The following is a 45,663-nucleotide window of genomic DNA, read 5'->3' on the forward strand; positions in this document are numbered from 1 at the left end:
AGCTTCGCGGCCTGCGCCTTCTGGGTGCTGGCGGTGCCGCTCGCGCGGTTGCCGGCCTGTGTCTGCGCCGTGGTGCGGGCGGTGCCCTTCTTGCAGCTCTGCTTCTTGCTGGCGGCGACCTGGTCGGCCCAGGCCGCGTAGTGGTTGTCGGCGGACTCGGACGCCTCCCACGCCTTCGTCAGGGCGGTGGTCAGCGCGGCGTGGTCAGGGAGCCGGTCGACGGTCAGCCCCGACAGCTTGGTCACCAGGTCGTTGCGCTGCTTCGCCGCGTCCCGCAGGTCCGAGGCGGCCTGCGCGAGGTTGTTGCACGCCTTCACATCGGCCACCGCGCTGATCACACTGGCGCGGCTGCTGCCACTGTCCGCGAGCAGCTTGTCCAACGCGATCGCCTGCTGCTCGGCCGGGTCGGCGGACGCCGAGGCGGAACCCTCGGTCGCGGGGGCGGACGCGGCGACGGTCTTGTTCTCGCCGCCCTGGTCACTACCGCCCCCGCCGGCGAGCAGCGCCCCAGCGCCGACCCCGACGACGGCGAGCCCGACCCCGAGCGCCGCGAACAACGGCACACGCGATCCGGTACGACCTCCCCGGCCCCGCTCATGATCGTCGTCATCGCGCACACCGCGTCTGCCCCCGCCGGTGCCGGGCGGGGCGTAGGAGGGCCGGTCGCCGGAGTAGCCGGGCCCGGGACCGTAGCCGCCGTGCCCGACGCCCTCCGGCTCCGAGAACCGCGGCAACTGCTGCGTGGACGCGGCCGGCGCGTCACCCCCGGTCGCGCTCCGGAAGAGGTTCTCGAACCCCGCGGGCGGCTGCCGGTCCCCGCCGGGTCCGCCGGGTCCTCCGTACGGGCCCTGCCCGGTCACCGGCGGGATGTACTGCGTGGCCTCGGCGTCGGGGTTGGAAGCACCGGGGAGGGGGCCTGCGCCCGCGTGCGCCCCGGCGCCCGGGTGGGAGCCCGCGCCGGCGTACGCGCCCGAGCCCGGGAGGGAACCCGCGCCCGGCTGCCCGCCTGCGCCCGGAAGCGGACCAGCACCCGAAGGTGCTCCGGCGCCGGGGAGGGGGCCTGCGCCCGCGCTCGGAAGAGAGCTCGCGCCCGCGTGCGCGCCGGCGCCCGGAACGGAGCCCGCGCCGGGCATCGGCCCCGGCCCGCTCTGAGGCGCGCGGCCCAGGAAGTGGGTCGACTCCGACGGGGTCTCCGGCGGCAGGGCGCCCGGGCCGACCGGGGGGAGGTACTGCGTCGCGCCCTCGTCCGCGGGGGCGGCGGGGACGGGCGGTATGTACTGGGTGGCGCCGTCCTCCGCGGGGGCGGACTTGACCGGCGGTATGTACTGGGTCGCCCCCTCGTCCGCAGGGGCGGACGTGACCGGCGGTATGTACTGGGTCGCCCCCTCGTCCGCAGGGGCGGACGTGACCGGCGGTATGTACTGGGTCGCCCCCTCGTCGGCGGGCGGCGGCAGGGGTGCGGCCGGGGTGCCCTGACCGTACGTCGGGGCCGGGGCGCCCTCCGGGGGCAGCGGGCCCGGGCCCTGGCCGGACGGGGCGCCCCATGCGTCGGGGGCCGTCTGCTGTGGTGTGTCCCACTGCTGGTCCGCCGGGAGCGGCCAGCCCTGGTCCGGCTGCTGCTGGCCGGGGCCCCACGGCTGGCCCCAGGTCTGCCCGCCGGCGGGCGCGGACGCCTGCGGCGCCTGCTGCCCGTACTGCTGCGGGCCGTCGTAGGGGCTGTTCGCCATGCCCGGCAGCAGGGGCTCCCCGCCGTCGGAGGGCAGCACGATGCCTTCGCGCGCGGGCCGCGCCGAGGGCTCCTCGCCCTGTCCACTCTGCGTCACCGGGACTCCTACGAATGGGGGACCTTTCGGAATCGTCGGCTCACGCTACCGGGTCCCCGGAACCCCGTGCCACGCAGCTCAGGACGTGATCTCCCTCCCAGTGAGGTGTGTAACGGAACCGGAGCGCCGTGCGCTGTATCCGTCACGCCCCGCGCGACGTCGGGCAGTTCCCTGCCGTTCACGCCCCGGCGCCCCGTCCGTTCACGCGGCGGCCTGAAGATCCAGGCGCGCCCCGAACTCCCTGACCACCGGCTCTTCCCGGAACGGCTCCAGCCGCTGCTGGAGGTCCTCCAGGTACTCCGCGCCCCGGTTGGAGCGGAGCGTCTCCAGCAACTCCACCGCCTTCATGCCGGTGGCGCAGGCCTGTTCCACCTCGCGCTGCTGCACCTGGGCCGTGGCCAACAGCACATAACCGATGGCCCGCCGTCGCGCCCGGCTCTCCGGATGCCCGGCCAGCGACTGCTCCGCGCAGCGCGCCGCCGCCTCCGCCTGCCCCAGGTCGCGGTGGCAGTGCGCCAACTCGTCGGCGAGGTAGGCCTCGTCGAAGTGCGCGATCCACGCCGGGTCGTCACCGGAGGCCGGATCGGCCGCCTCCAGCGCCGCCTCCGCCTGCCCGGACGCCACCTGAGCCGCCCGTACGTCGCCCATGAGCGCGTGTCCGCGCGCCTCGGCGGCGTGGAACATCGCCTCCGCGCGCGGTGTCACGCGCCCCCGCGCCCCTTCCTGCGCCGCCCGCGCCAGTTGGGCGATCTCACGCGGGTTTCCGAGCTGGGCGGCGAGGTGGCTCATGGAGGCGGCGAGGATGTACCCGCCGTAGCCGCGGTCGCCGGCCGCCTGGGCGAGGCGCAGGGCCTGGATGTAGTAGCGCTGGGCGAGGCCGGGCTGTCCGGTGTCGACGGCCATGTAACCCGCCAGCTCGGTCAAACGGGCCACGGACGCGAAGAGTTCACGCCCCACCGCCTCCCGGTACGAGCCGGCGAGGAGACCCGAGACGACGCTGTTCAGGTAGTGCACGACGACCGGACGCACATGCCCGCTGCCGTACTGGTGGTCCAGGTCGACCAGCGCCTGGGTCATCGCCTTCACGGCCGCCACGTCGGACAGGCCCACCCGAGGACCCGCCGAGCGCGCCACCTGCGCGTCGGGCGAGGAGATCAGCCAGTCACGGCTCGGCTCGACCAGCGCCGAGGCGGCCACGGACGATCCCGAAAGGAAGTCCCGGCGGCCCACGTCACTGCGCCACAGCTCACAGACCTGCTCGATGGCCCCCAGTACCGTCGGCGAGAACTGGAGACCGACACCCGACGCGAGGTTCTTGCCGTTGGCCATGCCGATCTCGTCGATCGTGACCGTACGGCCGAGTTTGCGGCCCAAGGCCTCGGCGATGATCGCCGGGGCGCGTCCCCGCGGCTGCTGTCCGCGCAGCCAGCGGGCCACGGACGTCTTGTCGTAGCGCAGGTCGAGGCCGTGTTCGGCGCCGCACATGTTGACGCGGCGGGCGAGCCCGGCGTTCGAGCATCCCGCTTCCTGGATGAGCGCCTGCAGCCGTTCGTTCGGCTGCCGCGCGACGAGAGGCCTTGCGGCCATTGGCACTACCCCCTGTGGCTGCGGTGCCTTTCCCGCGCACCGAGTTGACGTGTCTTCCACCGAAAAGATCCGGCCGTGAAGATCAATGCCCCGCGGACACAGCGAAAATGCGAGGCATGCGAGGATTGCCGGGGTAAAGGCGGAAGCCGACCCCCAAGCGTGACTACCCGCTCCCGCGCTCATTCCTCCTGCGCGCCCCCACCCGTGCACCCATGCGCCCCGGACGGGGAATCGATGCTCCTCCCCCGCGCACGCGGGCGGGCGTAACCCCTGGTGACGCCCAGAGTTGTGTTCATCGTGGAAGAGACCATCGCGGGCACCGAAGCCACCCAAATCCCGAAGCAGCGCGGGGAATCGCTGCTGGAGACCGCTGTTCGCTACGCCGAGGAGCGTCACTGGGACGTCTTCCCCGGCACCTGGCTGGAAGCCGTCGAGGGGGTGCAGCGGTGCTCCTGCGGTGACGCGGCGTGCGGCGCGCCGGGTGCGCATCCGTCACGCCCCGACTGGGCGACCCAGGCGACGGGCAGCGCGACCGTCGCGCGGCGCATGTGGCAGAAGCAGCCGACCGCCTCGATCCTGCTGCCCACCGGGCGGACGTTCGACTCGATCTCCGTTCCGGAGACGGCGGGGTTTCTGGCGCTGGCGCGGATGGAGCGGATGGGGTTGACGCTGGGGCCTGTGACGTTGACGCCTGACCGCCGGATGCACTTCTTCGTGCTGCCGGGGGCGTCCGTGAAGGTGCCGGAGTTGGTCCGGAAGCTCGGCTGGTCCTTGGGGTCACTCGATCTCGTCGCGTTGGGTGAGGGCACGTATGTGGCGGCGCCGCCCACGCGGTTCGGGTCCCGGGGGGCTGTGCAGTGGGCCTGCCGGCCGACTGCCGCGAATCGGTGGCTGCCGGATGTGGAGGAGTTGATCTCGCCGCTTGCTTACGCGTGCGGCAGGGATCGTTAGGGGCGCGGAGCCGCACATCGAGCACAGCCCCGCGCCCCTTCGGGGCGCGTTTCCCCGCCGTAGGGTTCATTCATGACCTCCGAGGCAGTCACGGGTGCAGCCGCCGTACGTGTGCGTGGGCTCTGGAAGCGGTTCGGGCAGCAAGTTGCCGTTGCGGGGATCGATCTCGATCTGCCTGCCGGGAAGTTCATCGGGTTGGTCGGGCCCAACGGGGCCGGGAAGACCACCACGCTGTCGATGGTGACCGGGTTGCTGCGGCCCGATCAGGGGGCCGTGGAGGTCGTCGGGCACGACGTGTGGCGGGATCCGGTCGAGGTGAAGGCGCGGATCGGGGTGCTGCCGGAGGGGCTGCGGCTGTTCGAGCGGCTGTCGGGGCGTGAACTGCTCGGATACAGCGGGAGGTTGCGGGGACTGCCGGGGGCCGAGGTCGACAAGCGGGCCACGCAGCTGCTCGATGTCCTCGATCTGGCCGGCGCCCAGCACAAGCTCGTCGTCGACTACTCCACCGGCATGCGGAAGAAGATCGGTCTCGCTGCGGCGCTGCTGCACAATCCCGAAGTGCTCTTCCTCGACGAGCCGTTCGAGGGTGTGGATCCGGTGTCCGCGCAGACCATTCGCGGGGTGCTGGAGCGGTACACGGCCTCCGGTGCGACCGTCGTCTTCTCCTCCCACGTCATGGAGCTCGTCGAGTCGCTGTGCGACTGGGTGGCGGTGATGGCGGCGGGGCGGATCCGGGCCCACGGGCCCCTCGAGGAGGTGCGGGGGACCGCTCCCTCGCTGCAGCAGGCCTTCCTCGAACTCGTCGGCGCGCAGGGGCGGGACGCCGGCTCCGATCTCGACTGGCTGGGCGGCGGCGCCCGGTGACCGGCCTGACCTCCACCGTCGTACGGCTGAAGCTGTCGCTGTTGCGGAACGGACTGAGGCAGTCCGGGGGGCGGCGGGCCGCGTATGTGGCGTCCGCCGTCGCGACGTTGTTGTTCGCCGCGCTGCAGTTGGTCGGGCTGATCGCGCTGCGGGAGCATGAGCACGCTGCTTCGCTGGTGGTGCTGCTGGTCGCCGTGCTGGGGCTGGGGTGGGCCGTGATGCCGCTGTTCTTTCCCGGCGGGGACGAGACGCTGGACCCGACCCGGCTGGTGATGCTGCCGCTGCGGCCCCGGCCGCTGGTGCGGGCGCTGCTGCTGGCGTCGTTGGTGGGCATCGGACCGCTGTTCACGGTGCTGATGCTGGTGGGGTCGGTGATCGCCGTGGGGCACGGGGCGTTCGCGTACGGCGTCGCCGTGGTCGGCGTCGTGCTCGCACTGCTGGTGTGCGTGGCGCTCGCGCGGGCCGTCGCCGCCGCCAACATCCGGCTGCTGACCAGCCGTAAGGGACGCGATCTGGCGGTGCTGAGCGGGCTGGTCATCGCGATCGGGGCGCAGGTCGTCAACTTCGGGGCGCAGCGGCTCGGTTCGGCGGGGCTCGGGCAGCTCGATCCGGCGGCGGAGGTGCTGGCCTGGGTGCCGCCCGCGTCCGCGGTCGGCGCGGTGGACGCGGCGAGCGAGGGGGCGTACGGCGTCGCCGTCGCGCGCCTGGTGGTGAGCGCGGGGGCGCTCGCGCTGCTGGTGGCGCTGTGGGCACGGACTCTGACGCGGCTGATGACCGCGCCGGACGGCTCGACCCTCCAGGCCGCCGAGCCGACCGTACGGGACCGGCGGTCCTCGGCGGGGCTGCGGCGGCTGCTGCCGGGCGGCCGTACCGGCACGGTCATGGAACGCAGCCTGCGCTACGTCTGGCGCGATCCGAAGACCAAGGCGGCCTGGGTGACCTCGCTGGCGATCGGGCTGATCGTGCCCGTGTTCAACGCGTTGCAGGGCACTGGCTCGATCTACTTCGCCTGCTTCGCCGCCGGGATGCTCGGCATCCAGATGTACAACCAGTTCGGGCAGGACACGTCCGCGTTCTGGATGGTCGCGATGACGATCTCCTCCCGGCGGGACGCCTACGTCGAACTACGCGCGCGTGCCCTGGCCCTGCTGGCGATCACCCTGCCGTACGCGACGCTCGTGACCGTCCTGACGACGGCCCTGCTCGGCGACTGGGCGAAGCTGCCGGAGGCGCTCGGCCTGTCCTTCGCGCTGCTCGGCGCGATGCTGGCGACGGGTGCCTGGACCTCGGCCCGCTTTCCGTACTCCATCCCGCAGGAGGGGTACAAGAACGTCGCCCCCGGCCAGGTGGGGCTTGCCTGGATCGCGATCTTCGGCGGCATGGTCGCCGCCGCCCTGCTGTGCGCCCCCGTCATCGCCCTGACGATCTGGCTGAACGTCAGCGCGGGCGGCGAGAGCTGGACCTGGCTGCTGCTGCCGAGCGGGACGGCCTACGGGGCCGCGATCACCTGGCTCGGCCTACGGCTGGCGGCACCGCGGACAGCGGAGCGGCTCCCGGAGATCCTTACGGCGGTGAGCAAAGGCTGACGGGATCCTCTGGTGAGGGGTTACTGCACGCCCTCAGGGGCGCGAGGCTGTGTCGATATGCGGCTCCGCCGCGATGGGGTCCCCCCGCTCGAGCGAAGCCGAGAGTGGGGGAGCGAGCGACCACCCACAACCCGCACTGGCCTACGCAGCCGCAGCCACAGCCGCGCAGACGAGAAGGCGCCCTGCTCTCACTGTGTGAGCACCCCGTCCAGGAACGGTTCGATCGCCGCCCGCCAGGCCTCCGGCTGGTCGTAGTGGACGAGGTGGCCGGCGTCGGCCACCTCGGCATACTCACCGCGGGGGAGGACACGGACCATTTCCTGGGCCTCGGCGCGGCCCAGCTCGCCGTCGAGGCCGCGGACGACCAGGGTGGGGCACTGGACCTGGGCGAGTTCCTCCCAGTGGGCGTCGTAGACCCAGGTCTCGCGGGACTTCAGCATCTGCTCGGGTTCGAAGACGGGGCGCCAGCCGTCGGCGGACTCGTGCATCACCTCGGCGTAGAACTCGCCGCGGGCCGGGTTCGGGCGCTCCACCCAGGGGTCGTCCTCGCCGAACCACTTGCGGACGTCGGCGAGGGTGGCGAAGGGGAGGGGCCAGGACTTGAACCAGTCGGCCCACTCGCGCTGGGAGGCCGCGCCGAGCGCGGAGGCCCGCATGTCGCAGATGATCACGCCGGAGATCAGGTCGGGGCGCTTGGCGGCGAGCTGCCAGGCGGTCAGGGCGCCCATGGCGTGACCGATGAGGACGGCGGGGGCGAGGCCGAGCTGTTCGAGGGCGGCCTCGGCGTCCTCGACGTACGCCTCGCGGGTGAAGGCGGCCTGGGGAGGCTTGTGGCTCTGGCCGTGGCCGCGCTGGTCGAGGGCGATCGCGCGGTGGCGTTCGGAGAGCCAGCGGGCGGTGGACGCCCAGTGCGAGGCCCGTCCCATCAGACCGTGCAGTAACAGGACGCCGGTGGTGCGCTCCGGCAGATCGCCGGTCGTGCGCTCCGGGTCGGTCCTCGCGGCCCCCTCCCCCGCCGACTGGGACGGAATCAGGGGTTCCGACCCGTTGTCCGCCGGGTCGCCCTTCGGCGGGTCGCCGAACTCCCAGGCCGCCAGGCGTACGCCGCCCGCCCCGGCCACGTCGATGCGTCGCGCCATAGGTCCTGGCACCCCCCTAGCTCTGCTCGGACCCCTCGCTCCCGCTCGAGCCGGCCGGTCCGGTCACGCGTCGTGTCTGCCGTCGTACCGCTGTGCTGCCCACTGCTTTCACTCATCGCACGCCCTGCGTGAACCGTCACGGGCGGGCCTCGTCACACGCAGGCTATCGAATGCCTATTCGAAAATGCTCGTCTCCGCGAGCAACACCCCTCGTTCGAGTGACCACCCTGAAGGAATGATCGCCGCTGCTGAGGGGAGATCTTCAGCGGGAGGCGGACCGCTCGGGGAAACCGGTCCGAGGGGAATGACCCTGAGAGCTCGGGGCTCCGGGTCAGAACAGGGGAGGACAGGCCCCGGTGCCACACGGCACCGGGGCCCTCCTTTCGCCTGCGGCACAGCATCCCGCCCCCTCAGGTCATATGCCTCACGCGACAGGGTGGCACGCGAAGCGCCGGAGCGCTGCGATTCGGCACAGGGAATCCCCGATTCGACGACATCGACGGGTCGCCTCAACTGCCCCGGGGGCCCCAGGAGTTGAACAGTGCTCAACGTTTGACCGAGAGCTCGGACCGGCGTTCGACCGAGCGTCGGACTCAGCTCTCGGCTCGGCGCCAGACCCGGCTCTCGGCCCGGTGCCCGACTCGGCGCCCGGCTCAGCCCTTGGCTCAGCGCTTGGCGACGAACACGTGGGACGCGACGTCCGCCTCCAGCTCGGCCGCCTCGCCGCCGCTGCCGACCAGCACACCGCCGGCCGACTCCGTCACGCTCACCACCGAACCGGGCTGCACGCCCGCCCGGCGCAGCGTGTACATCAGCTGCGCGTCCGTCTGGATCGGCTCGCCGATACGGCGTACGACGACCGTCTTGCCCTCCAGGCCCGGGTCGAGGTCGGCGAGCGAGACCATGCCCTCGTCCAGGAAGGGGTCGGCGCCGTCCTTCTCACCCAGCTCCTCCAGGCCCGGGATCGGATTGCCGTACGGCGACTCGGTGGGGTGCCGGAGCAGCTCGAGCACGCGGCGCTCGACGGCCTCGCTCATCACGTGCTCCCAGCGGCAGGCCTCGGCGTGGACCTGCTCCCACTCCAGGCCGATCACGTCGACGAGGAGACACTCGGCGAGGCGGTGCTTGCGCATCACGCGCGTGGCCAGTCGGCGGCCCTCGTCCGTGAGCTCCAGGTGCCGGTCGCTGGCCACCGAGACCAGGCCGTCGCGCTCCATGCGGGCCACCGTCTGGCTGACCGTCGGCCCGCTCTGGTCGAGCCGCTCGGCGATCCGGGCACGCATGGGGACCACACCTTCCTCCTCCAGCTCGAGGATGGTGCGGAGATACATCTCCGTAGTGTCGATCAGTCCGGACATACATGCCCCTCGATGAGATGTGCCGAAGGCTCGACGGCTCTCCGGCGCGTGCGCTGGCCCTGGCTTCAATTCTGCCGGATACCACTGACAAGCGTGCCGCGCCGTTGAAACGAGGCGGTTACGTCAGAGGGCGTGATCCTGGTGACGATCCCGGGAGCCCGCCGCCAGGCCGCCGCCGAGGCGCTGTCGCACCCGGCCGCAGGACACCGCCGGGCGGCATGTCGCACCGTATTGACAGCGAACTGGTCCAGACCGCACCGTGATCCGCGACACGAACATGGACACGGACACCGGACACCGGACACGCCAAAGGGGCCCTTCGGATGAGCGACCGCACGCCCGCCGCCCAGTTCTTCGACGCCGCGATCGGCCTGCTGCACCGGGTCCGCGACGAGGAGGCCGAGGCCGTCGAGGCCGCGGGCACTCTCCTCGCCGACACCGTGGCGTCCGGCGGGCGCCTCTTCGCCTTCGGCGCCGGCCACTCCTCGCTGGCCGCGCAGGACGTCGTCTACCGGGCCGGCGGCCTGGCGCTGATGAACCTTCTCGCCGTGCCCGGCGTCGTCGGCGTCGACGTCATGCCCGCCACCCTCGGCTCCGCCCTGGAGCGCGTCGACGGCCTGGCCGCCGCCGTCCTGGACACCTCCCCCCTCCGGGCGGGCGACGCCCTCGTGATCATCTCCCTGTCCGGCCGCAACGCCCTGCCCGTGGAGATGGCCCTCAACGCCCGCGCCCGTGGGGTGAAGGTCATCGGCGTCACGTCGGTCGCGTACGCGGCGCAGACGACGTCCCGGCACGTGTCGGGGACGTTCCTCAAGGATCACTGCGATGTCGTCCTGGACTCCAAGATCGCCGTCGGCGACGCCGAACTGACCCTCGACACCGTCCCCGCCCCCTTCGCCCCCGCTTCCACCGTCGTCACCGCAGCCCTCCTCCAGGCCGTCATGGCCACCACCGCCGCCTCCCTCGCCGACCGCGGCATCGAGCCGCCACTGCTGCGCTCCGGCAACGTGGACGGGGGGCACGAGTGGAACGGGCGGATCATGGAGGAGTACGGGGACCGGATCTTTTACCGGCACTGAGGCAGTGGGCCACTGAGCCGGTGGGCCACTGAGCCGGTGGGCTACTGAGCCGCTGATCCGCTGGGACGCCGGTCCGCTGGGTCCGCTGGTCCGCCGCCACACGCGCGTGAGGCCTCCCCGCCCCCTCGCGAGCGCCCCGTACGGTGCCGTGTCAGGCGCCCGCGTGAGGCCTCCCCGCCCCCTCGCGAGCGCCCCGTACGGTGCCGTGTCAGGCGCCCCCGCCGCCCCCGGGCGGCCCCGCCAGGTCCAGGGCTGCCGCTATGCGGACGGCGACGTCCTCGGCGTACGTCGCGTCGGAGCGTTCGAAGGCGGTGCGGGCCGCGCCGCGGAGGAAGGTGACGACCCCGAGGGTGCGGCCGCGGCTGCGGAGGACCGCGCACAGGGCGTGGACGGTGTCCTCGGGCCACTGGCGGGCGCGAGCCCACTCGCGGGCCTGGTCCGGGGCCACCGTGCCGGCGGAGGCGCGCACGGAGCCGGCGCGGGCCACGCACTGCAGCGCCGGATGGCCCTCGGCGTAGCGCACGGGCAGGCCCGCGTGGCCGGTGAGGGCGCTGGGGCCGGGGCCGCCGGACGGGGTGGCCGCGACCCGCGCCAGCCGGGGCGGCCCGGTGGTCTCCCCGTCGGCCGTCGGAGCGCCCGCCACACGGTCGATCACGGCGTGGTCGGCGAAACCGGCCAGCGCGAAGTCGAGGTGGACGGTGGCCGCCTCCGCCGGGTCCTCGCACTCGGCTGCCGCACGGGACGCGCGGTGCAGCTGGTTGGCGCGGAAGCGCAGCAGCGCGGCCTCCTGCTCGCCCTGCTTGGCCTCCGTGACGTCCTGGAACAGCCAGCCGACCCCCAGCGGCACCGGCTCCTCCGCCAGCGGCGAGGCCAGCCGCAGGAACCCGCTGCGCCAGCAGCGCCGCTTCTCGCCCTCCGGGGTGCGCACCCCGACCCACATCTCGGCGGGGGCCGGCGGAGCACCCTCCGCGAGGACGTGCGTCAGCGCGTTCTCCAGCTCCTCGACGCCGCGGGTGAGCAGCTCGCCCAGCGGGCGGCCCAGGACAGCCGTACGGCCCGTGCCGAGCGCGCGGGCGGCGTGCGCGTTGACCACGGCGGGCCGCAGGTCGGCGTCGACGAGGACGACGCCCCAGGAGGCGTCCTCGAACAGGGCCTCACTGAGCGCGATGGAGCGCTCCAGGTCGATCTGGGCGTGCACCTCGCTGAACGCGCAGTACAGGCCGGCGGGCCTGCCGTCGGGGCCGCGGACGGCGGCGGACTGGGTGCGCACGAGGACCCGGCCGCCGTCCTTGGTCACCAGTGCGAACTCGTGCACCTGCCGGCCCGGCGCGCGCATGGCGGACATCAGGCGGCCCTCGACCTCCTCGGCATCCGCCTCACGCACCGCCCATCCGGCGAAGCCGCGCCGGCCGACGGCCTCCTCGGCACTCCAGCCGAGGATGCGCTCGGCCTCACGGTTCCAGTGGGTGACGACACCGTCGGCGTCGAAGGCGCACAGGGCCGCGTCCATCCCGTCGAGCAGCGCGGCGAGCAGGTCCGAGCCGTCCGGGCCCACCGGGCCGGCCCGCTCGGGCTCGTCCGGACCCAGCTCGTCGGTGGTCCCACTACGCCGGGAAGCACTCACCTGAACCCCCTGCAGGTTCGCTCACTTGCCCTTATTCAACTCGAACGTGACGCAGCCCACATATGGTTCCCGCAAGATTGCAGAGGAATCGTTGCAGCGCCTACGGAGTGGGGCACGCGGCGGCCAGCCGCAGGTCGACCCAGAGATCGCTCTCGCCGTCCAGCACGTACCGCTCGGTCTCCACGAAGCCACGCGCCTCCGCGAACCGCAGGCCGTCCTCGTTGACGGCCAGCACGCACGTCTCGACCGCCCGCGCGCCCAGCACACGCGCGTGCGCGAGACCGCGCTCGTACAGGGCGGTGCCGTGGCCGCGGCGGCGGTACGCGGGCAGCACGCGCGCGATGACCGTCGCCACCGCCTCCTCACCCTCCGGCGGCCGCACGGTGGTGCAGCCGACGAGGACATCACCGACGTAGGCGTTCTCCAAGTGGTAGCGGGCCGCACGCGCGCGTACCTCGTCGAGGGACATCGCGGCCGGCGGCACGATCGTGTTGTGGACGTACCGCCACTGTTCGAGCATGGCGTCGCCGGCGACGGGCTCTGTACGAAGATCAGTCACGGGCAGCAGGCAAGCGTGCCCCCGCGCGCGCGTCAACGGAATTCGGGGCCGACGCGTCACCTCTGCGCGCGTACACCTCGATCTCGATCCTCATCCGCGGATCGGCGAGCCCGCACACCATCATCGTCGCCGCCGGCCGCACCTCCCCGAAGCGCCGGCGCAGCACCGGCCAGCAGGGCTCGAAGTCGTCCCGGTCGGGCAGCAGATACCGCACCCGTACGACGTCGGCGAACCCGCACCCCGCCTCCGCGAGCGCGGCACCGATGTTCCGCAGACACTGCTCGGCCTGCTCGACCACATCGTCCGAGATGGTCATCGTCGCGTAGTCGTAGCCGGTCGTCCCCGACACATGCACCCAGTCACCGTCGACGACGGCCCGGGCGTAGCCGATCCGTTCCTCGAACAGGGAGCCGCTGAGGATGGCACGTCGCTCGGTCATGGCCGGAACGGTAGGTGAGCAGGGAAGATACGTCCAATACGCGAAGACGCCGCCACTGATACCTCTGGAGATATGAACCGCCCGGAACTCCCCCTCCCCCAACTGCACGCCTTCGTCGTCCTCGCCGAGGAGCTCCACTTCGGCCGCACCGCCGACCGCCTCGGCATCGCCCAGCCGCCCCTGAGCCAGCAGATCCGCCGCCTGGAGGACAAGGTCGGCCACCCCCTGTTCACCCGTGCTCCGGGCGGGGTCACCCTCACGCCCGCCGGACACGCGCTCCTGCCCGCCGCCCGGCGCGCCCTCACCGGCCTCGCCGACGGCCTGGCCGCGGCCCGCGCCGCCGGCGACGGCCACACCGGCCGACTACGCGTCGGATTCGCCGCATCGCTCGCCCTGACCGTGCTGCCGGACCTCCTGCGCACCCACCGCGACCGCTTCCCCGGCGTCCACCTGGACCTCCTCGAGATGACGACCGGCCCCCAACTGACCGCGCTGCGCGAGGGCGCCATCGACGTAGGCCTCCTACGGGAACCGCCGCCGGAGGACCCCGACCTCACCTTCACCCCCCTCCTGACCGAACCCTTCGTAGCGGTCCTCCCGGCCACCCACCCCCTGGCCGCAGGAACCACGGTCCCCCTGGCCGACCTCGCGAACACCCCCTTCATCCTCCTCCCCCGCGAAGCCGGCCCCGGCCTCCACGACCGCATCACCACCCTGTGCACCACAGCCGGCTTCACCCCGCAGGTCACCCAGGAAGCCGTCGAGTGGATGACGGTCTGCGCCTTGGTCGAGGCCGGCCTGGGCGTCTCCCTCGCCCCGGCGGGCATCCGCCGCACCCGCCTGGAGGGCGTCACCTTCCGCCCCGTGGACCCGCCGACGGCCCGTACGACGGTGGCGGTGGCGCGACGGACGGAGGACCGGAATCCGCTGGTGGGGCACCTGCTGGCGACGGCCACGGGGCACGAGGCCAGACGGCACGATGCCGGACCGGACGATGCCGGACCGGACGATGTCAGACCCTCGTGACAGAGTCCCTCCATGGAGACGGACGAGTTCTGGCACACCTGCTGAGGAGAGGGCCCGCACCCGCTCCGCCAGGCACGGCCGGCGAGGACCGCATGGGGGCGTCATGAGACGCTGCCGACATGGACGGACCGTCTGACGATCAGGCCCGCCGAAGGTTTCTGGCAACGATCCACGTCGGTGACGTCTGCCATGGGACGGCCACAGAGGTCACACGTCACGGGGTGACAGTGACCCTGGACGGATTTCCCACGCGCCCGTTGGGAACGGTCGGCCCCTTGGACCGGTCATGGGGTCGGCACCCGGCTGCGGCTGTGGAGGTCGGCTCGCGGATCACCGCCGAGGTGATCGCCGTCGACGTGGACGAAGGCCGGGTCCAGTTGTCGACGGCCGCCACCGAGAACCCGGAGCTCTGGGCCTTCCTCGCATCACTGCGACGCACGGACATCCTCACGGGCGCCATCGCGGCGATCGAACGGTTCGGCGTGTTCGTGGCCCTGGACGACGGCCCCGACCACCCGGTCTTCCCCGGGGTCGGATTCATCACGTTCCCCGAACTGTCCTGGCGGCGCTTCGAAGCAGCTTCGGACGTCGTCCAGGTCGGCCGGCGCGTCTCGTGCGAGTTCCTCCAGTTCGACACCTGGAACGGAGAAGCCAGACTCTCCCTCCGAGCAACCCAGCCGGACCCCTTCCCGGCATTCGCCGACGACACCGCGGTGGGCCGGACGCTCCACGGAAAGGTCACCAAGCTGGTCCCCTTCGGCGTCTTCGTCCAGGTCGCCGACGGGATCGAGGGCCTGGTCCCGCTCCGAGAGCTCACAGGGACGCCCGTGGACGCGCCGGAAGAGGTCGTCCAGGTCGGTGACGAGGTCACCGTCGTCGTTACCGAAATCGACCGGGAGCGCCGCAGGATGACCCTCTCGCGGCGACAGACCTCACCCGAGCACCACGTCATGCCCAACAAAGGATCTCTGCGAAGCTCGGGGTTGAGGCAACGGGAGGGATCAGTGGGAATCGAGCTGGAACTGCACTCGGGGCGGCCCGCACGCGGACGGTCGTCCCGGGACACCTTGGTGCGAGGGTCCTACCAGCACGGCGAAACGTTGGCACGAGCACTGAGCACGCTCGATCGGCACAGCGCGGGCAAGCTCGGCTGGATAGATCCATACGGCGACACGCTGTTCAACGAGCAAGAAGCCCAAGCCGCCCTCCAGGAAGTCGCCGCCCTGGCACAACAATGCACTGACGAACACCAGAAAGCGGCTCTGCTTGACCTCGCCGAGCTGCTTGAGGCGTGTGCGGCAACGCCGGGCAGTTACCTGTGGTTCATCGGCGACTAGGGCGTGTGTCGGAGTGCTCTAGGTTGGCTGATGTGAGTGCGCGGGGGCGGAGTTACAGATATGTCGGACCGGTCGAGCTGAAGACTGCGGTCCGGCCTGGTGGCGGCGGGTGCCGGATCAGCTCGGCGGCTGACTTCGGCAGCTGGATCGCTGAGCAATCGGCGGCGGAGCTGGCCGAACCGTTCACCTTCGTGGTCGGTATGGACGGTGTGCTTCGACTGGCGCCGCGACGAAGCGAGCACGTGGCTTGTGCCGGCGGAGACATGGTTTTGAGTGCCGGCGAGATGAGCTTCGTGCGCGAGGCAGACCGGTGGGTCGTGAGCGAGGTCAGCAACCAGTCCACCGGATACCGCCCGGACATCAGCTCCTGGTCGGAAGTCGCCCGTGCTTTGGACGACGTAGAGCTCGGGCGGCCCTCCGGCTTCACCCACGAGGTGGTATTCCGGCGGTGCCCCGACTGCCAGGAACACAACATCGTGCGCGAGGACGACTTCGTCTGTGTCTTCTGCGGCAGCGATCTGCCTGCGGCGTGGAACGTGGATCCCACCGCGTGACGGCGGAGGGTCACAGCCACTCGTTGATGGCAGCGACGAGGACGGTCGCCTCGTAGTGGACCGCGAGCTTGTCGTATCGCGTGGCGACAGCGCAGTGCCTCTTGAGGCGGTTGATCCCGCACTCGACCGCGTGACGCTCGCGGTAGTCGGCCGGGCCGAAATGCGGCGGCCGACCGCCACGGAAGCCGGGCCTCTGGCGGTTGCGCGCCTGGTCGGCCTTGTCCGGGATGGTGCAGCGGATCCCACGGTGGCGCAGGTAGGCGCGGTTCTTACGGGAGGCGTACGCCTAATAGGCATGTGGGTTGGCCGGTTGGACCGGTCGGCAGGGGCCAGAGCGAGACGTCTGGGATATACGCAGCGCCAGGAGTGCTTCGACAAGACGGACGCGGTTCAGGCCCCTGCCATGTCGGCTCCAGTCGCCGTACCGTGCCGTGATTCGAGCCGTTCGTCAGACCGCCCCGCCCCGCCCCGACCCGACCCGACCGAAGAATGATCCAGGAGCGGCGGTCACATGATCCGCCGGACAGGCCCAGGACTTGTCCGGTAAGCCATCGAAGCCAGCGGATCATGGCCTTGGCTCGTTCAGCCGAGCACGAGCGGGATCCTCTCGGCCAGCTCACCCAGCGCGGCTTTCTCGGCGTCCGTCGGAACGCGACGCCCGGTCCCCACCAGCAGCGCGTCCTTGTCGGAGAACAACGCCGGAATCGGCGCCCCCGCGATCTTCTCCAGCGACGCGCGGGCAGCCGCGAGGGTCTCTGCGGGCGGTTCGGCGGCCGAGGGCAGGTGCGCGATCAGATCGAGGTGATGCAGTGTCCATTCCACGACATACGCGGACAGGTAGTCGCCGACCGTCAGCACTTCGTCGCGGGTGCTGACGCGGACGCCCGGGTCGGCGAGTTCGGCGGCGCGCCCGGCGGCGGAGCCGACGTCGTCGAAATGGAACTTGAGCCACCTCGGCTCGCCGTACGCGGCCGCCAGCCGGGGGATCAGCGCGTCCAGCGGGTCCTCACCCGTCGGGGGCTCGACAAGGTTCCAGTAGGTGACCGAGTCCACAGTCGGTTCGGTCTCAGCGGGCGTGACCAGCGTGATCAGGACGTCCTGGGCGTCGATGACCAGATGACACACCAGGTCCCGCACAAGCCAGCCCGTACAGCCGGACGGCCGTTCCCAGTCCTGCTCCGAAAGTCCGTCGACCGCCGTGCGCAACGCCGTCCAAGAGCGCGAGAACAGATCCACTTCGGCAAGGTAGTGCCGTACCGGAAGGCGGACAAGCGTACGGGAACGGTCGACTCATACCCGGACGGCCGACTCGCCTATGCAAGCGTCGCCACTTGGGCCCAGGCCGGCTTCCGGTGCCCGACCGCGCGGCGCCGGCCGGCGGTACTCCTGACCGAGCTGCGCCGGACGAGTGGGCTGGCGCTGGACCAATGCTTGGTTGACGGCTCCCATGCGACGACCCTGAAAAGGCTGCCCTCACTCCCACGAAAGCCCCTAACACAGGGATCGACCTCACGTTCGAGAGATTTGAGGATCTCGCACAGACGGGCGAATTTTGTCGAGTTCGGCGTTCCCGCCCCGCCTCGATGACTAGCGTCAGCTACATATTTCGGAGAGGAGGTCACTCGCTCCCCGACCGCAAGGTCGTCGAGTGACCAGCCCCAGTCATCACGATCCGCAGGATCAGGGAGGTGCCCCGGATGACTACGTTTCCTGCAGGCCAACAGACCCACCAGGCTGTGCTTCCTCAGCAGCCTGCTCTGGAATCCGTGAGAGCAGACACCCCCGGGAGCAGGGACGAAACGGCTCACGGACACCCCGCCACCACGCGGGACACCGGCAGGGAACATGGGCGAGGGGAGACCGGCGGGCACAGCACCCGTACCCGTCGGCGTCACGCCAAGAGCGCTGCCACGGCGACGCAGGCGGCAGAGAACAGGAGCGGTGACGCTCCCACAACCAACCAGCTGTACGAGGGCGGAGCCGGCGCCAGCAGAGTCTTCGTGCTGTCCAAAGACGGACAGCCCCTCATGCCCTGCCATCCCGCCCGCGCCCGCGAACTCCTCGGCAAAAAACGAGCCGTGGTCGCCCGCCAAGTGCCCTTCACCATCCGCCTCAAGGACCGCACACGAGCCGAGTCGGAGGTCGACGGCGTGCAGTTGCGCATCGACCCCGGATCCAGGGGCACCGGACTCGCCCTCACCGACGAGAAGAAGGAAACCGACGAACAGGGCACCACCGTCATCGTCCGACGCGGGCTGTCCTCCGTCGAACTCCAACACCGCGGCGACCAGATCCGCGCCTGCATGCGCCAACGCGCCGGATACCGCCACCGGCGCCGCTCAGCCAACCTCCGCTACCGAGCCCGCCGCTCAAACAACCGCACCACCGCGCCAGGGTGGCTGCCACCCTCCCTACGCCACCGCGTCGACACCACCATCTCCCAGGCCAAGCGCCTCTGCCGCTACGCACCGGTCACCGAGATCCACATCGAACACGTCACCTTCGACACCCACTCCATGAGCGCGGGCCGCTCCCTCAGAGGAACCGAGTACGCGCAAGGCCCGCTCGCCGGCACAAACGCCCGCTCCTACCTGCGCGCCAAGTGGAACAACGCCTGCGCCTACTGCGACGCCACCGGCATCCCCCTGAACATCGAGCACCTCAGCCCCCGAGGTCGGGGAGGCTCCCACCGGATCTCCAACCTCGTCCTCGCCTGCGCCCCCTGCAACCAGGCCAAGGGCAGCAAACCCGTGGAAACCTTCCTGGCCCACCGGCCCGGCCGTCTCGCCCGGATCCTCCAGCAGATCAAGACACCTCTCACCGACGCGGCCGCCATGAACACGACCTGCAGACAGCTCGCAGAAGCGCTGAGCACCCTTGGTCCGCCCGTGCACGCCTGGCCCGGCTGGCTCACCAAGGAGAACCGGGACGCGATGGGCCTGGCCAAGACACACACCCTGGATGCCCTGTCCGTCGGACCTCTTGATCACACGAACGGCGACAAGATCGTGCGGTCCCCTCGCCACGTCCTCGTCACCAAGGCCACCGGACGCGGCTCCTACGCCCGGACCACTCCGGACCGGTACGGATTCCCACGCTTGCTGCGGTCCCGCGCCAAGCAGCACTTCGGATACGCCACCGGAGACCTCGTACGTGCCGTGATGCCGTCCGGCAAGTGGGCAGGGACATGGACCGGCCGTATCTCGGTCCGCGCCAGGGGGCAGCACAGCCTCATGACGCCGAGGGGGCGGTTCAACGTCTCCCACTGGCATCTCAAGCTGTTGCAGCGGGGCGACGGATACGGCTATGACGTCCGGCCGGAGTCGTCGTAGTCAACATCTCGGAAAAACAGTTGCCTGGTGGTCGAGCGGTTCTTAAGGTGCGATGTACACGCGAAAGGAGGTGATCCGGTAGATGTGTGAATCCCGGACTCGTGAGGTGACTGCGGGCTAGCGGCCCGCCACCACACCCAGTGCGGCGCCGGACCAGCGTGTGTGAGACGCACGCAGCCGGCCAATCCAACGCAGTCACCCGACCCGCGAGTCGCCGGTACGTCCGGCCGGCCCCTCCTCTGGAGGACCAGACTCGCGGGTCGCCTGCGTTTGTGGCTCTGTTGCCTCGCCACCCCGCCACCCGACGGTCCGTTCCGTAGATCTTTCGGTGCGTGATCCGCGACACGTACGGATCTTCTGTCAGGCAGTACGCTGGGGGCATGCTTTCGCTCGTTCGGCGCCGCCACGTGGACTACGTCCGCGTCACGAGCATGGGCTGTCGACGCTCCGTCTGAGCTGTCCGGCCTTCCTCAGCGGTTTCGTGGTTTTCCACAGCCGCCTGCGTTTCTCCCTTTCTGCCCATCCGGCACCCGTGCGCCGCCTCACCCACGGCGGTCGCGTGGGACCCGTACACCCTGCGGATGCACCATGACGAATCTGTCGACGAAGCCGTCGTACCAGCAACTGCCGATCATCGATCTCTCCGCCGCCGACCGTGGGCCGCAGGCCCGGGCGCTGTTGCACGCGCAGTTGCACAGTGCGGCGCATGATGTGGGGTTCTTCCAGCTTGTCGGCCATGGGGTCGGTGAGCGGGAGACCGAGGATCTCCTCTCCGCCATGCGGCGGTTCTTCGCTCTGCCCGAGGCGGAGCGGCTGGCGATCGACAATGTGCGCTCGCCGCATTTCCGGGGGTACACCCGCACCGGTGACGAGCGGACGGGTGGGCGGCAGGACTGGCGGGATCAGCTGGACATCGGGGCTGAGCGGGCGGCGCGGGTGCCGGGGCCGGGTGAGCCGGCTTACTGGTGGTTGCAGGGGCCCAATCAGTGGCCCGCGCGGCTGCCTGAGCTGCGGGTGGCCGCGCTGGCGTGGATCGAGCGGCTCAGTGCTGTCGCCGAGAAGCTGTTGCGTGAGTTGCTCGCGTCGATCGGGGCGCCTGCCGACTTCTACGACCCGGTCTTCGGGGAGCGGGCGCATCCGCATCTGAAGCTGGTGCGGTATCCGGGGAGTGCGGGCGACGGGGCCGGTCAGGGTGTGGGGGCCCACAAGGACTACGGGTTCCTGACCTTGCTTCTCCAGGATCAGGTGGGTGGGCTTCAGGTGCAGCGGGAGGACGGGCTGTTCCATGATGTGCCGCCGCTGCCGGGCGCCTTCGTCGTCAATCTCGGGGAGCTGCTGGAGGTGGCCACCAACGGGTACCTCGTCGCCACCAATCACCGGGTCGTTTCGCCGCCCAGCGCTGTCGAGCGGTTCTCCGTGCCGTTCTTCTTCAATCCGCGGCTGGACGCGCGGGTGGAGCCGCTGCCTTTCCCGCACGCCTCCGTCGCGCCCGGTGTGACCGACGATCCGGCCAATCCGCTGTTCGCCGAGTACGGGTTCAATGAGCTGAAGGGGAAGTTGCGGGCGCATCCGCTGGTGGCGGAGCGGCATCACGCGGAGCTGCTCAGCCCCGCGTGATGGTCCGCTGGTCGGCTCAGTGTGCGATGTCCTCGTAGCCCTCGATTGCGCGGGGGTTGCGGGGGCCGGGGCCGATGTAGCGGGCGGAGGGGCGGACGAGGCGGCCGGTGCGCTTCTGTTCCAGGATGTGCGCCGACCAGCCGGCCGTGCGGGCGCAGGTGAACATCGAGGTGAACATGTGCGCGGGGACTTCGGCGAAGTCGAGGATGATGGCCGCCCAGAACTCGACGTTGGTGGCCAGGACGCGGTCGGGGCGGCGGGCGTGCAGTTCTTCCAGGGCGGCCTTCTCCAGGGCTTCGGCGACCTCGAAGCGGGGGGCGCCCAGTTCGCGGGCGGTGCGGCGCAAAACGCGGGCGCGGGGGTCTTCGGCGCGGTAGACGCGGTGGCCGAAGCCCATGAGGCGTTCGCCCTTGTCGAGGGCGTGCTTGACGTAGGCCTCGGCGTCTCCGGTGCGTTCGATCTCTTCGATCATGCCGAGGACGCGGGAGGGGGCGCCGCCGTGGAGGGGGCCGGACATGGCTCCTACGGCGCCGGAGAGGGCGGCGGCGACGTCCGCGCCGGTGGACGCGATCACGCGTGCGGTGAAGGTGGAGGCGTTCATGCCGTGTTCGGCGGCCGAGGTCCAGTAGGCGTCGACCGCCGCGACGTGCTTGGGGTCGGGTTCGCCGCGCCAGCGGATCATGAAGCGTTCGACGACGGACTGGGCCTTGTCGATCTCGCGCTGGGGGACCATGGGGCGGCCTTGTCCGCGGGCGGACTGGGCGACGTAGGAGAGGGCCATGACGGCGGCGCGGGCGAGGTCCTCGCGGGCCTGTTCGGCGTCGATGTCGAGGAGGGGTTTGAGGCCCCAGACGGGGGCGAGCATGGCGAGGGCGGACTGGACGTCGACGCGGATGTCGCCGGAGTGGACGGGGATGGGGAACGGCTCGGCGGGGGGCAGGCCGGGGTTGAAGGCGCCGTCGACGAGCAGGCCCCACACGTTGCCGAAGGAGACGTGGCCGACCAGGTCCTCGATGTCGACGCCCCGGTATCGGAGTGCGCCGCCCTCCTTGTCCGGTTCGGCGATCTCCGTCTCGAACGCGACGACTCCTTCGAGTCCGGGTACGAAGTCGGACATCGGGCGGCTCCTCGTGATGTGTGCGACAGGTGGCGCCGGTGGATCCACGGTCCTGTGCACGTGGGTGTGCGGGGACTCGCGGTCCTGGCGGTCATCCCAGTGATGCCCCGTGGGGCCGGCGGTCACCCCACCGGGATGGCCTCAGCACCATAATCCCCGAGTGCCACCTTTGGGGAGCCCCTGTGGCACTGAGTGCCACCCTCTGTGGGGTGGCGTTCGATACGGCAAGATGACCGCGTGAACGCCGCAGACGCCGTCTTTCCCGATCCCGCCTCGATGCGCAAGCAGTACCGGGCCGAGGGTCTCGCCGAGTCCGAGCTGGCCGCGACGCCGGTGGAGCAGTTCGCGCGCTGGTTCAAGCAGGCCGCGGCGGAGGCTCATCTGTTCGAGCCGAACGCCATGGTCGTCGCCACGGCGGACGCCGAGGGGCGGCCCAGTTCTCGTACGGTGCTGCTGAAGCACTTCGACGAGCAGGGCTTCGTCTTCTACACCAACTACGACTCCCGCAAGGCCCGTGATCTCGCGGAGAATCCTTACGTCTCGCTGCTCTTCCCGTGGCATGCGATGGCGCGGCAGGTCATCGTGCAGGGCGTGGCCCGGCGGACCGGGCGGGACGAGACGGCGGCGTACTTCCGGACTCGGCCGCACGGCTCGCAGCTGGGTGCGTGGGCCAGCGCGCAGTCCTCGGTGATCGTGACCCGTGCCGACCTCGATGTCTCCTACGCGGAGCTGGCGGCTCGCTATCCGGAGGGTGAGCAGGTACCGGTGCCGCCGCACTGGGGTGGTTTCCGGGTGGCGCCGCAGTCGGTGGAGTTCTGGCAGGGGCGGGAGAACCGGTTGCACGACCGGTTGCGGTACGTGGCGGAGGCGGACGGGAGCTGGCGCGTGGAGCGCCTCTGCCCGTGAGGCGCCCGTCGCCGGGGCTCCTCATACCTTGCCCGGGAGGAACGCCGTGCGGTGTCCCGGCAGGAACTCGGCCACCCGGGCGCGGAACTCCTCGCTGAGCGGGGGCCAGTTCCAGAACCTGAAGCCGAGGTGGACGAAGGCCAGGTGGTCGTCGGTCCAGTTCCAGGCGGGCAGGGGGACGGTCCGGGCGCATGCGGGGCACTCGACGTCGGCCGTGCCGGTCGCGTACCACTCGTCCATCGCGGCGGACAGCAGCGACACCGCGGACGACTGGTCGGGGACGCCTGTCCCGCAGTACGGGCAGCTGACCGGGACCGGTCCCCCGCTGTTGAAGTTGCTGTAGAAGACGTGCCGCTCGGTGTGGACGGCGACGCCCTCCGGCGCGCCCCAGCGGGCGTCGTCGACCGCCTTGTGCCAGTGCGGGCCGGGAGGATGGGCCGGGTGTTCCCCGAGCCCCCAGCCCGGTTCCGCCTCGGCGAGCACGATGCCCTCGGCGACGAGCCAGTTCACCACGTCCCGTGCGAGGCGCGGCGCTTCCTCCGGTGTCGCGTCACGGTCGGCGATCGTCTGGTACGTGTCTCCCATGCCGGAAGCGTAGGTCCCGGCACTGACATCGCCGGCCGTCGCGCCAGGGACGACGCCCTCAGCCCAGCGTCTCGTCGAGCAGCCCCGCCCACTGCGTCACCACCCGCTCGCGGCGCTCCCGGTCGTCCGTGAGGAGGTTGGCCAGGCCCAGGCCGCGGGCCATGTCCAGCAGGCCCTGGACGGTCTCGCGGACGCCGGGCCGGGACTCGTCGGCGCCGAGGAGGTCGACGGCTGTGCGGTGGGTCTCGCGGCCGACGCGGGCCTCGAGTTCGGTGACGCGTGGGCGCAGCTGCTCCTCGTTGGAGGCGGCCACCCACAGGTGGAGGGCCGCGCGGAACAGTGGGCCGGTGTAGAGGTCGACGAGGGCGGAGACGACCGCGCGCCGGTCTCCTGCGGCGCCCTGGGGAAACAGGGCGCGCAGGGCGAGGCAGCGTTCCTCGGCGACGTATTCGACGGCGGCGGTGAACAGGTCCTCGCGGGTGGGGAAGTGGTGCTGGGCGGCGCCCCGGGAGACGCCGGCGCGTTCGGCGACGACGGAGACCGTGGAGCCTGCCCAGCCGTGTTCGGCGAGGCAGGCCACGGCAGCTTCCAGGAGCCGCTGCCGGGTGGCCCGGCTGCGGTCCTGTTTGGGGGCGCGGTCGCCCGGGACGCGGTCGGCCGTGGTCACAACACCCATGGGGGATCCCGTCGTTCGAGGAAGGCCGTCATTCCCTCGCGGGCGTCGGGCTGGGCGAACAACGAGGCGGAGAGCCTGTTCATCTCGCCCGCGTCCTCGACGAAGGCCTCCAGCACTGTAGCCGTGAGGAGTTCCTTCGTCCGGGCCAGGGCCGAGGGTGAGGCCCGGCGCAGGCCGTCGAGGGCGGGGGCGAGGGCCTCGTCCAGGTCGAGGTCGCCGGCGGCCTGGGTGATCAGGCCGATGCGGGCCGCCTCGGTGGCGCCGAAGGTCTCGCCGGTGAGGCAGTAGCGGGCGAGGGCGCGCGGGGCGACGCGGGGCAGCAGCGGCAGCGAGATGACGGCGGGCGCGACGCCGATGCGGACCTCCGTGAACGCGAAGGTGGCCGCGTCGGAGGCGACCGCGATGTCGCAGGCCCCGAGCAGGCCCAGGCCGCCTGCCCGTACGTGGCCGGCGACGCGGGCCACGACGGGTTTGCGCAGCTTGACGATCCGCTCCAGAAGGCCGGTGAGGGCCTTGGCGGGCGGGGGGTCGCGCAGGTCGGCGCCCGCGCAGAAGGTGTTCCCGGTGTGGGTGAGGACGATGGCGCGTACGCCGGGGTCCTTGCCGCACTGTTTGAGCGCGTCCGTGAGGCCGGCCACGAGCGCGCGCGACAGGGCGTTGCGGGTGTCGGTCGCGTCGAGGCTGAGGGTCTCGATGCCCCGCGCGCGCGTGCGGCCGATCAGTTCTGTCATGCGCGCTCCTCCCTGAGCTGTCGGCGGAGGATCTTCCCGGAGGCGGCGCGGGGCACGGCGTCGATGAAGGTGACGTGGCGGACGCGCTTGTAGGGGGCGACCCGTTCGGCGACGTACATGGCGATCTCTCCTTCGGAGAGGTCCGGGGAGGTGGGCTGGCGGACGACGTACGCGTGCGGTACTTCGTTGCCGTCGTCGTTGTACTCGCCGATGACGGCGGCGTCGGCGATGCCGGGGTGGGTGAGGAGCAGGGCTTCGAGTTCGGCGGGCGCCACCTGGAAGCCCTTGTACTTGATGAGCTCCTTGACCCGGTCGACGACGAACAGCCAGCCGTTCTCGTCGACGCGGCCGATGTCGCCGGTGTGCAGCCAGCCGTCGGTGTCGATCATGGCGGCGGTGGCGTCGGGGCGGCCCAGGTAGCCCTTCATGACCTGGGGGCCCCGGATGAGGATCTCGCCCGCCTCCCCGACGGCGAGGTCCTTGTCGGGGTCGTCGAGGGAGACGATGCGCATCTCGGTGCCGGCGATGAGCTTGCCGACGGTGCCGGCGGGGGCGTCGCTCATGGCGTCCAGAGGGACGACATGGGTGCCCGGGGACAGTTCTGTCATGCCGTAGGCCTGGCCGACGGGCGGCAGGTCCAGGCGCTTCGCGCAGGCGGCGGCGAGGTCGGCGTCGAGGGGGGCGGCCGCGCTGATGACGTACTTCAGGGACGACAGGTCGTACTGGGCGACCGCCGGGTGTTTGGCGAGGGCGAGGACGATCGGTGGGGCCACGTACAGGCCGGTGATGCGGTGGTTCTGGATGGCCGCGAGGAAGGTCTCCAGGTCGAAGCGGGGCAGGACGACGACGGTGGCCCCCCTGCGCAGGGGGGCGTTCATCAGGGCGGTCAGGCCGTAGATGTGGAAGAAGGGCAGGACGGCGAGGATGCGGTCGCCGGGGCCCGCGGAGATCGCCGGTTCGAGCTGGGCGAGGTTGGTGGCGATCTGCCGGTGTGTGAGCATCACGCCCTTGGGGATGCCGGTGGTGCCGGAGGAGTACGGCAGGGCGGCGACGTCCGCCACCGGGTCGAGGTCCACCTGTGGCTCGAGGGCCGCCGAGGCGAGCATGTCGATCAGGGAGCGGTGGCCGGGGGCGCTGTCGCAGACGAAGATCTCCTCGACTCCGCCCGCGATCTCGGCGGCCCTGCGGGCCGTCTCCAGCAGCGGTGAGACGGTGACGATCCAGCGGGCGGCACAGTCGCCGAGTTGCTTGGCGAACTCCTCGGCCGTGGCGAGCGGGTGCACGGTGGTGACGGTGGCCCCGGCGCGCGTGGCGGCGTAGAAGGCGGTCGGGAAGGCGATCGTGTTGGGGCTGTGCAGGGCGAGCACGTCGCCCTTGCGGACTCCGGCCTCGGCGAGGGCGGCGGCGATCCGCCGGTGGAAGCGGTCCACCTGTTCGTACGTGAGGGTGGTGCCGTCGGTGCCGTCGACGAGGGCCGGCTGGTCGCCGTACTCGGCGGCGCGGCCCAGCACGGCGTCGTGGATGGGGAGTTCTACGGGCGGGACGTCTGCGTACTCGCTGCGGAACATGGTTCCTCCTCGCGCGACCAGCACAACACTGTGCTTCTCAGTACGACTTGGGCAGGCCCAGGGTCTGGTGGGAGACGTAGTTGAGAATCATCTCCCGGCTCACCGGAGCAATACGAGCCACGCGGGCGGCTGTTATCAACGAGGCGAGGCCGAACTCGCGCGTGAGGCCGTTGCCGCCGAGGGTGTGCACGGCCTGGTCGACGGCCTTCACGCAGGCCTCTCCGGCCGCGTACTTCGCCATGTTGGCGGCCTCGCCCGCGCCGGCGTCGTCGCCCGCGTCGTACAGGTGGGCCGCCTTCTGCATCATCAGGCGGGCCAGTTCGAGATCGATGTGGGCCTGGGCGAGGGGGTGGGCGATGGCCTGGTGGGCGCCGATGGGGGTGTTCCAGACGGTGCGCTCGCGCGCGTACTCGACGGCTTTGGCGAGGGCGTGGCGGCCCATACCGATCGCGAAGGCGGCCGTCATGATGCGCTCGGGGTTGAGGCCGGCGAAGAGTTGGAGCAGGCCCGCGTCCTCGTCGCCGACGAGGGCGTCGGCGGGCAGGCGCACGTCGTCCAGGACCAGCTCGAACTGCTTCTCCGTGCCGTGCAGTTCCATGTCGATGGGGTGTCGGATGAAGCCCTGCGCGTCGCGCGGGACGATGAACAGGCAGGGCTTGAGGCGGCCCGTGCGGGCGTCTTCCGTGCGGCCCACGATCAGGGTCGCGTCGGCGACGTCGACGCCGGAGACGAACACCTTGCGGCCGGTGAGGAGCCAGTCGGTGCCGTCGCGGCGGGCGGTGGTGGTGATGCGGTGGCTGTTGGAGCCGGCGTCGGGTTCGGTGATGCCGAAGGCCATGAGGCGGGAGCCGTCCGCCAGCGCGGGGAGCCACTGCTGTTTCTGGGCTTCCGTGCCGAAGCGGGTGATCACCGTGCCGCAGATCGCCGGGGAGACGATCATCATGAGGAGGGGGTTGCCCGCGGCGCCCAGCTCTTCGAGGACCAGGGAGAGTTCGGTGATACCGCCGCCGCCACCGCCGTATGCCTCCGGCAGGTTGACGCCGATGTAGCCGAGCTTGGCTGCTTCCTGCCAGAGGGCCCTGTTCCCCATGTCGTGGTGGTTCCTGGCGAAGGACGAGACCGCCTTGCGGAGGGCCTTGTGCTCTTCGGATTCGATGAGGGTGGTCACGGTGCTCCTTCGGGTGCGGGTTCGTTGTGGCGGGTCGCTCCCCGTCGCGGCGGAGCCGCATGTCGATACAGCCCGGCGCCCCTAGGGTCGGCTGCTCTCCACCACGGCCAAGAGCGTCCCCATCTCCACTTGCTGTCCTGGACTCGCCGGCAACGCCGTCACCGTCCCCGTCACCGGGGCCGCGATGACGTGTTGCATCTTCATCGCTTCGAGCCACACGATCGGTTCGCCCGCCTGGACACTCGATCCGGTGATGAGACCGTCTGCGATCTTGACGATCGTTCCCGGCATCGGGGCCAGCAGGGAGCCCGGGGCGCGTTCGGTGGTCGGGGCGGGGAAGCGGGGCAGGGCGGTGAGGGCCGTGGTGTTCACATGGACCTGGTCGTCGTACCTCGCCACCTCGAACCTGCGCCGGACGCCGTCCACCTCCAGGATCACCAGGCTCGTGCCGGCGTGGACGACGTGGACTCCGTCGGCTGTCAGGCCGTTCCTCGTGTGGTGGTAGTGGACCTCGTGTTCCTCGCCGGCCACGGCGTAGCGCTTGGTCTGGGGCTGTGACGGCAGGTTGCGCCAGCCGCCGAAGCGGGAGCGGCCGTGTGCGTCCGCGAGGGCTGCCGCGAGGGGGGCGTACGGGTCGGGGGCCGGCTCGGTGAGCTTCGCGAGGTGGCGGTCGTAGAAGCCCGTGTCCATGCGGGCCGAGGTGAACTCGTCGTGGCGCAGGGAGCGGACCAGGAGGTCGCGGTTGGTCGTCGGGCCGTGGATCGTCGTTCTCTCCAGGGCGCCGGCGAGTTTGCGGAGGGCCTGCGCGCGTGTGGGGGCGTGGGCGACGAGCTTGGCGAGCATGGGGTCGTAGTGGACGCCGATCTCGTCGCCGTCGCCGTAGCCGGTGTCCAGGCGGATGCCTTCCGGGGCGGTGAGGCGGTGCAGGGTGCCGGTCTGGGGGGTCCAGTCGTTGGCGGGGTCCTCGGCGTAGAGGCGGGCCTCGACGGCGTGGCCACGCGCGGGTGGGGGCTCGGGGGGCAGGGCGTGGCCTTCTGCGATGCGGATCTGCTCTGCCACCAGGTCGAGGCCGAAGATCTCCTCCGTGACGGGGTGTTCGACCTGGAGGCGGGTGTTCATCTCCAGGAAGTGCGCGCGGCCGTCGGCGACGAGGAACTCGACGGTGCCCGCACCGACGTACGCGACGGCGCGCGCGGCGCGCACGGCCAGCGTGCGCAACTCCTCCGCGAGCTCCTCGGAGAGGCCGGGCGCCGGCGCCTCCTCGATCACCTTCTGGTGGCGGCGCTGAAGGGAGCAGTCGCGTGTGCCGAGCGCCCACACCGTGCCGTGCGCGTCGGCGAGCACCTGCACCTCCACATGGCGCCCGTTCTCGACGTACGGCTCGACGAAGACCTCGCCGTCGCCGAAGGCGCTCGCGGCCTCGGCGCGCGCGCCCTCCAGCGCTGCTCTCAGCTCCTCCAGGCGGCGCACGACGCGCATCCCGCGCCCCCCGCCGCCCGCGGCCGCCTTCACCAGCACCGGCAGGCCGGCCTCCGTCACCTCGTCCTCGCGCAGGGGCGCGAGCCCCATGAGCCGTTTCGCGCGCGTCTTGGACGCCATCGCCTCGATCGCCTCCGGCGCCGGCCCGATCCACACCAGGCCGGCGTCCAGGACCGCCCGCGCGAAGTCGGCGTTCTCGGAGAGGAAGCCGTACCCCGGGTGCACGGCGTCCGCGCCCGCCGCCACGGCCGCCTTCACGATCAGGTCGGCGCGCAGGTACGTTTCCGCGGGCGTCGCGCCCGGCAGCCGTACCGCCGTGTCGGCCACGCGCGCGTGCAGGGCGTTCTCGTCGGCGTCCGAGTGCACGGCGACCGTTCGGATTCCCCACGCACGGCAGGTGCGGAAGACGCGGCAGGCGATCTCGCCGCGGTTGGCCACGAGCACAGAAGTGATCACAGAAGCCCCTGAAGTCACTGGGTCCCTCACATCCGGAAGACGCCGAAGCCGCCCCGCGCGCCCTCGTAGGGGGCGGTGTGGACGGCCGACAGACACAGGCCGATGACGGTGCGGGTGTCGCGCGGGTCGATGACGCCGTCGTCGTACAGCCGCCCGGACAGGAACATCGGCAGCGACTCGGACTCGATCTGCTGCTCGACCATCGCGCGCAGGGCGGCGTCGGCGTCCTCGTCGTACGGCTGCCCCTTGGCGACCGCCGACTGGCGGGCGACGATCGACAGGACGCCCGCGAGCTGCTGCGGGCCCATGACGGCCGACTTGGCGCTGGGCCAGGCGAAGAGGAAGCGGGGGTCGTAGGCACGGCCGCACATGCCGTAGTGGCCGGCGCCGTAGGACGCGCCCATGAGGACGGACAGGTGGGGGACGCGCGAGTTGGAGACCGCGTTGATCATCATCGCGCCGTGCTTGATGATGCCGCCCTGCTCGTACTCCTTGCCGACCATGTAGCCGGTGGTGTTGTGCAGGAAGAGCAGCGGGATGTCGCGCTGGTTGGCGAGCTGGATGAACTGGGCGGCCTTCTGGGACTCCTCGCTGAAGAGCACGCCCTGGGCGTTCGCCAGGATGCCGACCGGGTAGCCGTGCAGGGTGGCCCAGCCGGTGGCCAGGCTCGTCCCGTACAGCGGTTTGAACTCGTCGAAGTCGGAGGCGTCGACGATCCGGGCGATCACCTCGCGGGGGTCGAAGGGGACCTTCAGATCGCCGGGGACGATTCCCAGGAGCTCCTCCGGGTCGTACTTGGGGGGCGCGGCCGGCCCCGGGTCCTCGTACGCCTTGCGGTGGTTGAGCCGCGCGACCACCCGCCGCGCCTGCCGCAGCGCGTCCCTCTCGTCGACGGCGAAGTAGTCGGCGAGGCCCGACACGCGCGCGTGCATCTCCGCGCCGCCGAGCGACTCGTCGTCGCTCTCCTCTCCGGTGGCCATCTTCACCAGCGGCGGCCCGCCGAGGAACACCTTCGCCCGCTCCTTGACCATGATCACGTGGTCGGACATGCCGGGGATGTACGCGCCCCCGGCCGTGGAGTTCCCGAAGACGACGGCGACGGTCGGAATGCCGGCCGCGGACAGCCGTGTCAGGTCCCGGAAGACGGCGCCCCCGGGGATGAAGATCTCCTTCTGCGAGGGCAGGTCCGCCCCGCCCGACTCCACCAGGCTGATGCAGGGCAGCCGGTTGGCGAGCGCGATGTCGTTCGCCCGCAGGGCCTTCTTCAGTGACCACGGGTTGCTGGCGCCCCCGCGCACGGTCGGGTCGTTGGCGGTGATCAGGCATTCCACGCCCTCGACGACCCCGATCCCGGTGACCAGCGAGGCACCGACGGCGTAGTCGCTGCCCCAGGCGGCCAGCGGCGACAGCTCCAGGAAGGGCGTGTCGGGGTCGAGGAGCAGCTCGATGCGCTCGCGGGCGAGGAGTTTGCCGCGCGCGCGGTGCCGGGCGACGTACTTCTCGCCGCCGCCCGCCAGCGCCTTGGCGTGCTCGGCGTCCAGGCCGGCCAGCTTGGCGAGCATCGCCTCGCGGTTGGCGCGGTAGTCAGGGCCGTTGGGGTCCAACGCCGACGACAGGACGGTCACAGCAGGACCTCCGGGATGTCCAGGTGGCGGGAGCGCAGCCATTCGCCGAGGGCCTTGGCCTGCGGGTCGAAGCGGTGCCGGGAAGCGACGCCGGCGCCGAGGATGCCCTCGACGACGAAGTTCAGGGCGCGGAGGTGGGGCAGGACGTGCCGGGTGACCGGCAGCTCCCGGCTCTCCGGGATCAGCTCCCGGAACCGCTCGACGGTCAGCGCGTGCACGAGCCACCGCCATGCCTCGTCCGTCCGTACCCACACTCCGACGTTGGCGTTCCCGCCCTTGTCGCCGCTGCGGGCCCCTGCGACGAGCCCGAGCGGAGCGTGCCGGGTGGCACCGGGCGCCAACGGCTCCGGAAGGAGCGGCTCCGGTACGTCGTCGAGTACGAGCGTGTCGGCGGCCGGCGGCACGGCGACCCGGCGTCCGTCAGGGAGGACGGCCACCTGCTCGACCTCGCCCTGGGGGACATGGGCCGCCTCGAACACCCCGTAGGGCGAGCCCTTCTCGGGTGGTGCGACCACATGGAAGCCCGGGTAGCTCGCGAGCGCCAGCTCGACGGCGGCCCCGCTCAGCGCCCGCCCCACCGCCTCCTGCGCCGGATCCCGTACGACGAGCCGCAGCAGCGCGCTCGCGGTCTCCTCGGTGTCGGCGTCCGCCCGGTCCGTACGGGCCAACTCCCAGCGGATGTCGGCGACTTCGGCGAGCGCGGGCTCCATCTGCTGCCGTACGAGCGCGGCCTTGGCCTCGATGTCGAGGCCGGTCAGGACGAAGACGACCTCGTTGCGGAAGCCGCCGAGCCGGCTGCACCCGACCTTGAGGGTCGGCGGCGGAGCCTCCCCCCGCACCCCTTCGACGCGCACCCGGTCGGGACCGTCCTGGGTCAGCCGTACGGTGTCCAGGCGGGCGGTGACATCCGGTCCCGCGTAGCGGGCGCCGTCCGTCTCGTAGAGCAGCTGCGCGGTCACCGTGCCGACGTCGACGAAGCCGCCCGTGCCCGGGTGTTTGGTGATCACGCTGGTGCCGTCGGCGTGGAGTTCGGCGAGCGGGAAGCCGGGGCGGCGGACGTCACCGCTCCCGTCCCGGAAGAAGGCGTAGTTGCCGCCGGTGGCCTGCGTCCCGCACTCCAGGACGTGCCCGGCGACGACGGCGCCCGCGAGCCGGTCGTACTCCGTGGGGCCCCAGCCGAAGTGGGCGGCGGCGGGCCCCGTGACCAGTGCCGCGTCGGTCACCCGACCGGTGACGACGACGTCGGCGCCCTCCCGCAGGCAGGCGGCGATGCCGAAGCCGCCGAGGTAGGCGTGGGCGGTGAGGCTGTCGGGGCACCGGGGCCCGAGGTCGTCGCCCTCGACGTGCGCGACGCGTACGGGGATGCCGAGTCGCTGTGCCAACTGCCGTACGGCGTCGGCGAGTCCGGCGGGGTTGAGGCCGCCGGCGTTGGTGACGATGCGGACGCGGCGGTCGTGGGCGAGGCCGAGGGACTCCTCGAGTTGGCGCAGGAAGGTGCGGGCGTAGCCGGCGGAGGGGTCCTTGAGCCGGTCCCGGCCGAGGATCAGCATGGTCAGTTCGGCGAGGTAGTCGCCGGTGAGGACATCGAGTTCGCCGCCGGTGAGCATCTCCCGCATCGCGTCGAAGCGGTCGCCGTAGAAGCCGGAGGCGTTGCCGATCCGGAGGGCGGTCACCGGGCGGGCCCCTCCCCGGTGGCGTCCGGCGCCTCCTTCGGCGGGCGGCCGGCTCCGGGCGGCCCCGCGAAGGCCTGGGCGATGTCCAGCCAGCGGTCGGCGTCGGGGCCTTCGGCGCGCAGGGAGAGATCGGCGCGGTGCGCGCGTTGAGTGACCAGGAGGCAGAAGTCGAGGGCGGGGCCGGTGACGCGGTCCGTGGCGTCTTCGGGGCCGTATGTCCACAACTCGCCGGAAGGAGCACGCAGTTCCACACGAAACTCCTCGAACGGCGCGGGCAGTCCGTGCACGCCGAAGGCGAAGTCGCGAGTGCGGACGCCGAGGCGGACGATGTGCCGGAGCCGGTCGGTGGGTTCGGGCACCACGCCCAGCGCGTCCGCCACGTCCAGGCCGTGGGCCCATGTCTCCATGAGACGGGCGGTGGCCATGGAGGCGACCGACATGGGCGGGCCGTACCAGGGGAAACGCGACCCCGCGGGTGCCGCCCGCAGGGCGTCCTGGAGGGCCTCGCGCCCGGCCCGCCAGTCCGCGAGCAACTGCGCGGGCGGCTTCCCGGCCCCCTCCTCCGCGCCGTTGTCCACGAAGTCCCCGGGCGCCGCCAGCGCCTTCTCCACCTCACGGGCGAAGGCGTCGTGATCGGTCACGGCGAGCAGCGCGGCGCGGTCGGTCCAGGCGAGGTGTGCGATCTGATGGGCGATCGTCCACCCGGCTGCGGGTGTGGCGAGCGCCCACTGCTCTTCCGCCAGCTCCCCGACGATCGCGTCGAGTTCCTCGCTCTCGCGGTGCAGATCGCCGAACACGTCCACGGTGACGCTCCCTCAGGGCACGACGGTGTGTGCTCGGGAGCATGCCAGCACACCCAGAAACAAGCAAGCGTGCTTGCATTTTTGAGTGGACGTGGGCTCCGGTGCGCGGCGGCGACCTCCGGTCTCCGGCGCGAGGGCTCACGATGCGTATCCGCCGTACGTGTGTCCTGCGGGGGTGTCGGGTGCGAACAGAGGGTCCGCCGCGAACAGGGGGTCCACCGCGGGCGCGGGAACGGTCATGGGCGCGGGAACGGTCATGGGCGCGGGAACGGTCATGGGCGCGGGAACGGTCATGGGCGCGGGAACGGTCATGGGCGCGGGAACGGTCATGGGCGCGGGAACGGGCGGGATCGGCTCCGCCAGGTCCGTTGCCATGCCCGTCCTGTCCTTCCGGGAGCTGTACAGGCGTGCGTAGGTGCCACTGAGCGCCAGCAGTTCACCGTGCCGGCCGGTCTCGACGAGATGGCCCTTCTCGATGACGATCACTCGGTCGGCGTCGGGGGCCAGATCCAGGTCGTGCGTGATCATGATGGTGGTGCGGCCCGCCATCAGACGGCGCAGCGGTTCGACGATGCGGCGCGCGGCGAGCGCGTCGAGGCCGGTGGTCGGCTCGTCCAGGACGAGTACGGGAGCGTCACGCAGCACCGCGCGCGCGATGGCCAGGCGCTGCAGCTGGCCGCCGGACAGCCGGGCGGAATGGGGGTCGACCTGGGTGTCGTAGCCGTCCGGCAGGGCGGTGATGAAGTCGTGCGCGTCGGCTGCCCGGGCCGCCTCCTCGATGGCCTGGTCGCTCGCCCCGGGCCGGCCGCAGGCGATGTTGGCGCGGACCGTGTCGTGCAGGACCAACGTCTCCTGCGGCAGGAGGGCGATGTACTCGCGCAGCCGCTCCAGCGGGAACTGGTGCAACGGGGTGCCGTCCAGGAGGACCGAGCCGGGCGCGGGGACGCGGAACCACGCAGTCGCCTCCTGCCTCAGCCGGCGGCGCTCGGCGTCCTGGCGGCCGTACGCCTGGGTGAGGACGAGGTTGCCGAGCGACTCCTCCACCACCGAGGTGACCGCGCCGTCGGCTAATGCTGTGAAAACCTTGGGAAATCCTGGGTGCTGACGGTCAGTCAGTAGCGGAGACCGGCGCCTTTCCCCGCCCCACCTGCGTCCGCATCGCGCCCATGCTCGCCGCGACGACCAGTGCGATCGCGGCTGCCTCCGTGGCCGACAGGGCCTGGTCGAGGACGAGGAAGCCGGCCGTGGCCGCGATGGCCGGTTCCAGGCTCATCAGGACCGCGAAGGTGGAGGCGGGCAGGCGGCGCAGGGCGAGGAGTTCGAGGGTGTAGGGGAGGACGGAGGACAGCAGGGCCACCGCCGCGCCCAGACCCAGGGTCACCGGGGCGGCAAGTTTCGTGCCCGACTCGGCGATACCCAGGGGCAGGAAGAGCAGCGCGCCCACCACCATCGCCAGCGCGAGTCCGTCGGCTTGCGGGAAGCGGCGGCCCGTACGGGCGCTGAAGACGATGTACGCCGCCCACATCGCGCCCGCGCCCAGCGCGAACGCGACCCCCAACGGGTCGAGGCCACCGAAGCCCCCGCCGCCGAGCAGGAAGACGCCGGCGAGGGCGAGCCCGGCCCAGACCAGGTTGATCGCCCGGCGCGAGGCCAGGACGGACAGGGCGAGGGGGCCGAGGACCTCGAGGGTGACCGCGGGACCCAGCGGGATGCGGGCGAGGGCCTGGTAGAAGAGGCCGTTCATCGCGGCCATCGTGACGCCGAAGACGACGACCGTGCCCCAGTCGGCCCGGGAGTGCCCGCGCAGCCTGGGCCGGCAGACCAGAAGAAGGACGACGGCCGCGACCAGCAGCCGGAGGGCCACGACGCCCAGCGCGCCCGCCCTCGGCATCAACAACACCGCGAGCGCGCCGCCGAACTGGACCGAGATGCCTCCGGCGAGCACCAGGCCGACCGGGCCGAGGGAGCCCCAGCGGGCGGGGCCGGGAACCGCCCCGGCCGCTGTGGACGAGGGGGAAGGCGAGGTCGACGTGGCGGTGTCGGGGGTGCTCACGGGCGGTCCTGAGGCTCGGGATTCGGGGGTTCGTCCATCACGATGTACTGCCAAGTCCAGGGTAGTGGACCTCGTCAGGTGTGTGAAGCGTTGATGCCACTGTCCCGGTGGTATCTCGAATGGCGGAACGCACCAGGGGCCCCATGAGTGACGCCATCATGGAACCCATGAGCGACGACGTCCTCTCCGTCATACCGACCGACCCGCACTGGCAGCCCGAGCGCGCCCGAGCCGACCGGGCCGCAGCGCTGGCGGCGGGGCTCTCGGACCCGGACGATCCGGACGCCTTCGACGCGGAGGTCGAGGTGTACTGGCACGACACGCTCACCCCCGTCGACTGCGGCGACAACCTGGAGCGGATCACCTGCCCGCTCTGCCGCTCCGCCATCGACACCGGCTGGTGGGCCGACCTGCTCGAAGCCCACGCGGACGACGGCTTCCCGACCCTCGCGGCCGAAGTGCCCTGCTGCGGCGGCGCGACCACGCTCGACGCCCTGGAGTTCGACTGGCCGTGCGGTTTCGCCCGCTTCGAGATCGCCGTCTGGAACCCCGAGCGCATCTGGTTCAGCGACGAGGAACTCGCCGGCCTCGGCGACGCGCTCGGGCACCCCGTCCGCCAGATCAGGGCGCGCATCTGACGGACGTACCTCTGCGCGATCGCCTGCCGGGTCCTCCTCAGCGGCGCGCCATGTACAGGTCGAGGGCCTTGTGCAGCAGCCGGTTGAGCGGGAAGTCCCACTCCCCCAGGTACTCCACGGCCTGCCCACCCGTGCCCACCTTGAAGCGGAGCAGGCCGAGGAGGTGGTGGGAGTCCTCCAGGGTGTCGGTGATGCCGCGCAGGTCGTAGACGGCGGCGCCGAGTTCGTGGGCGTCGCACATCATGCGCCACTGCATGGCGTTGTTGGGCTGGACCTCGCGCTTGTGGCTGGTGGAGGCGCCGTAGGAGTACCAGGCGTGCCGGCCGACGGTCAGCATGGTGGCGGCGGCGAGGACGTCACCGTCGTGGTGGGCGAGGTAGAGCCGCATACGGTCGGGGTGTTCGGCGTTCAGCGCGGTCCACATGCGCTGGAAGTAGGGCAGGGGGCGCGGGATGAAGCGGTCGCGTTCGGCGGTCTCGGTGTAGAGGGTGTAGAAGGCCGACAGGTCCTCGTAGCCGCCGCGGACGACCTTCACCCCCGCCTTCTCCGCCTTCTTGATGTTGCGCCGCCACTGCTGGTTGAGGCCCTGGTGGATCTCCTCCAACGACCGTCCCTCGTACGGCACCTGGAAGACATGACGCGGCTGCCCGGCGGCGAACCCGTCCTCTCCTCCCGGCTCGGTCTGCTGCCAGCCGGCGCGGCGCAGCCGGTCGGCGAGGTCGAAGGCGCGCGGTTCGTACGAGGTCGCCTCGGCGTCGCGCAGGCGGTGGGCGCCCGGGTCGGCGATGGCCGCCTTGACGGCGTCGGCGCTCCAGCGCCGTACGACGACGGGCGGGCCCATCTTCACCGAGAACGCGCCCCGCGCCTTGAGATGGGCGAGCATCGGCTCCAGCCAGCGCTCGACGAGGTCCGGCGCGAACCAGTCGACGACCGGTCCCTCGGGCAGGTAGGCCAGGTACTTCTTCAGCTTCGGCAGCGGCCGGAAGAGCACCAGTCCCGCTCCCACGAGCAGGCCCGCCTCGTCGAACCAGCCCAGGCTCTCCGCCCGCCAGTCCGGCTTCACATCGCCCCATGACGGGATCTGCATATGGCTGGCGGAGGGGAGGCCCTCGACGAACGCCAGGTGCTCGTCACGGGAGATCGGCTGGACACGCAGGCTCATGCGCGGGGCTCCTTCGAGTGGCTGTTCCGGCCGCAGTGATGTTGCGGCGATGGTCGCGGCAAACGGCTGTTCCCGTCCTCGCACGGCCGTACACCCAGCCTAGGAGGTCATCGGCGGCCGTCCCGGGGACCGAAGGCCTCCAGTGCCTGCGTGTCCGTCACGCGCGCGTGCAGGTAGGTGTCCGCCCACTCGGCGATGCCCGGGTACCGGCACTCCGCGACGAGCCGGGCGACGGCCGCGGGGACGTCGTACGGCGTCACGCGCAGGTCGGTCCCCGGGCCCAGCAGGCACCAGTGCGCGCCGGCGCGGCCGTACGGCATGCCGACGCTGCCCGGATTGACCACCAGCCGGCCCTGCGCGAGGCGGACGTACGGCATGTGCGTGTGGCCGCACACCACCGTGCGCACCTTCTCGTCGAGGCCCTCGAAGACCTCCCTCCAGCGGGCCGGGCGGGAGTCGACGAGGACGACCTCCTCGTCGTCGCGGGGGGTGGCGTGACAGAAGAGGACCGGGCCGAGACCGCGGACGGTCAGGGTGCGGGTGGCGGGGAGGCCTTCGAGGAAGTCGACCTGTTCCTCGCGGAGCGCGGACGCGGCGAACGGGCCTATCGGATCCGGGATGTCGCTGCGCTTCCCTCGCCGGTACTCGACCAGTTCCCGGTCCGCGTTGCCCGCGACCCACAGCACGCGCTCGCCCTGAGCCCGTAACAGGTCGAGCACTTCGGCGGGTTGGGGCCCCGCCGTGATGTCGCCGGTCAGCACGACGCGGTCGGCCGCCGCGACCTCGGGCTCGGCGAGGACCGCCTCCAGGGCGGGCAGGACGCCGTGGATGTCGGAGAGGACGGCCACCCGCCCCCACTCGTCCGTCATGTCTCTTCTCCCTCCAGCTCTTCTGCCAGCGCTTCCGCCAGATGCCGCCCCCGCACCCCCGCCAACTGCTCCATCTGCGTCCGGCAGGAGAAGCCGTCCGCCAGGACCACCGCGTCGGCCGGCGCCTCCCGTACGGACGGCAGCAGCTGCTCCTCCGCGCACGCCGTGGACACCTCGAAGTGCCCTTTCTCGAAGCCGAAGTCACCGGCGAGGCCGCAGCAGCCGCCGCTCAGGTCGCCGGTGAGACCGGCGGCCTCGCGCAGCCGGCGGTCGGCCGTGTCGCCCAGCACCGCGTGCTGGTGGCAGTGGGTCTGGCCCACCGCCGGGCGGTCCAGGCGCGGCGGTCTCCAGTCGGGGGCGTGCCGCTCCAGAGCCTCCGCGAAGGTCAGGACACGGGCGGCGAGGCGCGCCGCACGCGGGTCGTCGTGCAGCAGCTCGGGCAGGTCGCCGCGCAGCGCCGCCGCACAGCTCGGCTCCAGCACGACCACCGGAGCGTCCGTCTCCAGCACCGGCTCCATCAGGTCGAGCGTGCGCCGCAGCACCCCACGCGCATGATCGAGCTGCCCGGTGGAGACGTACGTCAGCCCGCAGCAGACGCGGCCCCGCCGGGCCGTCAGCAGACGGAGGGCGGACCTGGACCGGGCGTCCCCGACCGGCCGGCCCCGCAGCCGCAGCGTCGGCGGAAGCACCACCCGCAGTCCTGCGGCTTCCAGCACCCGTACGGCGGCCCGGCCGACGGAGGGCGAGAGGTGCTCGGTGAAGGTGTCGGGCCACAGGACGACGAGGTCTCCGGACGTGGTGGTCCGTGTCCGCCTCCCGCGCCACCAGTCGCTGAACGTCCGCCGCGCCAGCCGCGGAATATCCCGCTCCGGCGCGATCCCGCCCAGCCGCTTGCCGACGCTCGCCAGCGGCCTCACCGACGCGAGCGCGTTGATCAACGCCACCGCGCGCGTGCGACGCGCCCAGCGCAGCCATACCGGCAGCCGGCCCATGCTGTAGTGGGCGGCCGGGCGGCGGCGTCCCTCGTAGTGGTGGTGGAGGAACTCCGCCTTGTAGGTGGCCATGTCGACCTCGACGGGACAGTCGGAGCGGCAGCCCTTGCAGGACAGGCACAGGTCCAGGGCCTCCCGCACCTCCTGCGACCGCCAGCCGTCGGTGACCAGCTCGCCCGCGAGCATCTCGTGCAGCAGGCGGGCACGCCCGCGCGTGGAGTGCTGTTCCTCGCCCGTGGCCCGGTAGGAGGGGCACATCACGGCCGGCCCGGTCGCCGTGGTCGTACGGCACTTGGCGACGCCGACGCAGCGGCGGACCGCGGCGGAGAAGTCGCCGCCGTCGCCGGGGTAGCCGAAGGCCACGTCGACCGGTTCGCGGGGAAGGGCGGAGAAGCGGAGGTGGGAGTCGAGGGGGGCGGGGCGGACCAGCATGCCCGGGTTGAGCAGGTCGTCGGGGTCCCACACTCCCTTCGCCCGCTCGAACAGCGCGACCAGCTCCGCCCCGTACATCTTCGGCAGCAGCTCGGCCCGCGCCTGCCCGTCGCCGTGCTCCCCGGACAGTGAGCCGCCGTGGGCCGTGACCAGGTCGGCCAGTTCCTCCGAGAAGCGGCGGAAGCGGCCGATGCCGGCCTCGGTGAGCAGGTCGAAGTCGATGCGGACGTGGATGCAGCCGTCCCCGAAGTGGCCGTAGGGGGTGCCGCGCAGGCCGTGGGCGCGGAGGAGGGCGCGGAAGTCCCGCAGGTAGGCGCCCAGTCGGGCCGGCGGGACCGCGCAGTCCTCCCAGCCGGGCCAGGCCTCGGAGCCGTCGGGCATCCGGGTCGCCGTACCGCTGGCGTCCTCGCGGATGCGCCACAGGGCGCGCTGCCCGGCGTCCTCCGTCACCACCAGGGAATCCATGACGTCCGCCGCGCGCACGATCGTCTCCGCACGCGCGCGTGCCTCCCCCGCCGACTCCCCGCCCGTCTCCACGAACAGCCAGGCCCCGCCCCGTGGCAGCCCCGCGGCCGACGGCACCAGGTCGGCGGCCATGCCCTCGACCGTCAGCGGCCCGAACGGCAGCAGCCCGGCCGCGGCCTCGGCGGCGGCGCCCTCGTCGGCGTATCCGAGCACGGCCAGCGCACGCGCGCGTGGCGCTTCGACGAGGTCGACGACGGCCTCCGTCAGCACGCCCAGCGTGCCCTCCGAGCCGCAGAAGGACCGGGCGACGTCGGCGCCCTTCTCGGGCAGCAGCGCGTCCAGCGCGTACCCGGAGATACGGCGGGGCAGCTCCGGAAAGCCGGTGCGCAGCCGCGCCAACTCGCCCTCGACGAGGGCCCGCAGCCCGTCCGGCGCGCCGGCCCACCCCTGGCCGAGCCGGAGCCGCTGTCCGCGCGCGGTGATGACGTCGAGCTCCCGCACGTTGTCCGCGGTCGTCCCCCACGCCACCGAGTGTGAGCCGCAGGAGTTGTTGCCGATCATCCCGCCGAGCGTGCAGCGGCTGTGGGTGGAGGGGTCGGGGCCGAAGCGCAGGCCGTGCGGAGCGGCGGCTTCCTGGAGCCGGTCGAGGACGAGCCCCGGCTGGACGACGGCCGTCCGCGCGACCGGATCCAAGGCGACCAACCGGTTCAGGTGACGCGTGAAGTCCAGCACGACGCCCGCGCCCGTCGCCTGCCCGGCGATCGATGTGCCCCCACCACGCGCCACGACCGGCACTCCCCGTGTCCGGCACACCTCCAGCACCGCCGCCACGTCGTCCGCGTCGCGCGGCGCGACGACGCCCAGCGGCACGCGTCGGTAGTTGGACGCGTCCATGGTCACCAGCGCGCGGGAGGTGACGTCGAACCCCACGTCACCCCGGACGGCCCTGCGCAGCTCCCCCTCGAGATCTGTCATGCGTCCAGGATGCACCTCGTCACCGACAGTGACGAAAGCCCTGTGGAAAACCTGTCACCTCACAGGAATCCACAGGTCCGAACGCCGGATATCGCGTCTCATCGAACGGACACGTTTCCGTACCGTTTCCCCCAGGGGATACGCTCCGGCCGTGGCTGAGATCCAGATTCCTGCTGACATCAAGCCCGCCGACGGTCGATTCGGCGCGGGCCCCTCCAAGGTGCGGGTGGAGGCGCTGGACGCCCTGGCCGCCACCGGTACCTCTCTCCTCGGTACCTCCCACCGCCAGGCCCCGGTCAAGAACCTGGTCGGCCAGGTCCGCGAGGGCATCTCCCAGCTGTTCCAGATCCCGGACGGCTACGAGGTCGTCCTCGGCAACGGCGGCTCCACCGCCTTCTGGGACATCGCGACCCACGGCCTGATCGAGAACAAGTCGCAGCACCTCAGCTTCGGCGAGTTCAGCTCCAAGTTCGCCAAGGCCGCGAAGCTCGCCCCCTGGCTCGCCGAGCCCGACGTCATCTCCTCCGACCCGGGCACGCACCCCGAGCCGGTCGCAGAGGCGGGCGTCGACGTCTACGCCTTCACGCACAACGAGACCTCCACCGGCGTGGCCATGCCCATCAAGCGCGTGGAAGGTGCCGACGAGGGCGCCCTGGTCCTGGTCGACGCGACGTCGGGCGCCGGCGGTCTGCCGGTCGACATCGCCGAGACCGACGTCTACTACTTCGCCCCGCAGAAGTCCTTCGCCTCCGACGGCGGCCTGTGGATCGGCATCTTCTCCCCGACCGCGATCGAGCGCGCCGAGCGCATCCACGCGTCCGGCCGCCACATCCCGGAGTTCTTCTCGCTCCCCACGGCGATCGACAACTCCCGCAAGAACCAGACGTACAACACCCCGGCGCTGGCCACCGTCTTCCTGCTGAACCAGCAGCTGGAGTGGCTCAACGGCCAGGGCGGCCTCGACTGGTCGGTCCGCCGCACCGCCACTTCCGCCCGCACGCTCTACGGCTGGGCCGAGGACGTCAAGTACGCCAACCCCTTCGTCGCCGACCCCGCCAAGCGCTCGGCCGTCATCGGCACCATCGACTTCACCGACGAGGTGGACGCCGCCGCCGTCGCCAAGGTCCTGCGCGCCAACGGCATCGTCGACACCGAGCCCTACCGCAAGCTCGGCCGCAACCAGCTGCGCGTCGCGATGTTCCCGGCGATCGACCCGGCGGACATCGAGGCGCTGACGAAGTGCATCGACTACGTGATCGAGAAGCTCTGATCACTTCGGTACGGCAGTGAGGGGCGCCCGGTGACCACCGGGCGCCCCTCGTCGTCGCGGCGGCCGCCGCTTCACACGGTCGGGTTCACACGGTCGGGCCATTGCCTCCGTTTCCGGGGTTGGCGGACGCTGGTCGGGTAGGACGGGATGTACGGGCCGTACGGGCTGTTCAGGGGGAGGGCGTCCCACCGTGTTACGTGGCGGCAAGAGCTGGTCCCGGCGTCGTCGTGACGTGGCGTCTCATGTGGTGCTGCGGGTGCTGATCCTCGCGGTCGCGGTGCCGGGGCTCGTCCTGTGCGTGGATCGCGTCGAACGGAACCATCCGGCTGTCGTGTTGTACAAGAACGCCTCCCTGTGTCCCGTCGGCACACCGTGGGAGACGGCCGACGACTGCATCGCGCGGACCACCGGCGAGGTCGTCGACATGGACTGGAGCGAGTCGTGCACCACGAACAGCAACGGCGGCACGTCGTGCACCCGCAGTTACAGCATGGACGTCCGCTTCGGTGAGCGCACGGAGTCGCTGGGCGTCGGCTCGAACACCTTCCGCGCGACGGACCGTGGGGATCCGGCCGAACTGCGCCTGTGGCGTGGAGAAGTGGTGCGGATGGTGGCCGGAGGTCACGTCGAGGGCTATCTGACCTCTTCCGAGTGGGCGTTCTGGGGTTGGCTGTTCCTCGGCTGGCTGCTGCTGGGAGCCTCATGGCTGGCCCTTTTCGGGCTGTGGCTGTACCCGCTGCTGGGGGGCTGGCTGCTGCTGACCGTGCCGTATCTGATGGTTGCTTACAACCTTCTGGGGCTGAACCCGATGGGCGTGGTGGGCTGGAGCATCACGGGTCTGATCACGGGGGTGGGGGTCTGGTTCATGGGGCGCTCGCTCGCCGCAGTCGTGGTCTGACCGCCGCTCGGCCGGCAGCGGCGGGCGCAGCCGTCACCGGTGCAGGTCGGGCCGCGTCGCCCGGCTTCGCCGCCCTGGAGGACCTCGACGAGGTCGTCCACCCCCTGGTGCACGGGCTCGCGCCTCGCTGAGGGCGAGGCCGCGGGCCGGGGGCCACTTGTCGCCGGGCACCGGCGTGCGCCCCTGACCCCGCGGTCTCCATGGGGGTGCCTCAGGCAGATGCCCGTTCGGGTGTACGCCGACAGGCTTTCCGGGGGAACGCGATGGGCCATCTGGGGAAAGACGCCGGCCGGGCCATGTCGAACGGAGTCCGGCGTCGTTGTGGCACGACGCCAGAGAACTGGATTCGCCGAGTCTGTCCGGAGGAACAGGTGCGCGCACAGAAGATCAGGTTGGCCACACTTGTGGTCCTGGCGGTTGGCAGCCTGGCGTCCGCCCACTGCGGGATCGCTGTCGCCGATGACCCTGGCGCCGCCGCCACGGGTGGCTCCAACACCGTCGGTGATCTGTTCCAGCAGAACACCGCCCAGGAGAGCAAGCAGAACAACAACTGCTCACAGGAGATCGGCCTTCCCCTCACCACCGGGGAACTGACGGACAGCAGAAGTGACGTGCGCTGCGTGACCGACGACGCGTCATTCAACAAGCACGATCTCGTCGAGGATGGCGGGGCGCGCGCCGAGGGCGGCTCCAGCGCCAGCAGCGTGTTCCAGCAGAACACGGCGCAGGAGGGGCGGCTGAACAACAACTGCGCCAACCCCAACGGCTCCAACACCAACGTAAGCGGTGGGCGGCGAGAGAGCGGGTGCGTGAACAAGGACGCCTCCCGCAACAAGCACACCACCGTCAAGGGCGGTGGCGCCCACGCCGAAGGCGGCTCCAGCACCGGCAGCATCGTGGTCGAGCAGAACACCGCGCAGGAGGGAAGGCAGAACAACAACTGCGCCAACCCCAACACCTCCAACGTCACCGCGACCGATGGTGGGCGGCAGAAGAACGGGTGCGTGAACAAGGACGCCTCCCGCAACAAGCACACCGTGGTCAAGAGCGGTGGGGCGCGCGCCGAAGGCGGCTCCGCCACCGGCGACGTGGCCCAGCAGAACACCGCGCAGGAGGGGCGGCAGAACAACAACTGCGCCAACGCCACCAACTCCGGCGTCACCGCGTCCGGTGGTGGGCGGCAGAAGAACGGGTGCGTGAACAAGGACGCCTCCCGCAACAAGCACACCGTGGTCAAGAGCGGCGGCGCCCACGCCGAAGGCGGCTCCAGCACCGGCGGCAACGTGTTCCAGCAGAACACCGCGCAAGAGGGGCGGCAGAACAACAACTGCGCCAACGCCAACGCCTCCAACGTCACCGCGTCCGGTGGTGGGCGGCAGAAGAACGGGTGCGTGAACAAAGACGCCTCCCGCAACAAGCACACCGTGGTCAAGAGCGGCGGCGCCCACGCCGAAGGCGGCTCCACCAGCGGCGGCACCCTGATCCAGCAGAACACCGCGCAAGAGGGGCGGCAGAACAACAACTGCGCCAACCCCAACATCTCCAACGTCACCGCGACCGATGGTGGGCGGCAGAAGAACGGATGCGTGAACAAAGACGCCTCCCGCAACAAGCACACCGTGGTCAAGAGCGGCGGCGCCCACGCCGAAGGCGGCTCCACCAGCGGCGGCTCCGTGTCCCAGCAGAACACCGCGCAAGAGGGGCGGCAGAACAACAACTGCGCCAACCCCAACGATTCGGGGATCGAGCTGACGGACTCGGATGCGGAGCTCCGTTGCCTGACAGTCGATGAGTCCACCAACGTAGGCACCGTGGAGATCGGCGACGGTGCGGAGGCCGAGGGCGGCTCCGGTGGGATGGATCTGCTCCAGCAGAACACCGCCCAGTCGGGGCGGCTGAGCAACAACTGCGGCAACCCCAACAACCTGACCGTCACCGCCACCGGAAGCAGCACGCGGGCCCAGTGCGTGGCCGCCGACCGGTCCACCAACATCGGCTCCGTCCACCGCTAGACACCGCTCACCGCACCTGGGTGCGGCCATTGGGCAGTGCGGTTGCTCGCGCCGACTGAACGGCTCGGCGTCCTACGGGAGTTCCGGCTGACGATGTCTGCGGTCCGGGCCCGGCGGGCGGCCGAGAACGCCGACAGGGCGGCGTAGCCGACGCGGTGTCGGAGTACGCCGCCCTGGGGCGGGACGAGTTGCGGGAGGCGGCCCGCGCTGTCATGGCGGTTACTTCGGGTCGCGG

36 protein-coding genes and 2 pseudogenes (1 of these 38 running past the window's edge) are annotated in these 45,663 nt (G+C 71.5%); 14 read left to right on the forward strand and 24 right to left on the reverse strand.

The window, feature by feature from the left end:
- Together IE263_RS12130 and IE263_RS12135 are read right to left on the reverse strand one after the other, a co-directional pair.
- Positions 1-1,823 carry the 5' portion of a hypothetical protein gene (locus IE263_RS12130; protein ID WP_189935257.1) on the reverse strand. The gene continues 58 nt to the left of window position 1, outside the view, so the window shows 1,823 of its 1,881 coding nt (coding positions 1-1,823); it begins with the start codon at positions 1,821-1,823; its stop codon lies off the left edge, out of view.
- 201 nt (positions 1,824-2,024) lie between these two features.
- A complete protein-coding gene (locus IE263_RS12135) occupies positions 2,025-3,410 on the reverse strand; it encodes an NsdA family TPR-like regulatory protein (protein WP_189935259.1) in 1,386 nt (461 codons plus the stop codon).
- A 288-nt stretch (positions 3,411-3,698) separates the two neighbouring features.
- On the opposite strand from IE263_RS12135, the gene IE263_RS12140 reads away from it, so the two are divergent.
- The 3 genes from IE263_RS12140 to IE263_RS12150 all read left to right on the forward strand — a co-directional run bounded on the left by IE263_RS12140 (position 3,699) and on the right by IE263_RS12150 (position 6,811).
- Complete coding sequence (locus IE263_RS12140; protein WP_189935261.1) at positions 3,699-4,361, forward strand: bifunctional DNA primase/polymerase; 663 nt, start codon at positions 3,699-3,701, stop codon at positions 4,359-4,361.
- Positions 4,362-4,433: 72 nt separating this feature from the next.
- On the forward strand, positions 4,434-5,225 hold the full coding sequence (locus IE263_RS12145; RefSeq protein WP_189935263.1) for an ABC transporter ATP-binding protein: 792 nt from the start codon (positions 4,434-4,436) through the stop codon (positions 5,223-5,225).
- Positions 5,222-6,811 carry a transporter gene (locus IE263_RS12150; protein ID WP_229910924.1) on the forward strand — a complete coding sequence of 530 codons (1,590 nt, stop codon included), beginning with the start codon at positions 5,222-5,224 and terminating at the stop codon, positions 6,809-6,811. The genes IE263_RS12145 and IE263_RS12150 overlap by 4 nt, the downstream gene beginning before the upstream one ends.
- A 188-nt stretch (positions 6,812-6,999) precedes the next feature.
- Here the strand turns inward: IE263_RS12150 and IE263_RS12155 are convergent, their stop codons facing one another.
- Together IE263_RS12155 and IE263_RS12160 are read right to left on the reverse strand one after the other, a co-directional pair.
- A complete protein-coding gene (locus IE263_RS12155) occupies positions 7,000-7,950 on the reverse strand; it encodes an alpha/beta fold hydrolase (protein ID WP_189935265.1) in 951 nt (316 codons plus the stop codon).
- A gap of 665 nt (positions 7,951-8,615) precedes the next feature.
- Complete coding sequence (locus tag IE263_RS12160) at positions 8,616-9,308, reverse strand: iron-dependent transcriptional repressor DtxR (RefSeq protein WP_067020955.1); 693 nt, start codon at positions 9,306-9,308, stop codon at positions 8,616-8,618.
- Between the two features lie 323 nt (positions 9,309-9,631).
- On the opposite strand from IE263_RS12160, the gene IE263_RS12165 reads away from it, so the two are divergent.
- Positions 9,632-10,387, forward strand: a complete 756-nt coding sequence (locus IE263_RS12165) for an SIS domain-containing protein (RefSeq protein ID WP_189935267.1) — start codon at positions 9,632-9,634, stop codon at positions 10,385-10,387.
- Between the two features lie 208 nt (positions 10,388-10,595).
- Here the strand turns inward: IE263_RS12165 and IE263_RS12170 are convergent, their stop codons facing one another.
- The 3 genes from IE263_RS12170 to IE263_RS12180 form a co-directional block, all read right to left on the reverse strand.
- Positions 10,596-12,011 carry a PAS domain-containing protein gene (locus IE263_RS12170; RefSeq protein ID WP_189935269.1) on the reverse strand — a complete coding sequence of 472 codons (1,416 nt, stop codon included), beginning with the start codon at positions 12,009-12,011 and terminating at the stop codon, positions 10,596-10,598.
- Between the two features lie 100 nt (positions 12,012-12,111).
- Positions 12,112-12,570 carry a GNAT family N-acetyltransferase gene (locus tag IE263_RS12175; protein WP_229910925.1) on the reverse strand — a complete coding sequence of 153 codons (459 nt, stop codon included), beginning with the start codon at positions 12,568-12,570 and terminating at the stop codon, positions 12,112-12,114.
- The gene (locus IE263_RS12180; RefSeq protein ID WP_189935272.1) at positions 12,563-13,009 is read right to left on the reverse strand and encodes a RidA family protein; all 447 of its coding nucleotides are present in this window, start codon (positions 13,007-13,009) and stop codon (positions 12,563-12,565) included. Before IE263_RS12180 ends, IE263_RS12175 begins: the two co-directional genes overlap by 8 nt.
- Before the next feature lie 72 nt (positions 13,010-13,081).
- Between IE263_RS12180 and IE263_RS12185 the strand changes: the two genes are divergently transcribed.
- From IE263_RS12185 to IE263_RS12200, 3 genes are all read left to right on the forward strand, one after another.
- Positions 13,082-14,035 (forward strand): LysR family transcriptional regulator, encoded by a 954-nt coding sequence (locus tag IE263_RS12185; protein ID WP_189935273.1) that lies wholly within the window; start codon positions 13,082-13,084, stop codon positions 14,033-14,035.
- Between the two features lie 119 nt (positions 14,036-14,154).
- The gene (locus tag IE263_RS49705) at positions 14,155-15,372 is read left to right on the forward strand and encodes a S1 RNA-binding domain-containing protein (protein ID WP_373311952.1); all 1,218 of its coding nucleotides are present in this window, start codon (positions 14,155-14,157) and stop codon (positions 15,370-15,372) included.
- A 32-nt stretch (positions 15,373-15,404) separates the two neighbouring features.
- A complete protein-coding gene (locus IE263_RS12200; RefSeq protein WP_189935407.1) occupies positions 15,405-15,926 on the forward strand; it encodes a hypothetical protein in 522 nt (173 codons plus the stop codon).
- 10 nt (positions 15,927-15,936) lie between these two features.
- Here the strand turns inward: IE263_RS12200 and IE263_RS50325 are convergent.
- Positions 15,937-16,212, reverse strand: a pseudogene (locus IE263_RS50325) (IS5 family transposase); the annotation flags it as partial.
- A gap of 296 nt (positions 16,213-16,508) precedes the next feature.
- On the reverse strand, positions 16,509-17,162 hold the full coding sequence (locus IE263_RS12210) for a maleylpyruvate isomerase N-terminal domain-containing protein (protein WP_189935275.1): 654 nt from the start codon (positions 17,160-17,162) through the stop codon (positions 16,509-16,511).
- A gap of 764 nt (positions 17,163-17,926) precedes the next feature.
- Here IE263_RS12210 and iscB point away from each other — a divergent pair.
- Both iscB and IE263_RS12220 read left to right on the forward strand, forming a co-directional pair.
- Positions 17,927-19,258 (forward strand): RNA-guided endonuclease IscB, encoded by a 1,332-nt coding sequence (iscB, locus tag IE263_RS12215; RefSeq protein ID WP_268256014.1) that lies wholly within the window; start codon positions 17,927-17,929, stop codon positions 19,256-19,258.
- Between the two features lie 588 nt (positions 19,259-19,846).
- Positions 19,847-20,875, forward strand: a complete 1,029-nt coding sequence (locus tag IE263_RS12220; RefSeq protein ID WP_189935278.1) for an isopenicillin N synthase family dioxygenase — start codon at positions 19,847-19,849, stop codon at positions 20,873-20,875.
- Positions 20,876-20,891: 16 nt separating this feature from the next.
- Here IE263_RS12220 and IE263_RS12225 read toward each other — a convergent pair whose 3' ends face one another.
- Positions 20,892-21,992 (reverse strand): citrate synthase 2, encoded by a 1,101-nt coding sequence (locus IE263_RS12225; RefSeq protein ID WP_189935279.1) that lies wholly within the window; start codon positions 21,990-21,992, stop codon positions 20,892-20,894.
- 276 nt (positions 21,993-22,268) lie between these two features.
- On the opposite strand from IE263_RS12225, the gene pdxH reads away from it, so the two are divergent.
- Complete coding sequence (gene pdxH, locus IE263_RS12230) at positions 22,269-22,898, forward strand: pyridoxamine 5'-phosphate oxidase (protein WP_189935410.1); 630 nt, start codon at positions 22,269-22,271, stop codon at positions 22,896-22,898.
- A 21-nt stretch (positions 22,899-22,919) separates the two neighbouring features.
- Here the strand turns inward: pdxH and IE263_RS12235 are convergent, their stop codons facing one another.
- The 11 genes and pseudogenes from IE263_RS12235 to IE263_RS12285 form a co-directional block, all read right to left on the reverse strand.
- Positions 22,920-23,483 (reverse strand): hypothetical protein, encoded by a 564-nt coding sequence (locus tag IE263_RS12235; RefSeq protein WP_189935281.1) that lies wholly within the window; start codon positions 23,481-23,483, stop codon positions 22,920-22,922.
- A 58-nt stretch (positions 23,484-23,541) separates the two neighbouring features.
- Complete coding sequence (locus tag IE263_RS12240; protein ID WP_189935283.1) at positions 23,542-24,159, reverse strand: TetR/AcrR family transcriptional regulator; 618 nt, start codon at positions 24,157-24,159, stop codon at positions 23,542-23,544.
- Positions 24,147-24,890 (reverse strand): enoyl-CoA hydratase family protein, encoded by a 744-nt coding sequence (locus IE263_RS12245; protein WP_189935285.1) that lies wholly within the window; start codon positions 24,888-24,890, stop codon positions 24,147-24,149. The genes IE263_RS12240 and IE263_RS12245 overlap by 13 nt, the downstream gene beginning before the upstream one ends.
- Positions 24,887-26,458 carry a 4-coumarate--CoA ligase family protein gene (locus IE263_RS12250; protein ID WP_189935287.1) on the reverse strand — a complete coding sequence of 524 codons (1,572 nt, stop codon included), beginning with the start codon at positions 26,456-26,458 and terminating at the stop codon, positions 24,887-24,889. The genes IE263_RS12245 and IE263_RS12250 overlap by 4 nt, the downstream gene beginning before the upstream one ends.
- 37 nt (positions 26,459-26,495) lie before the next feature.
- The gene (locus IE263_RS12255) at positions 26,496-27,626 is read right to left on the reverse strand and encodes an acyl-CoA dehydrogenase family protein (protein WP_189935288.1); all 1,131 of its coding nucleotides are present in this window, start codon (positions 27,624-27,626) and stop codon (positions 26,496-26,498) included.
- A gap of 81 nt (positions 27,627-27,707) precedes the next feature.
- Positions 27,708-29,561, reverse strand: a complete 1,854-nt coding sequence (locus IE263_RS12260) for an ATP-binding protein (RefSeq protein ID WP_189935290.1) — start codon at positions 29,559-29,561, stop codon at positions 27,708-27,710.
- Between the two features lie 26 nt (positions 29,562-29,587).
- The gene (locus tag IE263_RS12265) at positions 29,588-31,186 is read right to left on the reverse strand and encodes an acyl-CoA carboxylase subunit beta (RefSeq protein ID WP_189935292.1); all 1,599 of its coding nucleotides are present in this window, start codon (positions 31,184-31,186) and stop codon (positions 29,588-29,590) included.
- Positions 31,183-32,859, reverse strand: a complete 1,677-nt coding sequence (locus IE263_RS12270) for an acyclic terpene utilization AtuA family protein (protein WP_189935294.1) — start codon at positions 32,857-32,859, stop codon at positions 31,183-31,185. The genes IE263_RS12265 and IE263_RS12270 overlap by 4 nt, the downstream gene beginning before the upstream one ends.
- The gene (locus tag IE263_RS12275; RefSeq protein ID WP_189935296.1) at positions 32,856-33,662 is read right to left on the reverse strand and encodes a TIGR03084 family metal-binding protein; all 807 of its coding nucleotides are present in this window, start codon (positions 33,660-33,662) and stop codon (positions 32,856-32,858) included. The genes IE263_RS12270 and IE263_RS12275 overlap by 4 nt, the downstream gene beginning before the upstream one ends.
- Positions 33,663-33,800: 138 nt before the next feature.
- Positions 33,801-34,598, reverse strand: a pseudogene (locus IE263_RS50330) (ATP-binding cassette domain-containing protein); the annotation flags it as partial.
- Positions 34,599-34,770: 172 nt separating this feature from the next.
- The gene (locus IE263_RS12285) at positions 34,771-35,715 is read right to left on the reverse strand and encodes an EamA family transporter (protein ID WP_189935298.1); all 945 of its coding nucleotides are present in this window, start codon (positions 35,713-35,715) and stop codon (positions 34,771-34,773) included.
- Positions 35,716-35,882: 167 nt separating this feature from the next.
- On the opposite strand from IE263_RS12285, the gene IE263_RS12290 reads away from it, so the two are divergent.
- The gene (locus IE263_RS12290; protein ID WP_189935300.1) at positions 35,883-36,353 is read left to right on the forward strand and encodes a hypothetical protein; all 471 of its coding nucleotides are present in this window, start codon (positions 35,883-35,885) and stop codon (positions 36,351-36,353) included.
- 37 nt (positions 36,354-36,390) lie between these two features.
- Here the strand turns inward: IE263_RS12290 and IE263_RS12295 are convergent, their stop codons facing one another.
- From IE263_RS12295 to IE263_RS12305, 3 genes are all read right to left on the reverse strand, one after another.
- A complete protein-coding gene (locus tag IE263_RS12295; RefSeq protein ID WP_189935302.1) occupies positions 36,391-37,515 on the reverse strand; it encodes a lipid II:glycine glycyltransferase FemX in 1,125 nt (374 codons plus the stop codon).
- 107 nt (positions 37,516-37,622) lie between these two features.
- The gene (locus IE263_RS12300) at positions 37,623-38,384 is read right to left on the reverse strand and encodes a metallophosphoesterase family protein (RefSeq protein WP_189935304.1); all 762 of its coding nucleotides are present in this window, start codon (positions 38,382-38,384) and stop codon (positions 37,623-37,625) included.
- The gene (locus tag IE263_RS12305; RefSeq protein WP_189935306.1) at positions 38,381-41,248 is read right to left on the reverse strand and encodes an FAD-binding and (Fe-S)-binding domain-containing protein; all 2,868 of its coding nucleotides are present in this window, start codon (positions 41,246-41,248) and stop codon (positions 38,381-38,383) included. The genes IE263_RS12300 and IE263_RS12305 overlap by 4 nt, the downstream gene beginning before the upstream one ends.
- Before the next feature lie 151 nt (positions 41,249-41,399).
- On the opposite strand from IE263_RS12305, the gene serC reads away from it, so the two are divergent.
- The 3 genes from serC (at position 41,400) to IE263_RS12320 (ending at position 45,428) form a co-directional block, all read left to right on the forward strand.
- Positions 41,400-42,518 (forward strand): phosphoserine transaminase, encoded by a 1,119-nt coding sequence (gene serC / locus IE263_RS12310; protein WP_189935308.1) that lies wholly within the window; start codon positions 41,400-41,402, stop codon positions 42,516-42,518.
- Positions 42,519-42,750: 232 nt separating this feature from the next.
- Complete coding sequence (locus IE263_RS12315) at positions 42,751-43,416, forward strand: hypothetical protein (protein WP_189935310.1); 666 nt, start codon at positions 42,751-42,753, stop codon at positions 43,414-43,416.
- Positions 43,417-43,808: 392 nt separating this feature from the next.
- Positions 43,809-45,428, forward strand: a complete 1,620-nt coding sequence (locus IE263_RS12320; protein WP_189935312.1) for a hypothetical protein — start codon at positions 43,809-43,811, stop codon at positions 45,426-45,428.
- Positions 45,429-45,663: the final 235 nt, after the last annotated feature.

Origin of the sequence: Streptomyces aurantiogriseus, from assembly GCF_014649375.1 — a bacterium.
In the GTDB taxonomy this organism is placed as follows: Bacteria; Actinomycetota; Actinomycetes; order Streptomycetales; family Streptomycetaceae; genus Streptomyces; species Streptomyces aurantiogriseus.

What these genes read in the sequence shown, in the direction of transcription:
- IE263_RS12305 (WP_189935306.1), bottom strand. Translation starts at nt 41,248, where the DNA reads ATGACAGATCTCGAGGGGGAGCTGCGCAGGGCCGTCCGGGGTGACGTG.
- IE263_RS12135 (WP_189935259.1), bottom strand. Translation starts at nt 3,410, where the DNA reads ATGGCCGCAAGGCCTCTCGTCGCGCGGCAGCCGAACGAACGGCTGCAG.
- IE263_RS12185 (WP_189935273.1), top strand. Translation starts at nt 13,082, where the DNA reads ATGAACCGCCCGGAACTCCCCCTCCCCCAACTGCACGCCTTCGTCGTC.
- IE263_RS12220 (WP_189935278.1), top strand. Translation starts at nt 19,847, where the DNA reads ATGACGAATCTGTCGACGAAGCCGTCGTACCAGCAACTGCCGATCATC.
- IE263_RS12155 (WP_189935265.1), bottom strand. Translation starts at nt 7,950, where the DNA reads ATGGCGCGACGCATCGACGTGGCCGGGGCGGGCGGCGTACGCCTGGCG.
- IE263_RS12250 (WP_189935287.1), bottom strand. Translation starts at nt 26,458, where the DNA reads ATGTTCCGCAGCGAGTACGCAGACGTCCCGCCCGTAGAACTCCCCATC.
- pdxH (WP_189935410.1), top strand. Translation starts at nt 22,269, where the DNA reads ATGCGCAAGCAGTACCGGGCCGAGGGTCTCGCCGAGTCCGAGCTGGCC.
- IE263_RS12295 (WP_189935302.1), bottom strand. Translation starts at nt 37,515, where the DNA reads ATGAGCCTGCGTGTCCAGCCGATCTCCCGTGACGAGCACCTGGCGTTC.
- IE263_RS12165 (WP_189935267.1), top strand. Translation starts at nt 9,632, where the DNA reads ATGAGCGACCGCACGCCCGCCGCCCAGTTCTTCGACGCCGCGATCGGC.
- IE263_RS12290 (WP_189935300.1), top strand. Translation starts at nt 35,883, where the DNA reads ATGAGCGACGACGTCCTCTCCGTCATACCGACCGACCCGCACTGGCAG.
- IE263_RS12160 (WP_067020955.1), bottom strand. Translation starts at nt 9,308, where the DNA reads ATGTCCGGACTGATCGACACTACGGAGATGTATCTCCGCACCATCCTC.
- IE263_RS12240 (WP_189935283.1), bottom strand. Translation starts at nt 24,159, where the DNA reads ATGGGTGTTGTGACCACGGCCGACCGCGTCCCGGGCGACCGCGCCCCC.
- IE263_RS12245 (WP_189935285.1), bottom strand. Translation starts at nt 24,890, where the DNA reads ATGACAGAACTGATCGGCCGCACGCGCGCGCGGGGCATCGAGACCCTC.
- IE263_RS12300 (WP_189935304.1), bottom strand. Translation starts at nt 38,384, where the DNA reads ATGACGGACGAGTGGGGGCGGGTGGCCGTCCTCTCCGACATCCACGGC.
- IE263_RS12225 (WP_189935279.1), bottom strand. Translation starts at nt 21,992, where the DNA reads ATGTCCGACTTCGTACCCGGACTCGAAGGAGTCGTCGCGTTCGAGACG.
- IE263_RS12180 (WP_189935272.1), bottom strand. Translation starts at nt 13,009, where the DNA reads ATGACCGAGCGACGTGCCATCCTCAGCGGCTCCCTGTTCGAGGAACGG.
- IE263_RS12235 (WP_189935281.1), bottom strand. Translation starts at nt 23,483, where the DNA reads ATGGGAGACACGTACCAGACGATCGCCGACCGTGACGCGACACCGGAG.
- IE263_RS12145 (WP_189935263.1), top strand. Translation starts at nt 4,434, where the DNA reads ATGACCTCCGAGGCAGTCACGGGTGCAGCCGCCGTACGTGTGCGTGGG.
- IE263_RS49705 (WP_373311952.1), top strand. Translation starts at nt 14,155, where the DNA reads ATGGACGGACCGTCTGACGATCAGGCCCGCCGAAGGTTTCTGGCAACG.